Origin of the sequence: Oceanobacillus jeddahensis (assembly GCF_000750635.1) — a bacterium.
GTDB classification, from domain to species: domain Bacteria; phylum Bacillota; class Bacilli; order Bacillales; family Amphibacillaceae; genus Oceanobacillus; species Oceanobacillus jeddahense.
Genome location: NZ_CCDM010000010.1, coordinates 1 through 45,812 on the forward strand (window position 1 = coordinate 1; position 45,812 = coordinate 45,812).

General features: G+C 37.5%; 79 protein-coding genes. 71 read left to right on the forward strand and 8 right to left on the reverse strand.

The annotated features are described in order from the left end of the window. Positions 1-134 precede the first annotated feature (134 nt). The 5 genes from BN986_RS25055 to BN986_RS25070 form a co-directional block, all read right to left on the reverse strand. The gene (locus tag BN986_RS25055) at positions 135-1,169 is read right to left on the reverse strand and encodes a tyrosine-type recombinase/integrase (protein WP_040985448.1); all 1,035 of its coding nucleotides are present in this window, start codon (positions 1,167-1,169) and stop codon (positions 135-137) included. After that, a complete protein-coding gene (locus BN986_RS27250; RefSeq protein ID WP_157037106.1) occupies positions 1,169-1,339 on the reverse strand; it encodes a hypothetical protein in 171 nt (56 codons plus the stop codon). Before BN986_RS27250 ends, BN986_RS25055 begins: the two co-directional genes overlap by 1 nt. Positions 1,340-1,495: 156 nt before the next feature. Beyond that, positions 1,496-2,572, reverse strand: coding sequence for a hypothetical protein (locus BN986_RS25060; protein ID WP_040985450.1), 1,077 nt, complete (start codon positions 2,570-2,572; stop codon positions 1,496-1,498). Between the two features lie 115 nt (positions 2,573-2,687). Next, a complete protein-coding gene (locus tag BN986_RS25065) occupies positions 2,688-3,119 on the reverse strand; it encodes an ImmA/IrrE family metallo-endopeptidase (protein WP_040985451.1) in 432 nt (143 codons plus the stop codon). A 19-nt stretch (positions 3,120-3,138) separates the two neighbouring features. Continuing rightward, a complete protein-coding gene (locus BN986_RS25070) occupies positions 3,139-3,609 on the reverse strand; it encodes a helix-turn-helix domain-containing protein (protein WP_040985453.1) in 471 nt (156 codons plus the stop codon). Between the two features lie 168 nt (positions 3,610-3,777). Between BN986_RS25070 and BN986_RS25075 the strand changes: the two genes are divergently transcribed. The 69 genes from BN986_RS25075 to BN986_RS26015 all read left to right on the forward strand — a co-directional run bounded on the left by BN986_RS25075 (position 3,778) and on the right by BN986_RS26015 (position 43,247). Next, entirely contained in the window at positions 3,778-4,035 is a 258-nt protein-coding gene (locus tag BN986_RS25075) for a helix-turn-helix domain-containing protein (protein ID WP_052401157.1), read from the forward strand. Between the two features lie 11 nt (positions 4,036-4,046). Continuing rightward, entirely contained in the window at positions 4,047-4,310 is a 264-nt protein-coding gene (locus tag BN986_RS25080; RefSeq protein ID WP_040985455.1) for a hypothetical protein, read from the forward strand. Then, positions 4,307-5,092: a Rha family transcriptional regulator gene (locus BN986_RS27550; protein ID WP_052401158.1), complete on the forward strand. Its 786-nt coding sequence runs from the start codon at positions 4,307-4,309 to the stop codon at positions 5,090-5,092. Before BN986_RS25080 ends, BN986_RS27550 begins: the two co-directional genes overlap by 4 nt. A gap of 181 nt (positions 5,093-5,273) precedes the next feature. Further along, positions 5,274-5,846 carry a hypothetical protein gene (locus tag BN986_RS25090; protein ID WP_040985457.1) on the forward strand — a complete coding sequence of 191 codons (573 nt, stop codon included), beginning with the start codon at positions 5,274-5,276 and terminating at the stop codon, positions 5,844-5,846. A gap of 4 nt (positions 5,847-5,850) precedes the next feature. Then, the gene (locus BN986_RS25095; protein WP_040985459.1) at positions 5,851-6,135 is read left to right on the forward strand and encodes a helix-turn-helix domain-containing protein; all 285 of its coding nucleotides are present in this window, start codon (positions 5,851-5,853) and stop codon (positions 6,133-6,135) included. Between the two features lie 12 nt (positions 6,136-6,147). After that, complete coding sequence (locus BN986_RS25100) at positions 6,148-6,336, forward strand: hypothetical protein (protein ID WP_040985461.1); 189 nt, start codon at positions 6,148-6,150, stop codon at positions 6,334-6,336. Further along, the gene (locus BN986_RS25105) at positions 6,333-6,575 is read left to right on the forward strand and encodes a hypothetical protein (RefSeq protein ID WP_040985463.1); all 243 of its coding nucleotides are present in this window, start codon (positions 6,333-6,335) and stop codon (positions 6,573-6,575) included. The genes BN986_RS25100 and BN986_RS25105 overlap by 4 nt, the downstream gene beginning before the upstream one ends. Positions 6,576-6,669: 94 nt before the next feature. Beyond that, the gene (locus BN986_RS25110) at positions 6,670-6,849 is read left to right on the forward strand and encodes a hypothetical protein (protein WP_040985465.1); all 180 of its coding nucleotides are present in this window, start codon (positions 6,670-6,672) and stop codon (positions 6,847-6,849) included. A gap of 17 nt (positions 6,850-6,866) precedes the next feature. Beyond that, positions 6,867-7,079 carry a hypothetical protein gene (locus BN986_RS25115; protein ID WP_052401159.1) on the forward strand — a complete coding sequence of 71 codons (213 nt, stop codon included), beginning with the start codon at positions 6,867-6,869 and terminating at the stop codon, positions 7,077-7,079. Positions 7,080-7,163: 84 nt separating this feature from the next. Continuing rightward, positions 7,164-7,430 (forward strand): hypothetical protein, encoded by a 267-nt coding sequence (locus BN986_RS25120; protein ID WP_040985469.1) that lies wholly within the window; start codon positions 7,164-7,166, stop codon positions 7,428-7,430. A 3-nt stretch (positions 7,431-7,433) separates the two neighbouring features. Then, positions 7,434-7,670, forward strand: a complete 237-nt coding sequence (locus BN986_RS25125; RefSeq protein ID WP_040985471.1) for a hypothetical protein — start codon at positions 7,434-7,436, stop codon at positions 7,668-7,670. Continuing rightward, complete coding sequence (locus BN986_RS25130) at positions 7,651-8,205, forward strand: host-nuclease inhibitor Gam family protein (protein WP_040985473.1); 555 nt, start codon at positions 7,651-7,653, stop codon at positions 8,203-8,205. The genes BN986_RS25125 and BN986_RS25130 overlap by 20 nt, the downstream gene beginning before the upstream one ends. Further along, complete coding sequence (locus BN986_RS25135) at positions 8,202-8,828, forward strand: ERF family protein (protein ID WP_040985475.1); 627 nt, start codon at positions 8,202-8,204, stop codon at positions 8,826-8,828. Before BN986_RS25130 ends, BN986_RS25135 begins: the two co-directional genes overlap by 4 nt. Positions 8,829-8,850: 22 nt before the next feature. Continuing rightward, the gene (locus BN986_RS25140; RefSeq protein ID WP_040985477.1) at positions 8,851-9,180 is read left to right on the forward strand and encodes an HNH endonuclease; all 330 of its coding nucleotides are present in this window, start codon (positions 8,851-8,853) and stop codon (positions 9,178-9,180) included. After that, the gene (locus tag BN986_RS27555) at positions 9,170-9,331 is read left to right on the forward strand and encodes a hypothetical protein (protein WP_187378623.1); all 162 of its coding nucleotides are present in this window, start codon (positions 9,170-9,172) and stop codon (positions 9,329-9,331) included. The genes BN986_RS25140 and BN986_RS27555 overlap by 11 nt, the downstream gene beginning before the upstream one ends. A 10-nt stretch (positions 9,332-9,341) precedes the next feature. Beyond that, a complete protein-coding gene (locus BN986_RS25145; protein ID WP_040985479.1) occupies positions 9,342-9,953 on the forward strand; it encodes a hypothetical protein in 612 nt (203 codons plus the stop codon). 28 nt (positions 9,954-9,981) lie between these two features. Beyond that, positions 9,982-10,539 carry a DUF559 domain-containing protein gene (locus BN986_RS25150; RefSeq protein ID WP_040985481.1) on the forward strand — a complete coding sequence of 186 codons (558 nt, stop codon included), beginning with the start codon at positions 9,982-9,984 and terminating at the stop codon, positions 10,537-10,539. Between the two features lie 50 nt (positions 10,540-10,589). Beyond that, positions 10,590-11,447, forward strand: a complete 858-nt coding sequence (locus BN986_RS27825; RefSeq protein ID WP_244445103.1) for a replication protein — start codon at positions 10,590-10,592, stop codon at positions 11,445-11,447. Then, positions 11,341-12,318 carry an ATP-binding protein gene (locus BN986_RS25160; RefSeq protein ID WP_244445102.1) on the forward strand — a complete coding sequence of 326 codons (978 nt, stop codon included), beginning with the start codon at positions 11,341-11,343 and terminating at the stop codon, positions 12,316-12,318. Before BN986_RS27825 ends, BN986_RS25160 begins: the two co-directional genes overlap by 107 nt. Next, entirely contained in the window at positions 12,315-13,088 is a 774-nt protein-coding gene (locus BN986_RS25165; RefSeq protein WP_148417208.1) for an ATP-binding protein, read from the forward strand. The genes BN986_RS25160 and BN986_RS25165 overlap by 4 nt, the downstream gene beginning before the upstream one ends. An 11-nt stretch (positions 13,089-13,099) precedes the next feature. Further along, positions 13,100-13,291 carry a flagellar FlbD family protein gene (locus tag BN986_RS25170; protein ID WP_040985485.1) on the forward strand — a complete coding sequence of 64 codons (192 nt, stop codon included), beginning with the start codon at positions 13,100-13,102 and terminating at the stop codon, positions 13,289-13,291. Further along, on the forward strand, positions 13,288-13,446 hold the full coding sequence (locus BN986_RS27560; protein ID WP_187378624.1) for a hypothetical protein: 159 nt from the start codon (positions 13,288-13,290) through the stop codon (positions 13,444-13,446). Before BN986_RS25170 ends, BN986_RS27560 begins: the two co-directional genes overlap by 4 nt. After that, complete coding sequence (locus BN986_RS25175; protein ID WP_040985487.1) at positions 13,446-13,718, forward strand: hypothetical protein; 273 nt, start codon at positions 13,446-13,448, stop codon at positions 13,716-13,718. Before BN986_RS27560 ends, BN986_RS25175 begins: the two co-directional genes overlap by 1 nt. A 12-nt stretch (positions 13,719-13,730) precedes the next feature. Next, entirely contained in the window at positions 13,731-14,000 is a 270-nt protein-coding gene (locus BN986_RS25180) for a hypothetical protein (protein ID WP_040985489.1), read from the forward strand. A 102-nt stretch (positions 14,001-14,102) separates the two neighbouring features. Further along, entirely contained in the window at positions 14,103-14,339 is a 237-nt protein-coding gene (locus tag BN986_RS25185) for a hypothetical protein (RefSeq protein ID WP_040985491.1), read from the forward strand. Next, positions 14,336-14,512 (forward strand): hypothetical protein, encoded by a 177-nt coding sequence (locus BN986_RS27255; protein WP_157037107.1) that lies wholly within the window; start codon positions 14,336-14,338, stop codon positions 14,510-14,512. Before BN986_RS25185 ends, BN986_RS27255 begins: the two co-directional genes overlap by 4 nt. Continuing rightward, positions 14,512-14,835 carry a hypothetical protein gene (locus BN986_RS25190; RefSeq protein ID WP_040985493.1) on the forward strand — a complete coding sequence of 108 codons (324 nt, stop codon included), beginning with the start codon at positions 14,512-14,514 and terminating at the stop codon, positions 14,833-14,835. Before BN986_RS27255 ends, BN986_RS25190 begins: the two co-directional genes overlap by 1 nt. Continuing rightward, on the forward strand, positions 14,828-15,349 hold the full coding sequence (locus BN986_RS25985) for an HNH endonuclease (protein ID WP_052401161.1): 522 nt from the start codon (positions 14,828-14,830) through the stop codon (positions 15,347-15,349). The genes BN986_RS25190 and BN986_RS25985 overlap by 8 nt, the downstream gene beginning before the upstream one ends. Beyond that, positions 15,336-15,479, forward strand: a complete 144-nt coding sequence (locus tag BN986_RS27260) for a hypothetical protein (protein ID WP_157037108.1) — start codon at positions 15,336-15,338, stop codon at positions 15,477-15,479. The genes BN986_RS25985 and BN986_RS27260 overlap by 14 nt, the downstream gene beginning before the upstream one ends. A gap of 13 nt (positions 15,480-15,492) precedes the next feature. After that, positions 15,493-15,732 carry a hypothetical protein gene (locus BN986_RS25200; RefSeq protein WP_040985495.1) on the forward strand — a complete coding sequence of 80 codons (240 nt, stop codon included), beginning with the start codon at positions 15,493-15,495 and terminating at the stop codon, positions 15,730-15,732. Next, positions 15,732-15,962 (forward strand): hypothetical protein, encoded by a 231-nt coding sequence (locus BN986_RS25205; protein ID WP_040985497.1) that lies wholly within the window; start codon positions 15,732-15,734, stop codon positions 15,960-15,962. The genes BN986_RS25200 and BN986_RS25205 overlap by 1 nt, the downstream gene beginning before the upstream one ends. Continuing rightward, positions 15,955-16,290 carry a hypothetical protein gene (locus BN986_RS25210; RefSeq protein WP_040985499.1) on the forward strand — a complete coding sequence of 112 codons (336 nt, stop codon included), beginning with the start codon at positions 15,955-15,957 and terminating at the stop codon, positions 16,288-16,290. Before BN986_RS25205 ends, BN986_RS25210 begins: the two co-directional genes overlap by 8 nt. Next, positions 16,256-16,495, forward strand: coding sequence for a hypothetical protein (locus tag BN986_RS25215; RefSeq protein WP_040985501.1), 240 nt, complete (start codon positions 16,256-16,258; stop codon positions 16,493-16,495). The genes BN986_RS25210 and BN986_RS25215 overlap by 35 nt, the downstream gene beginning before the upstream one ends. Further along, positions 16,492-17,088 (forward strand): dUTP diphosphatase, encoded by a 597-nt coding sequence (locus tag BN986_RS25220; protein WP_040985503.1) that lies wholly within the window; start codon positions 16,492-16,494, stop codon positions 17,086-17,088. The genes BN986_RS25215 and BN986_RS25220 overlap by 4 nt, the downstream gene beginning before the upstream one ends. Before the next feature lie 11 nt (positions 17,089-17,099). Beyond that, positions 17,100-17,486, forward strand: coding sequence for a hypothetical protein (locus tag BN986_RS25225; protein ID WP_040985504.1), 387 nt, complete (start codon positions 17,100-17,102; stop codon positions 17,484-17,486). 333 nt (positions 17,487-17,819) lie between these two features. Beyond that, positions 17,820-18,179: a RusA family crossover junction endodeoxyribonuclease gene (locus tag BN986_RS25230; RefSeq protein WP_040985506.1), complete on the forward strand. Its 360-nt coding sequence runs from the start codon at positions 17,820-17,822 to the stop codon at positions 18,177-18,179. Beyond that, positions 18,176-18,496: a hypothetical protein gene (locus BN986_RS25235; protein ID WP_040985508.1), complete on the forward strand. Its 321-nt coding sequence runs from the start codon at positions 18,176-18,178 to the stop codon at positions 18,494-18,496. The genes BN986_RS25230 and BN986_RS25235 overlap by 4 nt, the downstream gene beginning before the upstream one ends. Beyond that, entirely contained in the window at positions 18,493-18,648 is a 156-nt protein-coding gene (locus BN986_RS27265) for a hypothetical protein (protein WP_157037109.1), read from the forward strand. The genes BN986_RS25235 and BN986_RS27265 overlap by 4 nt, the downstream gene beginning before the upstream one ends. Before the next feature lie 10 nt (positions 18,649-18,658). Then, positions 18,659-18,907, forward strand: a complete 249-nt coding sequence (locus tag BN986_RS25240) for a hypothetical protein (RefSeq protein ID WP_040985510.1) — start codon at positions 18,659-18,661, stop codon at positions 18,905-18,907. Positions 18,908-18,911: 4 nt separating this feature from the next. Then, the gene (locus tag BN986_RS26580) at positions 18,912-19,079 is read left to right on the forward strand and encodes a DUF3954 domain-containing protein (RefSeq protein WP_074435750.1); all 168 of its coding nucleotides are present in this window, start codon (positions 18,912-18,914) and stop codon (positions 19,077-19,079) included. Between the two features lie 5 nt (positions 19,080-19,084). Continuing rightward, positions 19,085-19,228: a hypothetical protein gene (locus tag BN986_RS27270; RefSeq protein WP_157037110.1), complete on the forward strand. Its 144-nt coding sequence runs from the start codon at positions 19,085-19,087 to the stop codon at positions 19,226-19,228. A 91-nt stretch (positions 19,229-19,319) separates the two neighbouring features. Then, positions 19,320-19,769, forward strand: a complete 450-nt coding sequence (locus tag BN986_RS25245) for a helix-turn-helix domain-containing protein (protein ID WP_040985512.1) — start codon at positions 19,320-19,322, stop codon at positions 19,767-19,769. Between the two features lie 262 nt (positions 19,770-20,031). After that, the gene (locus BN986_RS25250) at positions 20,032-20,253 is read left to right on the forward strand and encodes a hypothetical protein (protein WP_040985514.1); all 222 of its coding nucleotides are present in this window, start codon (positions 20,032-20,034) and stop codon (positions 20,251-20,253) included. Positions 20,254-20,319: 66 nt separating this feature from the next. Beyond that, positions 20,320-20,790: a terminase small subunit gene (locus tag BN986_RS25255; protein WP_040985571.1), complete on the forward strand. Its 471-nt coding sequence runs from the start codon at positions 20,320-20,322 to the stop codon at positions 20,788-20,790. Beyond that, a complete protein-coding gene (locus BN986_RS25260; protein ID WP_040985516.1) occupies positions 20,780-22,072 on the forward strand; it encodes a PBSX family phage terminase large subunit in 1,293 nt (430 codons plus the stop codon). The genes BN986_RS25255 and BN986_RS25260 overlap by 11 nt, the downstream gene beginning before the upstream one ends. Before the next feature lie 12 nt (positions 22,073-22,084). Further along, entirely contained in the window at positions 22,085-23,566 is a 1,482-nt protein-coding gene (locus tag BN986_RS25265) for a phage portal protein (RefSeq protein ID WP_040985517.1), read from the forward strand. Then, entirely contained in the window at positions 23,553-24,551 is a 999-nt protein-coding gene (locus BN986_RS25990; protein ID WP_081922333.1) for a minor capsid protein, read from the forward strand. The genes BN986_RS25265 and BN986_RS25990 overlap by 14 nt, the downstream gene beginning before the upstream one ends. 157 nt (positions 24,552-24,708) lie before the next feature. Further along, positions 24,709-25,128, forward strand: coding sequence for a hypothetical protein (locus tag BN986_RS25275; RefSeq protein WP_040985519.1), 420 nt, complete (start codon positions 24,709-24,711; stop codon positions 25,126-25,128). 230 nt (positions 25,129-25,358) lie between these two features. Then, the gene (locus BN986_RS27275; RefSeq protein ID WP_157037111.1) at positions 25,359-25,532 is read left to right on the forward strand and encodes a hypothetical protein; all 174 of its coding nucleotides are present in this window, start codon (positions 25,359-25,361) and stop codon (positions 25,530-25,532) included. 190 nt (positions 25,533-25,722) lie between these two features. Beyond that, positions 25,723-26,325 carry a DUF4355 domain-containing protein gene (locus BN986_RS25285; protein ID WP_052401164.1) on the forward strand — a complete coding sequence of 201 codons (603 nt, stop codon included), beginning with the start codon at positions 25,723-25,725 and terminating at the stop codon, positions 26,323-26,325. A 13-nt stretch (positions 26,326-26,338) separates the two neighbouring features. Then, complete coding sequence (locus tag BN986_RS25290; RefSeq protein ID WP_040985525.1) at positions 26,339-27,265, forward strand: phage major capsid protein; 927 nt, start codon at positions 26,339-26,341, stop codon at positions 27,263-27,265. A gap of 67 nt (positions 27,266-27,332) precedes the next feature. Next, the gene (locus BN986_RS25295; RefSeq protein ID WP_052401165.1) at positions 27,333-27,617 is read left to right on the forward strand and encodes a collagen-like protein; all 285 of its coding nucleotides are present in this window, start codon (positions 27,333-27,335) and stop codon (positions 27,615-27,617) included. A 2-nt stretch (positions 27,618-27,619) separates the two neighbouring features. After that, positions 27,620-27,976, forward strand: coding sequence for a phage head-tail connector protein (locus tag BN986_RS25300; RefSeq protein ID WP_040985527.1), 357 nt, complete (start codon positions 27,620-27,622; stop codon positions 27,974-27,976). A 2-nt stretch (positions 27,977-27,978) separates the two neighbouring features. Continuing rightward, positions 27,979-28,281 carry a hypothetical protein gene (locus tag BN986_RS25305; protein WP_148417210.1) on the forward strand — a complete coding sequence of 101 codons (303 nt, stop codon included), beginning with the start codon at positions 27,979-27,981 and terminating at the stop codon, positions 28,279-28,281. Beyond that, positions 28,281-28,631 carry an HK97-gp10 family putative phage morphogenesis protein gene (locus BN986_RS25310; protein WP_040985531.1) on the forward strand — a complete coding sequence of 117 codons (351 nt, stop codon included), beginning with the start codon at positions 28,281-28,283 and terminating at the stop codon, positions 28,629-28,631. The genes BN986_RS25305 and BN986_RS25310 overlap by 1 nt, the downstream gene beginning before the upstream one ends. A gap of 216 nt (positions 28,632-28,847) precedes the next feature. After that, the gene (locus BN986_RS27280) at positions 28,848-29,030 is read left to right on the forward strand and encodes a hypothetical protein (protein WP_148417211.1); all 183 of its coding nucleotides are present in this window, start codon (positions 28,848-28,850) and stop codon (positions 29,028-29,030) included. A gap of 12 nt (positions 29,031-29,042) precedes the next feature. Next, a complete protein-coding gene (locus tag BN986_RS25320; protein ID WP_040985536.1) occupies positions 29,043-29,579 on the forward strand; it encodes a phage major tail protein, TP901-1 family in 537 nt (178 codons plus the stop codon). Between the two features lie 116 nt (positions 29,580-29,695). After that, positions 29,696-30,052, forward strand: a complete 357-nt coding sequence (locus BN986_RS25325) for a tail assembly chaperone (RefSeq protein ID WP_040985538.1) — start codon at positions 29,696-29,698, stop codon at positions 30,050-30,052. 131 nt (positions 30,053-30,183) lie between these two features. After that, positions 30,184-30,438 carry a hypothetical protein gene (locus BN986_RS25995; RefSeq protein ID WP_052401166.1) on the forward strand — a complete coding sequence of 85 codons (255 nt, stop codon included), beginning with the start codon at positions 30,184-30,186 and terminating at the stop codon, positions 30,436-30,438. Between the two features lie 3 nt (positions 30,439-30,441). Beyond that, positions 30,442-34,359 carry a tape measure protein gene (locus BN986_RS26000; protein WP_052401167.1) on the forward strand — a complete coding sequence of 1,306 codons (3,918 nt, stop codon included), beginning with the start codon at positions 30,442-30,444 and terminating at the stop codon, positions 34,357-34,359. A gap of 3 nt (positions 34,360-34,362) precedes the next feature. After that, positions 34,363-35,313, forward strand: coding sequence for a phage tail domain-containing protein (locus BN986_RS25340; protein ID WP_040985540.1), 951 nt, complete (start codon positions 34,363-34,365; stop codon positions 35,311-35,313). 9 nt (positions 35,314-35,322) lie between these two features. Then, positions 35,323-36,594: a hypothetical protein gene (locus BN986_RS26005; RefSeq protein WP_052401168.1), complete on the forward strand. Its 1,272-nt coding sequence runs from the start codon at positions 35,323-35,325 to the stop codon at positions 36,592-36,594. Then, positions 36,591-37,436 (forward strand): M14 family metallopeptidase, encoded by an 846-nt coding sequence (locus BN986_RS25350; protein ID WP_040985542.1) that lies wholly within the window; start codon positions 36,591-36,593, stop codon positions 37,434-37,436. The genes BN986_RS26005 and BN986_RS25350 overlap by 4 nt, the downstream gene beginning before the upstream one ends. A gap of 69 nt (positions 37,437-37,505) precedes the next feature. Then, entirely contained in the window at positions 37,506-38,591 is a 1,086-nt protein-coding gene (locus tag BN986_RS25355) for a sugar-transfer associated ATP-grasp domain-containing protein (RefSeq protein WP_040985544.1), read from the forward strand. A 206-nt stretch (positions 38,592-38,797) separates the two neighbouring features. Further along, positions 38,798-41,140: a phage tail protein gene (locus BN986_RS26010; protein ID WP_187378626.1), complete on the forward strand. Its 2,343-nt coding sequence runs from the start codon at positions 38,798-38,800 to the stop codon at positions 41,138-41,140. After that, complete coding sequence (locus BN986_RS25365; RefSeq protein WP_040985546.1) at positions 41,121-41,327, forward strand: hypothetical protein; 207 nt, start codon at positions 41,121-41,123, stop codon at positions 41,325-41,327. Before BN986_RS26010 ends, BN986_RS25365 begins: the two co-directional genes overlap by 20 nt. Before the next feature lie 174 nt (positions 41,328-41,501). Beyond that, the gene (locus tag BN986_RS25370; RefSeq protein ID WP_040985548.1) at positions 41,502-41,846 is read left to right on the forward strand and encodes a hypothetical protein; all 345 of its coding nucleotides are present in this window, start codon (positions 41,502-41,504) and stop codon (positions 41,844-41,846) included. A gap of 14 nt (positions 41,847-41,860) precedes the next feature. After that, on the forward strand, positions 41,861-42,103 hold the full coding sequence (locus BN986_RS25375; protein WP_040985549.1) for a phage holin: 243 nt from the start codon (positions 41,861-41,863) through the stop codon (positions 42,101-42,103). A gap of 46 nt (positions 42,104-42,149) precedes the next feature. Further along, positions 42,150-43,247 carry an N-acetylmuramoyl-L-alanine amidase gene (locus BN986_RS26015; protein ID WP_052401170.1) on the forward strand — a complete coding sequence of 366 codons (1,098 nt, stop codon included), beginning with the start codon at positions 42,150-42,152 and terminating at the stop codon, positions 43,245-43,247. Between the two features lie 33 nt (positions 43,248-43,280). Here BN986_RS26015 and BN986_RS27830 read toward each other — a convergent pair whose 3' ends face one another. The 3 genes from BN986_RS27830 to BN986_RS25395 all read right to left on the reverse strand — a co-directional run bounded on the left by BN986_RS27830 (position 43,281) and on the right by BN986_RS25395 (position 44,577). After that, positions 43,281-43,754, reverse strand: a complete 474-nt coding sequence (locus tag BN986_RS27830) for a helix-turn-helix domain-containing protein (protein WP_040985551.1) — start codon at positions 43,752-43,754, stop codon at positions 43,281-43,283. Further along, positions 43,747-44,046, reverse strand: a complete 300-nt coding sequence (locus BN986_RS25390; RefSeq protein WP_040985553.1) for a hypothetical protein — start codon at positions 44,044-44,046, stop codon at positions 43,747-43,749. The genes BN986_RS27830 and BN986_RS25390 overlap by 8 nt, the downstream gene beginning before the upstream one ends. A 129-nt stretch (positions 44,047-44,175) precedes the next feature. Next, a complete protein-coding gene (locus tag BN986_RS25395; protein ID WP_040985555.1) occupies positions 44,176-44,577 on the reverse strand; it encodes a hypothetical protein in 402 nt (133 codons plus the stop codon). Between the two features lie 114 nt (positions 44,578-44,691). Here BN986_RS25395 and BN986_RS25400 point away from each other — a divergent pair, with 114 nt between their 5' ends. Continuing rightward, the gene (locus BN986_RS25400; protein ID WP_040985557.1) at positions 44,692-44,907 is read left to right on the forward strand and encodes a hypothetical protein; all 216 of its coding nucleotides are present in this window, start codon (positions 44,692-44,694) and stop codon (positions 44,905-44,907) included. Further along, a complete protein-coding gene (locus tag BN986_RS25405) occupies positions 44,907-45,143 on the forward strand; it encodes a YolD-like family protein (RefSeq protein WP_040985559.1) in 237 nt (78 codons plus the stop codon). The genes BN986_RS25400 and BN986_RS25405 overlap by 1 nt, the downstream gene beginning before the upstream one ends. Positions 45,144-45,812 lie beyond the last annotated feature (669 nt).

Genomic DNA, 45,812 nt, shown 5'->3' on the forward strand with positions numbered 1-45,812 from the left:
CAGGTGGTATAAATTTTTAGAATTTAACCACCTCGTCAAACCGTTGATCTTAAAAGGCTAAGCAACCAGAAGTAACTGAAAAATATCAAAAACAAGCGTCGTAATATACACTAAATATACGTTTAATATACAAGCTAAATAACTAATTTATCAATCGTATCAATTAGTTGTTTGATGTTTTTGTGGGTATATGTCTTTTCAGTGATATCGCCAGTAGCATGTCCGAGAATCCTTTTGACTGATGTTCTGTTCACATCTAATTCATCCATCAAACTGGCAAATGTGTGTCTTGTATCGTGTGGCAGATGTTCCATATTTAAAACCTCCATCAATCCATCCCATCTATGTCTATAAGTTTGATACGATACCTTTTTGGAGTTTTCCATAATTAAATATTTCTTACTCTGATCAAACCTGTCTTCTATTAGTGGAAGTATTTTTTTGTGTATAGGTATTAGTCTGTCTTTTCCTGATTCCGTTTTGCTGCCACCAATAAAATAACGTTTGTCTAAATGCACGTTCTCGTTTTTAACATTTAACAATTCACTGATGCGCAGCCCGGTATAAATTAAAATGAGGATTGTATCCACGTAATCATGATCGTCAACATTCTTCCATAGTGTGGATATTTCTTCATCTGAGAATGGCACCCTATTTTTCTGGTTTCCTTCTTTACGTATTTTGACAAATTGAGCATAGTTTTTGTTGACTATATCATTTTCCATAGCGAACTTAAACATTTGATTATACAATTTCAGCATATTAGCTTTAGTACTATCGCCTTTTTTACAATTATCTATCGTAGACTGCAACTTAGGCTTTTTTAGATTGATAAACTTTTCGTTATGAATAGGTTCTGAATGGTTAAATCCTTGTTGATAACAATATTTATTAGCTTTAGATTCATTTTCAGCCGTTTTACCGAATTTATCCTTGTAAAACATATAGTATAATTGTTCGAACGTAACCTTTTGCATATCTATGTCATATGGAGTCTCATTATAATCAGCTAATGCCTTATATGCTTCAGGACTAGTTTTGTAATAACCCAAATAAGCATATTTCTGAGTCCCGTTCTGATGATATCCGGTAGTTATTCTTGCAGCATAAGGTTTGCGCCTGTTTTTCCCTAAATTTACAACTCCACCGTATCCATTAGGATTTCTCATTACAAATCACCTTCATCTTCTAAAAAATATTTAGGAACTTCCTTATAAGCAACAATTTCCCCAACTAATTCCCCTTCATCATTAAAATAGATCGAATCATAAACAGGAAGCACAGCTACATCTTCCATATCTTTCTGTTTTCTTTTCTCTTCTAAAGATGTGATTTTCATAATGACCCCCCTTTTAAGAATGTATGTTCTATTTGAAAGTATAATAGAAGACGTACCTAAATACGCCCTCAGTTGATTATTTAATTTTTATAAATCTAGTAACTGCTTTTTCTTTTGATTGTATTCTTCTACAATAGTTGTTCTAATAGATACAATTTATTCATCATCTGACAAAGTCGCATTCATGAACATGATAGTTATGCCCATTTCAGGCAACTGTTCATCTGTGTGAAATGATATTGTATAATCATCGGCAAAATACATACCTGCATGATTAGGTAAAGCTTTTTCAAATTCGTCGCCTAATTCTTCCAAGTCAAGATCCAAAGCAGTAGCAACATGAAACATTGCATATAAACCATTACCTTTTAGTTCTCGGTAAGGCTGATCATCAGGAATGACAACTATATAAGAATTTATTTCTCCATCTTCTTGATAATTAGCTATAATGATATATTCATCAGAACTGTATAATGTTTGTGAGTAACCATTTTCAGATTCTTCAGCTGGTTGGATTTCTTCAATCAAATCAATATCATCTTCCAAAGAAGCAAGTTGATTGAAACTCTCAACGAATTCCTTCACTTCATCGCTATAAATTTCAATTTCTTCATTTTCAGATTGTTCCCCCCCATCATCTTTCACTTCTGTATCCTCTGCTTCGGTTCCTGTATACATAAAACCAACTATGACAGTTGCTTCTTCATCCATTTCTTCAATGTTGTGCATGACTGAGATGTCGTAAGCATTTTCTCTATAAGAATGCGATGAACTTTCGGTTCCTATTTGTATTTCATTTTCTAAAGCCTCGCGATCAAGACCTAATACTTCAGCAACTGTATATGTCGCTGAATATCTGTTCTCTCCATGTACATTATGTGATGTCACGGCATACCCGGTTGGTCCATTGCTATCATCATACACTGCTGTTATCGTATACCTAGCCGATGAATAAATTATTCGGGAATACCCTCTCTGTTGTTCTTCTAAATCACCAACATCACTTACCTCAATCTTTTCAAGAGCGCTTACACTAGAAGCTATACTATTAAAATCACTTATAAATTCAAGTAAATCATTATCCAAATCACTTTCTTCTTCAATTTCTCCGGCGGATACCTCTTCGGTGTCATTCGATGATTCAAGTTCTGTATTTTCGTTACCAGAGGCATTATCATTACAAGCCACCAAAAATAACATCATCCCAATTAAAAAAAATAACCATTTCTTCAAAAAAAATCGACCCCTCAATTAATTAATATCTATATTAAAACAGCACAACTGTTATTATGTCTATATATACTCAAGAACTTTTGTTCTTTATTAAAGAAATATACCTAATTTAAAATTAAAATTTTTTGAGGTGTATCACCTCATCTGGCACTCCATAAATGCCGCCGATTTCTTTAATGGTTAAATTTGTATCCTCATACTGACAAATAGATTCGTCTGACAATAGTAATTCTACAGCAAATCGATTAGCTTCCTGTTCAATCTTATCAACAGAAAGAAGTGTATTACTTCGTAAGAAAGGTGTATTAGTATCAGGATGTAATTCAACGTGTGCTAATTCATGTGCACAGGTAAACTTTTTAATAGGCTCATTCAATTTAGAATTGAGAAAAATAAACTTATTCCTTCTTATATACTTATAAAAACCATAAATTTCTTCATCCATATCCCTTTCAACAAGAATTATGTCTTTTGCAGCAATTATCTCGAACGGATCGTTAGTTTTATATTTTTTTGTTATGCCCTCTACAGTGTCCTTAATCCACATTTATAGACCCCCTGGTAAGTTACTGTTTCTTTTTGTGTTTATTCGGGGCGTATTTTTTGTTTATTCTGGTAGCTTGTCTTTCAGCGTATTCTAAAGCCTCTAATAAAGATTCTTTTGCATCTTCACTCATCGGTTCGCCCATAAAATTTAATCCATCTTCCCCAGTTCCTTCTTCTAAATCTTTTCTAATTTTCTCCATACGTTTAGCAATATCTAGCTCGTCTTTATCTGTTAAACGTTCGTAAGCTTGTTTGTATTCGTTAATTTTGTCGTCTTGCGAATACCCAGCAGCGTCCATGAATATACCGAATGGGACATCTAAAGCATCCGATAATTTTCGTAGATTTTCAACTTTAGGAGCCTTCCTTTTTCCATTTTCAATCCTAGATAATTGTGCCGCGCTAATCCCGGTATAAAGAGAAAGTTGATTAATTGTATAGCCTTTTGAATTTCTTTTGTCTTTTAAAAATTCACCAAAATTGGTAGTCATAACTTTATCTCCTAGTAATAACAAATTATATTACCTCCAATTCTAAAAGAGTTATTGCCAAAAGGGAATAATTTTCAAAGAAATTATAAAAAAAGTGTTGCCAAAAGGTAAAATAGGTGCTATATTATTACCATAAGGTAATTACCAAAAGGTAAAGGAGGCGACAACATGACCCAATCTAACGTGATTAAAGTAAAAACAGATTTTCTCCGCCAGCACTTGGATGATAACAATTTATCAGAAAAAGAATTTGCTGAAATAATCGGTGTATCGCATAGCACTGTTAACCGAATACTGAACGGCAAAAGACATCCAGGGGGAAAATTTGTTACAGGCGTTTTATCGAACTTTAACAGCTTATCATTTGATGAAGTATTTTCTTATGATATTTCATTACCAAAAGGTAATGATAAACAAATCGTATAGGAGGAACTAGAATGAAACGTGCTCTTAATGCAGCTCATAAATTAAATGAAAAATACCGCATGATTTCCATGGATCTTGATCAAGTGAACACTCACGAAGATGTATTATTTCAAGCTAAATCAGAAATCGATATGATCAGTTTTGATTGCGACGACTATCTTATCAATCAGTTAGAAGATGAAGGCAAGTCAGAAAAGCAAATAGAAAATATGAAGAAAACTGCAATCAAGCATTTAAATAACTTTTTACAAAAGTATAAGGAGGTGCCTAAATGAATCAACTAAAAGTAATTTCTCATAATGGACAACTTGTAACTGAAAGTCGTGAAGTAGCAAAAATGACTGATAAAACTCACGCTCATTTAATGAGAGATATTCAAGGATACAAACAGATTTTAGACCAAAATCCAAATTTGGATTCTGCTGATTTCTTTATGAACAGCACTTATCAATCAGGAACAGGTCAAAATTACAAATGTTTCCTTCTCACCCGAAAAGGTTGCGATATGGTAGCTAATAAAATGACTGGTGAAAAAGGTGTACTCTTCACAGCTGAATATGTCACTCGATTTGAAGAAATGGAACAAAAGCTTCAACAACCGAATGATTTAGTCACTGGTTATCTATCCATGAGTGAAGAAGATAGAGCGATCGCTTTCTTCAACTCACAAAAAGAGAAAAAGCAAATCGAACAACAACGCCAGGAAGAACTACCTTATACAAACTTTGGTAAAGCAGTATCGAATTCAAGTGCAGCAATCAACATCGGCGCTTTCTCCAAATTAATGTATGACGAGTACGGCATCAAGTTAGGTCGAAATAAAATGTTCCAGTGGCTGCGTGACAACGGGTATTTAATTAAATCCGGCAGAGAACGCAACCAGCCGAAACAGCAGTTTATCGAACAAGGATTGTTTACCACTACTGTAACAATGGTTTCTCGCACTGAGGGTGATGTCGAGAGTGTTACCACGTTAATTACAGGTAAAGGTCAAATCAAACTTTCGAACAAACTGATCTCTGAATTTTCAGTTTCAAAACAGAGAAAAATAATTTAACAAGCAAACTAATTTCAATCCACACGTCCAAAAAGGCGTGAACAAACAAACTAGAAATCAACTGAGTTTTCACCAACTGAGGGGGTTGGTAAATCCATTATAGCAATATACAAAACTATTAAAAGGCACTTTGTAGAGCAGGCAACGATGTTGCAGATTATGCAACGAAAGGGAGGATATAATGCAAACATTTTTGAACAAAGAACTCCTAACTTACTTGTATACGACTTTAAATAAGACTGACAAAGAGATTTCTAACTTCTTCGCAATTGACAGAACTCATGTAACTCATACTAGGAAAAAATTTGATATCAATTCAAATACAACAACAGGTAGAGAAGGAGAGTTGGCAGCGATTAATGAATTGGGTTCGCGAGGAATTAAAGCTATCGATATGAATGAGAAAGACAAATTGAATGACTTCGATATATCTGCAAATGGATATCGATTAGAAGTTAAAAGTTCAAAAATGTATGATGATAACTCTTTTACATTCACTCTCTCAGAAGGTCCGCATACAAGAGCAAAAATCAGTGGTAAAAGGATTAAATTATCTAACGGAAGGACTAGAAAACTCTTTAGATTAACCTGTGACTTTATTTTGTTCGTTGGGCTATCTAATAGGAAAAATTACATTTGGGTGATTCCATCTAGTTTTATCCCGGATAATACTCAAACCATTAGAATATCTTTGAATTCAAAAAGAAGTAAATATATCCCCTTTAAAGAAAGATTCGACTATTTAAGGAGGTGATCTTATGCAGGTATCGGAGGGGGAGTTGCTGCGGAGAATGCGGGCAATAGCAGGGTTTACCCAAACCAAAATGGCTAAGCTCATGAATTGCGATAAATCCCTTATATCAAGACTTGAAAGCGGTGCTGTCTCAGTAACGCTAAAAAGAGCTATGGTGTGGGCTGATAAAACAGGTAATCAAGACATGTTAATTGCTTTCGTTGCCGGTAGCCAAGTCGTCGCAGAAACACTTGTACACACTTCAGGAATATTAGGATTTGCATCAATGTTATTTATAAATCTATTTTAGGAGGTTATCAAGATGGAACGTAACGTATCAGTCGTTGAAACAGCTGAAATCTTAGGAAAATCACCACAATTTGTGCGCATTGGGTTGCAAAGGGGTTTATTACCTTTCGGTATCGCAATACAAATGTCGGGCGGAAAATACACCTACCATATCTCTCGCAAACAGTTAGAGGAGTATATCGGAAAGGTGGAGACAGCATGATAAACATTTTCGAAAGATTTCAAAAAGAAAAGGATTGCTATCTGTATAACAGAGAACTTGAAGGCGTTGCATTAAAAGCCGGAGATAACAAAAAAGCAATCGCGTATGCAGAGAACGCAACTAGATCACTAAGAGAAATCAACAAGATTGAATCATACATCAAAGAGTTGGAACAAATCAAATTTATAGTCGTTCAAATCGACAATGACCATGAAGATTTCGTGAGGTCCAGGATATGAGCGAGAAAAAGTACAAGATATTTCATTATTCAGCTTTTGTAGGAGCATTAGTATTTCTTTATTACGCAATGATTAATATTTAGGAGGTTAGCCAGTGAAACAATCAATAGAAGCACTTAAATCAGATATGTATTCAACTTTGGAATTGAAGCAAGGGATTATCCCGCAACAAGACTTACGGCAAGAAATAGCCGTTTATGTGGATGCTATAAACATCTTGGAACTATATATGTACCGCAGAAAGGAAACTCATATAAAAGATGTTCTCGACTGAATAAAGGAGGGTTAATCATGGATCATCCAGCAATTGAAAGAACAATGCGTACAGGCTATCCATATAGTGAACGTAGGCAAATGTTTGTAACTGACGGACTTGGAAACGATGTTCATTCAGGGGATGAAATCTTGGAATTCGATGGCGAATTTTATCTTGTTGAAGAACTGTCAATTGATGCTAGAGAAATATTAGAACAACATGGAGCAACTTATGAGACGGCAAAATAAAAAACGCCTTGGCAGAGGCGCTTTAAAAATTCTTAACAAATATATTTATGTGCCTATTATACGGCATTTAGGAGGTAAAAGCAAATGGGCTTTAGATTAGGTAATTTAACGATTGCAGCGGTCGAGGAAAAACATAAATTTATACTTTCGGATGCAGAAAGAGAAACGTTGGAAAGCATGAGACAAAATGACGCTCAAGAAATAGAAAATGGTAAATTTCATGTGTTCGATGAACCGATGACTATGTTTGTCTGCGATTCTTATGATACCAGAGCAGAAGTTATAAAAATATTATCAAAATACAATTCTGACATTAAAGGACAATTAGGTGTCGGATTTCAGGAGGGCTAAACAATGGATTACAACACATCCGAAATAAATCCCTTTGTCCAGATATACAAAACCTATCAAGATAAAGGTAAATCAATGGATGAAGCTTTTATATTAACTGTCCCTAAAATCGCCTGGAAGGGCGGAACGATCGATGATTTACAGGAATTAGAGTTAGCTCATACCCATGATATCAGAACGGATTTCGACCGAATAATGAAAGAGTTAGGAGAGGATATTTATGAACGAACTACAGTCTAGCTTAAACCAGTATTTAGAGGAACAAGAGCAAACAGAACGTGAATCTTTTGTTGTAGATACAGATGAAAAAGCCAATTGGGCGTTAAGGAAAATAAAGCAAGCGCAGCAGAAACAAATCGAAGCTAACGCTTTAGCAACGGAGGAACAAGACAAGATTGAGGCTTGGTATCAATCAGAAAGAGAAAAAGCGCAGAGAGACATTGATTATTTCCAAGGAATGCTTGCGCATTACGCAGTCAAAAAAAGAGAGAAAGACCCCAAATTTAAGTCTCAGAAACTACCAAACGGCCGGATTAAGTTCGTTAAGAAACAACCTGCATTTAACTATAAAGATGAAACAGTAGTTAAATATCTTGAAGAATCAGAACGCGAAGACTTATTAAAAGTTACCAAAGAACCTAAGAAAGCAGAAATTAAAAAAGCGTTTGTTATTAATGAGGATAAGCTAATTGATCCGGAGACAGGAGAAGTAGTGGACGGCATCACCGTAGAGCACCTTGAAGATGAATTTAAGGTGGAGGTGGATAAGGAATGAGCGATGAAAACCTTGTCCAAAAACTAATTCATGTTCAAAAAGAATTGAAAGCTCCGAAAGGTCAATTTAATAAATTCGGAAACTACAATTACAGGTCAGCAGAGGACATTTTGGAAGCTGTGAAGCCATTTAATGCTGAAAAAGGGTTACTACTCACATTGACAGATGAACCCTTATTGGTTGGCGAATGGCACTACATTAAAGCTACTGCAACTATCACAGATGGAAAAGATGCACACATCGTTACAGCTTATGCCAGAGAATCAGAAAACAAAAAAGGTATGGATCATTCTCAAATAACAGGCACAGCATCTTCGTACGCAAGAAAGTATGCACTTAATGGGTTATACCTTATCGATGATACGAAAGACGCTGACACTGATGAATATCAGAATCAAAACAATCAGCAACAGACAGGTAATCAAAGCAGCAATCAAACTAGTGGAAACCTTTCTGATAAACAAATAAAGCGTATGTATGCAATCGGGAGTCAATCAGGTATTAAAGCAGATCAGATAAAACAAGTAGTTAAAGATCAATATGGTAAACAGGAATTATCACAATTAACCAAGCAAGAATATGACGAAATCTGCAAGCGACTAGAAAGCGCGAAGGGAGCTTAGCCTCCCTTGAAAGGAGAATTAGATGCCGGCAGTTCCGAAGCCGAAACACAGAAGACGAGTACCTAAGCATAAAGACATCACAAGGATTACAAATAAAGCACGTGACGAGGTTTTGAGAAGGTCAGAAGGTAAATGTGAGCGATGCGGTAGAACAAGAGCATACGCCTTTGAAATATCACATTTAAAGCAAGCGTCGCATGGCGGATCTGGGAGTGATCCTAGCAATCTAGTTTTGTTATGTGGACCATCTGTAAACACTGGAACATGTCATAATTTCGCTGATTATACAGCAGCAGGCAGAGAGTGGCGCGCGGAAAAGAAATTAGAGTTGGAAGCTTATTATGCACAATAAATCAAACGTACTGCTGCCTGCTTGGATTTTCGAGCAGGCGCAGGACACTAACGAACGAAACCAGTTAATAGATCAATACATGGCCAGATATCCCGGCTACACCATTTTAGAGGTTAAAGGCAGATTTGCTATATGTGAGATACCAAGATAGGAGTGATTGGATGGAAAAGATACAACTGACTCAAGAACAGGCTGATGCAATTGAATTTGCTTTATCCGAAAGTGAAGACTTTAAAGACAATCCAGATCGGTTATTTAGGGAGTGCATAGCAAGTCATGTTAATTTTCATAACGAACTGTATGCACTAAATAAGTTAGATGTTGTGAAGTTGGCGAAAGTTTTATACGCACCAAACAGCTACGAGGTTATACCTCAATTAAAAGTTGGAGATTGGGCAACTTACGATAACGGACCATATTCATATCCTAGATATGTTACCCGTCAGGTTAATGAGATTGATGATGATTTGGTTTATTTCGATGAAGATAGATGCATGCCTATTGGACAAGTTAGGCTTGCATCCCAAGAAGAAGCAGCAGGAGCAAAGAAAATTCAGTTTTGGGACCGGGTTGGAAGAAAAGAAGATGAATATAAACATGATGACTTGGTGATAACCGATGCTGGCGATTATGGATTTATAGACATGAGCGAAGAGGATATATGTGCGATGAATCGTTACCCTGTCATATTGCTTAAAAACGGCAGTATAGCATGTGTGCCTGCTGATGAATTGCGATTGGTTGTGAAGCCAGAAGATAGATTAGATAAGTAATTTTAACAAGGATGCAAGGAGTGGTTATTTGGAGAAAATTAAGGAACAATTCGCTGCGTTTGTGGACTTAGTCAAAGAAAGAGTTGGAGAAGTCGAGGAAAACGTGGAGGAGAGATTGGCGCTTCATATCGAGGATTTCCTTACAGCGACCATTCAAAATATAGAAGAATGTGAATCGCCAATTGAAAAGATGATCGCGCTCGAATTTAACAGAATTATTAATAGGTCTTTTCTCGATGCAGGATATAACGTTTTTGATTGGGAACCTCAAAGAGAAATTATCCTGAACGAAGACACGCAATCAGAAAAGAAATATAGAGTGGACTTTTTCTTTCATTTTGCACAAATGAAAGAGAGAGGAGCGATTGAATACTCTTTTGCAATCGAATGTGACGGACATGAATTTCACGAAAAAACTAAAGAACAGGCTGCTAAAGATAAACAAAAAGACAGGGATTTGATGAAGAACGGAATAATCGTTATCAGATTTACAGGTTCTGAAATTCATAAAAATCCTTACAAATGCGCTCGTGAAGCGATAGAAATAATGGAAAACTATATTAGCAAAATGTACCGATTAGATTAACAACTGAGGAGGGTTCGGATTGATTATTAATAACAATTGTGGTGATGGAGATGGCTAAATACAGACAAATTCATATCGAATTTTGGCAAGATGGTTTCGTTTTAGATTTAACACCGGAAGAGAAATATTTCTATTTGTACTTAATGACAAATAGTAAAACAACGCAGTGCGGCATATACGAGTTGCCTAAGAGAATTATCGAAACAGAAACTGGTTACAACCGTGAAACTGTCGATAAGTTACTTCAAAGATTCGCCGATTACGGAAAAATAATCTATCACGAACCCACCAAAGAAATCATGATTTTGAATTGGATAAAGTTCAATTGGATAAATTCGCCGAAGGTTATTTCTCTTATAAAAAAAGAGTTAGCAAACGTTAAGAATCCTGATTATATCAAGGTTTTCAAAGAAAAATGTATAGAGTACGGATACGGTATCGATACGGTATCCATAGACCTAGGGGAAGAAAGAGAACTAAGAAAGAGAACTAAGAAAGAGAAAGAGAATAAAGAACAAGATTCTACCCGTGCTCTTTTCGAGCACTATCTTTCAAAAAATATTATTCAACATAAAAAAATTACTGGACCAATGAAAACCGCAGTAAATGCTAGATTAAAAGATTACACCTATGAACAGCTGGTACAAGCCATTGATAACTACGCCACAGTTCTTAAAAGTGATGTCCATTTTTTCTCGCACAAATATACTTTTGCGGATCTCATGCGAGATAAAGATGTGAGGAGATTTATTGATGACGCGGAACCGTTAAACAACTTTGCAAAGAGAGGAGCCAATTATAATGCAGCACCTTGGAACAGCAATACAGGAAGTAATGGCACGGGCGAAAGCTATGAGCAAGCAAAGCGAGAACTCGAACTCGCAAACAGAGCATTCGGAAGACACTAAATGCACGGCTTGTAACGATACTGGATTAATTATTGAAAAGAAAGAGCAGAAACAACCTAATGGGAAAGTTGTTCTGAAGGATTTAGGAAGACCTTGCCATTGCGTGCAGAAAAGAGCCTTAAAAAAAGCTTTTAAAAACTCATTGATACCGGATGAATTTAAAAATGCCCGGTTCGATAACTATGAGACTAATTCAGATGCTCAAGAAACTCTGTTTAATGCAATAAAAGAATATCTAAAGGACTTCCCGGAGATTATCAAAGGTGAATCAGAGCAAAACAGCTTAGGTTTCATTGCTGCATTTGGTGAAACTCGAATCAGATCATTACAAGGTGAAGCGAAATATCAAGCAAAAGCGGACCATAACAATTTTGGGTTAGGGAAGACACACCTTCAAATGGCAGCTGCAAAATGGATTCTTAATCGCATCAGAGTACGTGATGATATTGAAATGAATGTGAAATCAAATGCTGATTTCTTAGATACTAAATCGAAGTTCGATAGAGGCTGCCAGGTGCTGTGTGTATCGGATATCACGTTTATGGATGACCTAACCAGTGCAAAAATGGCGGGTGATGGTGGCGGAACGTTTAAAAACCTTCTGCATAACGCAATAAACGTGGACGTTCTAGTCTGGGATGACTTAGGAAAAGCGAAGTATTCCGAATCTAAAGAAGGTCTGTACTACCAGATTATCAATGAACGGTATTTGCATAAGCGACCTATCATTTTCAGTTCCAACGAGGATAAAGGCACATTATCCGAAAAGATTGGTTATGCAGCATCTAGTAGATTGCTAGGGATGTGCGGAGATAGATTATATGCGGTCGAAGGTGAAGATTATAGAATGCGAGGGGGAGTTCAACTATGAAAAAGCGACTGAAAAAGAAAGTTATGAAGCAATTGGCTGTCAAAACTGAAAGGATGCAGGAAACCAACGTAAAAGAAAAGCCGACTAAATTAGAGATTATGCGTGGTCCGCAAAAGGGGCAAAACATCATAGCTAACTACGGTTGCAAGTGTGAGAATATAAAACTTAATCAAGCCAAAGAGCGAAGCAAACAACTGCGTAAAGCTAAAATGATGCAGGTTTTCGATTACTATTCGCTGATTAATGACAATCTGCAGACAGCAACCATTGAGAACTATGAACCTACCAATGAGGCCTTGAAGCAAGCCAAACAACAAGTAATTGATTATATAGCTGAATATGACGGTAAAAAGAACCTATTGCTTACTGGCAGCTACGGGACCGGAAAGAGCCATATATCCGTTGCAGTTACTAAAAAAATGATGGAGCAAGGGAAAGAGTGCTTATTCCTCTCATTGCCTAAGTTACTTACCAAAATCAAAGAAACCTTCAGCGGTAATGGAGTCACGGAAGATGAATTGCTGCAGATGATTAAACGAGTGGACTTATTAGTACTGGATGATATCAGCGCCGAACATCATACCGAATGGGCGAATACAAAGCTGTTTGAGGTGTTGGATGATCGTTCTGGTAAATCGACGATATACACGACTAATTTAAACAGCAAGGAACTGAGAGCGCAGATTAATGAGCGTAACTTCTCCCGGATGATGGAGAATACGGATGTTATCAAGATGGACGGCAGAGATTACAGAAGAAAAGACTTTTAGGAGGAATGAGCATGTTTATTGAATTGTTAATTAATAATGATGACATACAGGAAGTCAGAACACTGAATGTAAGCCACATTGAAGAAATTCAAGATGGCGGCAAAATAACTTTTGTAACAATGGCGAGTGGAAAAATATATCATGTTGCGGATTCATACCAAGAAATCAAAGAAATGATTGCAAGGAATGGGAAATTCTTATGAACATGAAATCAGTAATGATATTTGACCCAAATGACAGTGAAGAGCAGACAGTAACGAAATTCATGGACTGGATGCGTGACAATCATAGTGCTGTTGGGGATAAGGCAGTGCCAGGAGTTAAGGAGACGCAAGAATATCTTAGGAGGTATGCGTGATGCTGAAAATGTTTGTATTCGGTGAAAATGACGATGTTATTACATGGGTTGCTGCCGAAACCCAAGGACAGGCAATTGATTTATATGAAAATATAACAGGAGACGAGATTGCTCATTGGTTTAATGATCTTAATGAATATGCAAGAGAAATGGATTCGGATGAAATGATGACCTATTATCATGACGGCAAAACTCCAGAAAAAGATACAATTCAGAACTTAATCAATAAATATTGTGATACTCCAGATATATTTGCAACTAGTGAATTTTAGGAGGTGCAACTAATGGGAGTAGTTAAGTTTAAAACGGCCGGTAAGCATGTGCCACTTATTCCATTGAACGGAGATAATGAATTTATTTTTGAGGACTTGGAACTTGTTTATCTTCCGGGTCAGTTAAAGAGAATAGCTCTAGCTTGGAATAATTGGCAAACCATTGAACAGATAGCCGAAAGAGAAGAACGGAGAGAAATTGAAATTTTGTTAGCATTAATTCATTTAGCAGACAAAGAAAAAATTGAAAGACCACTTGCCTTTATTCCTAAGCGCATTTAACGAATATGAAGCGCTGGTGAAGAGATTAATAGATTTGAGACTAAATATATACAAAGATGTTAAAACGTCTCAGAGATGGCTTATTTTGATTGGAGGGATAGTGTGAAACAAAAGATATTAGATGCTGGGTTGGCCATTTTATTGGTTGGTGCTGTTATAGCAATGATTTTCATGGTTTATCAAGTCAAAGAAGTACACGCCGAAAATGAACAGTTGCAGCAGGAAAATGCTGAATTGCTGTTAGAAAATATCGGCCTAGAAATTGATTTAGAAAATATCACCGATGCTTATTGGCAATTGAGTAATCGGTTGGAGAGATTGGAGTCTGAGGGAAAATGATAACAATTGAAGGAGATAAAAAATCAATAATTGTAACTGTATTAGAAGAAACTGAAAACGGAAATTTTGCTGGGTTAAGTTCTACCATATCTACCCAAGAATTGATCAATAGATTGATTGAAGAAGGTGCTTTGGAAGAGGGAGAAATGGTTTGTATTAAGGAGGGAGACTGATGGATAAACGGTTGGAAGAGATAAAGTTTTACGAGTCTATGAAAGTAATAATCTTGAAAAAAGAACCTGACGAGGATAAACACTGGTTGATAAATCGTGTGGATGAGTTACGAGAAGAAAATAAAGAATTGAAACAAGCAGGAAAATTCTTTGAATCCGGATATCACCAATTCGAAAAAGATAACCAGCGTTACAAACAGGCTTTGGAGGAAATAGCGAAGGAAATATATCTTGAAGGTGATTCTGATCTAGTCACACAGAACAAACTTATTAGAGTAATTTTAAAAGCACGTCAAGCACTTGGTGGCGATGGGAATGCGTAATAAGTATTCTGTATTTGGTGATGTGACTGTAATTTATCTAGAAGCGCACGGAGAAACTTTAACAACAGTTATAAATACTGAACACCTAGAAAAAATTAAAAGGTTTAAAAATAAATGGTTTGCGATTGATTATGGGAACGGATTGAAATATGTTACAGGCTATCTTTATAACAAAGGGAAACAGAAGACAATATATTTACACAGGTTCATAACCGACGCCCCGAATTCAAAAATAGTCGATCATATAAATCACAACGGTTTAGATAATAGAACTAAAAATTTAAGGTTAGTTGACCGTAGTGTGAACGCTTTAAATTCAAGAATTTATAAAACTAATAAAACCGGAGTAAAAAATGTGCGTTGGAACGATAGGTATGGGTATTACGAAGTGCGCATTAGAGTCAAAGGGAAAGAATATTCGAAGTATGGAATAAAAACGCTTGAGGAAGCAACGGTAATTGCTGATGAGTATAAAAATAAAGCATTGAAGGAGAATCCTAATGGAAATCTATAAAAAGCTAAGAGAATGGCTGTTAAACGCAAATTATCCGGTACACATGGTAGCAATGATGACAGATGAGGATGTAGTTGCTGAATACGAGGCTGTGACTGGAGATAATTCAGTGCCGCAGCCGGTTAACTAAGGAGGGGTTCAAAATGATACCACTAAAAGAATACGGTCAGTTAGAGGTGGGAATGACAATCATCGATTCAAACGGGATTGAAGCTATCGTTGAATCGATTGGTGAGGGTGGATTAGTTAAAGTTAACGGTCAAACATTTGTCTGGGATTGGGATAGATTGCATCCTGATGTGATGGTTAAAGAGACGGCGGCTGAACGGGATGAGAGATTGAGAAGCAAGGTTGTTGAACAACCGCAGGCGAGTTGGTTCTGATGGCAAGAACGCACGGTTCTAAATCTAAGAAAATAACAGAGTATGCCATATATATCGGTGATGAATTCCAATTCACGGGAAAAGCAGAGGAGTGTGCAATAAAGCTTAATGTTAAACCGGAAACAGTGCAATGGTATGCAACTGAAAGTTATATAAAGCGTATGGAAAAAGCAAAATTCGGTGATCCGATTATTTCTGTGAATGTCGGAAGGTGGGAACAGGATGCCTAAAAAGAAGCCTTATACATTTTACTGGTGTAGAGATTGCGATGTGGATTTTATCACATCTAAACAAGTTAAAAAGGCATGCTGCCCATCTTGTGCAGACAGCATTTATGTACAGTCAGTAAGAGATATTTGGTTAGAACGCCCATTTAATTATAAAAGACCATGGACAAGTGAAGAAGATGAAATTCTGCTGATATGTGTTGGGAGAGGAATGACACACGTTGAAATAGGCGAGACGATAGATCGGACAGGAAAGGCTGTTACCAGGAGATTAAGTCAATTGAGGAGGTCAGTCAATGAATCAAAAACGATCGATACTAAACATTGCTAAAAATCAGCTAGAAAAAGAATTAGAGCGAAAGCAACAAGCCGTAGCTAAACATTCTCAAAAACTAGCAAATGTAGATATGGACAAAACCACTTTAAAGAGTAGGGCGAAATTAAGGATAAATTTAGATACAGCTTGCGAATCGAGGGATTTTACGCAGAGCAGACTGGATTATTTAGAAGAATGGATGCAGGAGGTTAAACGATGAATATACAAAAATTATTTGAAATACAAGCGAAATTAGATAAACATATCGTTGAGAAAAAAGGTCTGGAAGGTCGGAACTTACTAGATGAAAAGATTCTTGCTCTACAGGTTGAATTAGGAGAATTAGCCAATGAATGGCGTGGGTTTAAGTTTTGGAGTGAGAATCAGGAGCCGAAACCACCGGTGCATAATTGGGATGTTTCAGAAGATGGATTAACTCAAGAGTGGTTACCGGAATGGGGCTATGAATCATATCCACTCCTAGAAGAATACGTTGATTGCCTTCACTTTATTTTGAGTATTGGGTTAGATTATAACGTTAATCCAGAAAACTCAACAAAGCATATAAACGAAACTATGAATTGGATTTTAGAAGACAGAAACGTTAGAAGCACATCAATTACTGAACAATTTAATATTGTTTTTGCAAACATTAGCTATTTTCATCAAATGGGAGAGCTTGAACATTACTATGATGTTACCACAGAGTTCTTTATTCTGGGCGAAAAGCTAGGTTTTACAGATAAACAGATAGAACAAGCCTATCTTGATAAAAATAAAATCAATCATGAGCGGCAACAAAATGGCTATTGAGGAGGTATAGCATGAGCGAATTACTAACTACGGGACAGATGATTGACAGATTAAAGCATGGTGAGATTGCTGTTGGCGAAGTATCTGAATTAGGAACAGTAATACAAGTGATTAAGCGTGAATCAGGAGGTATAAAACTACTTGAAGATGGATTTGGCGAAAGAACTTTGATGCTAGATGGTGGGGTAGTAGATTCAGTTAAATGGCGTATAGAACCTAATTATGTGTCGTTTGAAGAAGCAGTGAAAGCTTGGAAGCAAGGAAAAAGAATAAAATGGATTTCTCCAGATAGGACACATGAAAAATATATTCATACAAAAAATCACGATAATCCATTAACGCTATACAATCTAACTTTCAGAGATTTGATCGAGGGTAGCTGGGAAATAAAGGAGTGATTACATGAGCGAAACCGATGTACAGCAACGCAAATCAGAGCTTATCAGAGGACTTCGGCGCATCGGAATCTTTTACACTAGCGATGGTAGAAAACTAGAAGATTGCAGTTTTTATACTGTCCTGTGGAATTATATAGACGTTAAGTGCAAGGAAGGCAAATTACTCAGTGAGGAGTGATTGATATTGAGAGCCATCAGCATTGTTAAACACGTCGACAAAGTCAAATGTCTGGAAATGTGCAGGAATAAAGAAGACGAGGGTTTTATCTGTGTTAAGCCTATGCAGCACAATTTTAGCTGGTATGAGGCTGTTTATGTAAAAGAGGTGGTTAAGTGATTAAATTCGTGATTCCTTTAAAGCCAGTGCCAGCAGTTAGAATGACACAAAAAAGCATGTATGCCAATAAATATGCCAAGCGTTACCTCCAGTATAAAAAGCAAGTTGCTTGGATTGCTAAAGCGAGTATGAAAACACAGCCCATTGATGGGGATGTAGGCGTTAAATTAACGCATTATGCACATGGAAACAGGGCTGATATAGATAACCTATTTAAAGGAGTAACAGACGCTCTTAACAAGGTTGTATATAACGATGACAGGCAAGTTAAGCATATGGAATCTAGCATTATTAAATGCAACAAAGAAGAAGAACGCACAGAGGTTGAGGTTTATCGATTGGAGGCGGTGAAGTGAAGGATAAGGCTGAAAAAACATTAGAACAGTTAATCAAATGTTATGAAAATGACTTGCAAATCATTGATGGTCTTAATGAAGAACAAAAAGAAGAAATAAAACGCGACAGAGAAGATATGTTGCAAATGATTATTAAACTCACTTCATGGATTCATGATATTAGATATTGCAGTAATAAAGAATGCAAATGTTCACCTGAATCAAACATCAGAATCATTTTGGAGAGGAATGGAGAGCTTTTTAAAAACCCATATTATTTATTTCCGGTGCAGTGGAAGACTTTATTTGAAATTGCTGGTTTGGAGGCGGTGAAGTGACTATATTATTCCAGTTAGTATTAATTTTCATCATATTTATATCATTCGTGGTTATGTTTTCGCCACAGGTAAACAGAAATGATAATCAGCAGAATATGGCGTTTGTCTGCATGTTATCAATAGCAGCATTTACAGTGACAGTTATTTTGTAGGAGGGGTTATATGAGTAAGTATTTCATTCAAGTTAGGACTAATCCAGCAATGAAAAACATTAGCGGAACAACAGTGCAGTTTTTTGATAGCCACAGTTGGGTTTCTAGAGGAGTTGAATACGATAACTACAACGAGGCGGAACAAAGGTGCCGAGAGCTGATAGATGAAACTTCTGTTAGAGCTGATAATATCCGTATCTGTGAAGTAGTGGGCGAGTTCGAATCAACTGTGTCAGTCAAAACTAAGGAACAAGGGTGATAGCGTGACAACAAGCAAAGTAGAAATCAATCTGAGGGAAGATGCAGTATATAAAGTTTCTGAGGGGAAACTGGAGAAATTAGATACGCCAGGTAATGGCTATGGAAAGCAGGTCATTACTTGGCAAGGCGGGAAGCCTACGCATTATGAGGTTAGTTATACGGTGAAATAGGAGGAATGAAAATAAAACGTTTAAAGAAACTATTTTATGAGGATATGTATGAATTTAAATTAAACGGCGTGGCACTTGTCGGATGGTTATCAGCAAGCATTTATGGAGTAATAGCTTTAATCAAAAATGTTATAGATATCTTTAATTAAATAACAAGCAGTCTATCAGAAAAACTGAGGACAGATTTGGATTTGAGGGAATCCAGTCTGTCCTTTTTTAATTTATTGAGGGGGCATTCATATGAACAGCAAGCAAATAGAAGAAACACTGAGGGATTACAGCTGGATGTTGAATGAGATTAAAAGGCAAAGGCAGCTGATGGATTATGAGGGTGGTAATCTGGTTGCGCAATCTGGTATTGAATCCACTATGCCAAAAGCTAAAGGCGGCACAAGCGATCCGATTGCTATGGAAGTGATTAGACGTGATAAAAATAGCAAGTGGCTAGATAAGTTAGAAACCAAGGTATTGTTTATCCAAAAGAGAATACATCTTATTACCGATGAACGCGAGAAAGCTGTGCTAGAATGCATGTTAGATGGGTTGAGCATGAGTGCGATTACTGCCCATATGGGATTATCAAGAACCCATATTTACAGAATAAAAGATAGTATCGTGTTACAGATGTTACACTTTGAACACTTTGGACAGTATGAACAAAAGATGCGTACCAAAAAGCATTGCGTGTAAACTGGATGGCAGGAGGAGCAGGTAAGGGATCCCAGGTTGTTCATCCTATCTATCAAACATCAAATATTTATTAATATGTAGGTGTTTGGCTATATCTTATGGAGCAGGTGCAGATTCCTTATGAGGGCTGCACCAACTTTTTTATAAAAATACATAAGGACGTCTCCGATATGAGGCGTCTTTTTAAGCACTATAAATATTATGTAGTAGGCAGGAAAAACCTTTCTTTTTGTTGTAAAATGTAAATAAAAGGAGGGATGAAATGGGAAATTTTAATCGAGAACTAAGCGAAGAAAGACGTCGTGAAATAAGAAATAAAATGGAGAATGAGGTTCATATTGATGATAGTTTGGAAATGGCTTTTAGAGCTAGAGTTGAAGCCGTCATCGATATACTAAAAGACAAAGGATTAGTTGATGAAGAGGACATCCAAAAAAGGTCTGAAGTGGTTATAAGTGACATGCTTAAAGAATTTAATCAGTAATAATTAAGGCATCCTTTCGAGGGTGCTTTTTCTTATGGCTAAAAACAAGGAGGGAGTGCATATGTGATGGCTAACTTAAGTGATAAGCAGCAGATGTTTGTAGATGAATACATTATTGATTTAAACGCCACGCAAGCTGCCATAAGGGCAGGATATAGTAAAAAGACAGCGAGGTCCCAAGGACAACGAATGTTGACTAAAGTTGACATTCAAGAGGCAATTCAAAAAAGATTGGATGAAAAGCAAGAAAAGCTGATCATGAAGCAAGATGAAATTCTTATACGTTTAACAGAGCAAGCAAGGCGTGAATCGATCGACTATCAAGTAGTACTCACAGAAAAACCTTCCTTTGACGAACATAAAAATTTCTTAGGAATTGAAAAGAAACCAGAAATTGTTCAAGTTCCGACACAAAATAAAGATGCTATCAAAGCGTTAGAGTTATTAGGGAAACGGTATACCATGTGGACTGAAAAACAACAAGTAGAGAATATCACCCCTGTATTTGTTGAGGATGTGCCGGAAGATGAAGACTAAGGAACAGCCAAAAGTTTCACCTGCGAAAGCAATAGGCAAAGGATATAACCGATTTTGGCACAACAAGCAGTTTTATAGAGTTGTTAAAGGATCCCGTGGTAGTAAGAAATCCAAGAACACAGCGATCAATTTCATCTATCGAATTATGAAACATGAATGGGCGAATCTCCTTGTCATAAGGCGATATTCCAATACCAATAAGCAGTCCACATATACTGATTTGAAATGGGCGGCCAATAAATTAAAGGTTGCACATCTTTTTAAGTTTAATGAATCTATGCCGGAGATAACCTATATCCCAACTGGCCAAAAGATATTGTTCAGAGGTCTTGATGATGAATTGAAAATAACATCTATCACAGTGGATGTTGGCATACTCTGCTGGGCTTGGTTCGAGGAAGCATATCAGATTGAAACAGAAGATAAGTTTCGTACTGTAGTTGAATCAATACGTGGAACATATGACGATGAAGACTTTTTTAAGCAAATAACAGTGACGTTCAACCCTTGGAGCGAACGACATTGGCTTAAGAAAGTCTTTTTTGATGTGGAAACAAAAGAAAACGACACGTTTGCGGATACAACCACTTTTAGAGTGAATGAATGGCTTGATGATGTTGATAGGAAGAGATATTTAGACTTATACCGTACGAATCCAAGACGCGCACGAATAGTTGCTGATGGAGAGTGGGGCGTTGCTGAAGGTCTTGTGTTTGAAAATTTTGAGGTTAGAGACTTTGATCCAATTGAAAAGATTAAACAGGTACAAGAAACAACTGACGGAATGGACTACGGATTTACAAACGATCCGACCACTCTTGTTAGCTCCATTGTTGACTTAAAACAAAAAGAGATATGGATTTATGATGAACACTATGAAAAAGGTATGACCACGAAAGACATATACAACATGCTGCAGAAGAAAGAGAAGTTGAAAGCATCAATCACTGGAGATAGTGCGGAGCCTAGATTGATTCGTGAATTGGTTTCTAAAGGTGTTAGAAGGCTCCATGCATCTGTTAAGGGAAAAGATAGCGTGATGCATGGAATTAACTTCTTGCAGGGATTCAAAATATACATTCATCCTTCTTGCGAATATACCATCGAGGAATTCAACACTTATGTATTTGATCAGGACAAAGAAGGTAAATGGCTTAATAAACCAGTGGATGCAAACAATCACATCATAGATGCTCTTAGATATTCAATGGAGCGATACCACTTAGGTAAAGGCAAAGATAAAAAGAAAACTTACAAAGCTATCCAATCACTTGGATTGTAAAGGAGGGATGACATGGCAAAAGTAAACGAATTTGAAACAGCAGAGTATAAATACTCCAAATCAAGCAAACAGCGATTCACAGATAGCGCAAACGATCATTACACGTATACTAGCGCAGAGGACATCTTGGACAATCTTCCGGACCTATCAAAGATGATTCAGCATCATCAGGAGAACCAAGCGCCGAGGCTCAGAGAGCTAGAGAAATATTATAAAGGTGAGAATACTACTATTTTAAGAGAAAACCGCAGGAGAGAAGAACATCTCGCTGATAACAGAGCGATTCATAACTTTGCTAAGTATGTGAGTCAATTTATTCAAGGGTATATGGTCGGGATTCCTCTGAAAACCACTTATCCGAATGAGGGGACGAACGAACAACTAAGAGACATCAACCGAGTAAATGACGCTGATGAACATAACAGTGAATTGATTCTTGCATTATCAATCTATGGCAGAGCGTATGAGCTTTTGTATCGTAACCAATATGACGAATTCCGTTTTACTGATGTAAGTGTACTGAATACATTTGTTGTCTATGATACCAGTGTAGAGAGGTTGCCGTTATGCGCTGTTAGATATATTTATGATGCGATCACAGAGAAAACAACAGTTTACGTCTATACGGTGGATAGCATCGTTCAATATGACTTAGGAAATGACTTCAAATTGACTGAAACTAAATCAGAATCACATGCATTTGGCGGTGTGCCAATCATTGAATATGAGAACAACAAGTTTAGGCAGGGTGATTTTGAAGACGTGCTGTCACTTATCGATATGTATGATAGTGCGCAGTCAGACCTTGCGAATTACAGTCAAGATTTAAACGACGCCATGTTAGTTATTAAAGGAAGGTTAGAATTAGGTAATGATGATGCAGATAGTGATCCGATTGAAGCAGCGCAAAGGATGAAAAAAGCCAACACGCTATATCTTGAACCTCCAATGGATGTGAATGGCGGAGAAGGAAATGTAGATGCTGGATACATCTATAAGGAATATGACGTGGCGGGTTCGGAAGCATATAAAACACGCATAGCCAATGATATTCATTTGTTCACGGCTACACCGAACCTAAGTGATGAAAACTTTGCCGGTAATATGTCTGGTGAGGTTATGAAGTACAAGCTGTTCTTGATGGAACAAAAGCGTGCAGCCAAGGAACGTCGTTTCAAGCGATCTCTGCGTGATAGATACAGATTAATCCAAAACGTAATGAGCATTGCAAAAGAAGGTACGTTTGATGTATCTCTGTTGCAAATAACATTCACTGAGAACTTACCGAAAGATATCGCTAACGAAATGAAATGGTTTACCGATGCAGGTGGTCAGTTATCTCAAAAGACAATGATCAGTAATCTTCCTTTTATCGAAAATGCCGATGAAGAAATTACTCAGATTAAGGAAGAAGAAAACAAAAAGCCCACTAATCAACAAGCGGAACGTTTGTTTAATGAAAATCTACCAGAAGAAGTGAATGATGATGAGTAATAGCTTAAAAGACTTTATCATTAAGCATAGAGAGAAGAATATTGAAGATAGAAAACAGAGGGAAACAAAGCACAATAAAAAGGTCGCTTCTTTGCAGGATAGATATTTTAACAATATCTTAGATAGGATCGATGCATTTTATGGTAAATATACAGGAAAAGAAGGAATCAATAGTGGTTTAGCAAGGAAAACAGTTAGCAAAAGTGAATATGAGAGGTATTTTAATAGGTTAAGAGGATTGAAAGATGCCCATCAATTCACTGAAATAGCAAAAGAAGAAATGAACAGGAACATTGTTTCTCCTGATGTCAGAAGAATAGACATTTTATCTGCCGAAGTAACTAATGAATTAATCGTGATGACAAACGAGGAAGAACTTTTGCATCAAGAGTATATGGTTGACGAGGTGGAGAATGATTACCTATTAGAAATATTCTTCATTGCTGGTGTTGCTAGTTTCTTAGGTAGAGATAAAAATAAAATCGATAAATACGTCCAAAGAGAGAAAAAGAACATTCCTGGTAAAGAAAAAATACTAAGAGATACCGTAAACAGGGATTTCTTGAGCGCTGGTTGGAGCGAACGATTATGGGATAACCAGGATGCTCTTAGGTCTGAGTTAGATAGGATTATACGCAGTGGTATCAGTAGAGGGAGGAACCCCAAAGAGTTAGCTAGAGAGATCAGAAAAGCCTTCAACAGTAGTAAATTTAACTCTGAAAGACTTCTTATAACTGAAATGTCAAGAGCACAAGCTATGGCTCAAGAGGATTCGTATAAAAAGAATAACTTTGATGAATATGAATTTCATGCAGAACCAACAGCATGTGATGTTTGTGCTGCATTAGATGGCGAAATATTTAAGGTTAAAGACATGGAAATTGGAACTAATATGTACCCAATTCATCCACACTGTCGATGCTCTACATCACCTCATATGAATCGTGAAGCATTTGAGAAGGATCTTGAAAGTAGGGGGTTGTAATGGATTTAACTTTCATAACCAAAACAATTTATACCTTAGCACCGTTTTTAATTGGTTATTATTTGATATATGCAGGTCACATGCGGCGTCTTGAAATGCTATTAAAGAAAATACTTGCAAAAACACTTACTAAAAGAATAGGTAAGGAGTGATTACGGTGAGCGATTATAACCAAGTCAAATTAGACAACGGACTGGTTGTTAATGGTCAAAGGATAAATGATATTACTGATGTGAAAATAGAATCAAACGTTGATAATCTATCAAAAGTTACAGTTACTTTCATCGCTAAAGTTGATGGACTGGACAATATAAAACCAACTGAACGATATATGTTTACTGACGAAACGGAGCCGGAAGATAGTTTGACAGATAGAGAAACCTCTATGCAGTTTAGGGATATAAAAAATATGGTTTCTTCTCGTGGGATCTTGCAAATGGGTGATTTAATCCGATTAGAGAGGATAGGTATTGATTTGTATCAATATTTCGATATTAGCGAAATATACAGAGGAAAAGTTGATTATGAAAAGTTTAAAGATGTTTTAGATTATTTAAAGATTACTGCAGAAAGGTAGATATATCATGAAGTTATTAAAACTATGGTATTCAGAGTATAAATGGCAAAGGAAATGTTATTTAAACGGTACAAGATACTATCTTTTGCATAAATTAGGTTTTTTTGTTTCTCCTACATTAGGGTTGGGAGGCGTTAAAACTTTTAAAGCTGATATAGCGGAAAGGAAAGGTGATCCATCTATCTCCTAGCTACAGGTAGTAGCCTTTGATTATTTGAGAGGGTGATGCTATGGATTTAGAAAATATATCAAACTCAACTAAAAGCAAGTTGGAGCATGCGGTCAGAGAAGCGTGGGTATCCGATGATAATTCAACACAAAGCGGCATGCTTCATATTTTAGGTATTTTAGGAATTGAATTAGATTGGGATAATGTATTTGTAGAAAAAGAAGATGAATATTAACCGCACCTAGCAGACAAGCGTTAGGTGCTTTTATTATGCCAAAAATTAAGACTGTGTGGGCTTTAAATATCAATTGAATAGTTTCATAGGGGTAAGCACTGGACGGGCTATAAATGGACTGTACGGGGCTTATTTTTATGTCATGAAAGGTTGATAGGCAATGACTGCATGGGATTAGGAGGAAATGAAGATGAATTTAAAAGATGACTTATTGAAATTGAATTTACAGTTCTTTGCTGAAGAGGATACAACCGATAACGAAAATGACGAAACTACTGAAAACGATAAAGATGATCAAGAGCAGGATAATGCGACATTTTCACAATCAGATGTAGATAGAGAAGTCAGCAAGGCAGTTGATAAAGCTTTAAAGAAGCGTGAAGAAAAGCATCAAGAGGAATTACAAAAAGCTATTGATGATGCTATTGCTGAGAAAGAGCGTCTATCAAAACTATCCGAGAAGGAACGCCAAGAGGAAGAGTTGACTCAACGTGAACAAGAACTCTTAAAGCGTGAGGAAGAAATAAAACGTACTCAATTGCGATCCGATGCAGTAGCTGACTTACAAGAGAAGAAGCTACCATCAGATTTTGCTGATTTCTTACTTGGTGATGACGCAGAAAGCACTTTGGAGAATATCAACTCATTTAAAAAGGCATTTGATGAAGCTGTAAATGCTCAAGTCAAAGTTGCATTGCGCCAAGAAACTCCACCTAGTGGTAGCGGTACGGTTGCTAAAAGTAGAGCACAATCAGTTAGTCAAATAGCTCAGGAACACAGATTAATTAAATAGGAGGAATAAAAAGATGCCAGAATTTAATCCAGATCATGTCTTATTACAAGACGCAAAAACAGGGGAAATCCCGAAAGAACAAGGAACGCTCGTGCTGAAAGAAATTATTTCAAACTCTGTGATGATGCAATTAGCACAGCATGAAGAAATGACGAAACAGGAGAAGGAATTCCAATACCTAGCCGAAGGGGTAGGCGCTTACTGGGTAGGTGAAGGTGAAGTCATCCGTACTTCAAGACCACAATGGCTTACGGCTAAGATGGTTGCTAAAAAGTTGGGTGTCATCGTACCAGTATCACGTGAATTTTTGCAGTACACTCTATCAGACTTCTTTGCGCAAGTACGCCCACTAATTGCTGAGGCATTTTACAAAAAGTTTGACGAAGCAACTATTTTAGATGTTGATAATCCATTCCCGCAGTCACTGCAAGAGTCTATTACAGATGCCGGGCATATTGTGACTGGTGATATCACAAATGATAGCTTCTTCGATTTATCAGATTTAGTGAATGAAGCAGGATTTGATATTAATGCTTATGTATCTAAAAAACAAAACCGTTCAGCGCTTCGTCGTATCGTTGATGGATATGAACAAGCTGATGGTACTATCACTGATCCAGTCCGTTTATATAACCGCAGCGGTAATACACTAGATGGTTCACCAGTAGTTGATTTGGAATCATCCGAGATGGAAAAAGGTGAATTATTTGGAGGTAATTTCAATTACGTTCGTTATGGTATTCCGTACAACTTGAACTACTCTATTTCAGAGGAAGCGCAATTGTCCTCTATCGTGGACGAGAACGGCGAGCCTATTAACCTATTCGAGCGTGAATTGATTGCTATTCGTGCAACGATGGATGTTGGTTTCATGGTACTTAAAGATGAAGCATTTGCTAAAATCGAGCCAGCAAGCGACAACGGGGAAGAAACTCCCTAAAGACCCGTCTCCAATTGGGGAGGCGGAAATCGGAAAAGACTTTATTATTAATTAGGAGATGAACTAAATGGCTACAAAAGAAGAATTAAAAGAAATGTTTAGCACTGGAAAAGTGCCGACTGGTGATGACTTTTCTCTGTTAATTGACGGAGTGGAAGGACCTCAAGGTGAACAAGGGCCACAGGGTGCAACCGGACCAAAAGGCGCTAAGGGAGACAAAGGAGACCCGGGAGCTGATGGAAAAGACGGAACAAACGGCAAAGATGGAGCGGACGGTTTTCCAACAGAAGAACAGTGGAATGCGTTAGTCGCTCGTGTTGAAGCACTAGAAAATCCCTCAGAAGGTGAATAACCATGTCTGAAATCAGAGATAACGTAAAAACTGTGTTAGGCATCCAGGACACGCTTCAAGACGCTGTCTTGGATGTTTTAATAAAGAATGTTCGAAGTCTTTTACTAGGGAAATTGCGCAAAGTTAATAAGACTATCAAAAAGATTCCGGAAGAACTGGAATATATCATCGAGGATGTTACAGTGAGGCGCTTCAATCGTGTGGGATCAGAGGGATACAAGTCTGAATCAGTAGAAGGTCACCGCATGGATTTCTATGATTTGGATAAGGAGCTAGATCCTTATATGGACATCATTGAGGATTATGCTGATGATGATAACGACACTGGCACTAAGCGTGGAAAGGTGCTATTTATATGAGGATGAATAAGCGAGTCACCTTTGTTAGCGAAACCGATGGATATTACGACCCAGAAAAAGGCGAATGGATACCTGGTGAACTTGATGAGAAAACATTACCTTGCAATGCAAATAAACTAGGTATAGAGAGCACTAATCAGATATTCGGACAGATAGATAAGAAAATGTCTGTTATACGCCTGCAACGCCCTTATTATAAAGATTTCGAGTATCTATATTTAGGTGACAAAAAAGAGCAGAAGTATCAAGTGAAACGCCAATCCGATCACAGGAAAGGCGTTTTTTACGTTGAGGGTGAAGTGTAATGGCAGGATCTATACGATTTACAGGCATTGCTGATTTGTCCAGAGGTTTAAAAGAGCGGGCAAAATTAGATGATGTTAAGCGCGCTGTGAAAGTAAACGGTGCTGAACTACAAAGGAAAATGGTGAGAGAGGCAGTCTTTGTAAAAGGGTATTCAACAGGAGCAACTAGACAATCTATTACATTGGAAATACTTGACAATGGCTTTACAGCGAAAGTAGCTCCTTCAACCTTTTATTCCATATTCCTAGAATTTGGTACCAGATTTATGTCACCTCAACCATTCGTGGGACCTGCTTTTTTCTTTCAGAGGGCACAGTTTATTAAAGATATAGACAGATTATTGAAATGAGGTGATTAATTGAGGAAATCACCAGACCAAGCACTACACGACAGAATAATGATTTTATGCCAAAACCTAGGATACGAAGTGTACAACTATCTACCAGATAGTAAAGCACCGTATCCTTTTTGTTTTGTCGGAGAAATCTTCGAAACCGATAGACGCACCAAATTTAATAGATTCGGAGACTACCAAGTCAATGTTCACATTTATACAGATGATCCAATGCGGAATAGACGTGTTGTTGTGGATATGCGTAGCGCCATCAAAAATGAATTCTATAAATTAAAACGAACAGACGGGTACCAAGTATTGAATCATCATACGACCGGGAGAGTGCTACCCGATAATTCAACAGGCACACCATTGCTTCACGGGATTTTAACCTGTGAAGCTACTTTAAATTAGGAGGGAAATAGCATGCCAGAAATGTTACAAGGTAAGGATAAAATATTGTTATTCAGAAAGTATTCAGATAGAAATAAAGCGGCGGCTAAACTAGTCTTTCAAACGGAGCATACGTTTAGTTATAGCCGTGAACTAGAATCTATCGTTACAAAGGACGGAACAGTTGTTCAAGTTGGGGAACTAGAATCATCTGTTAGTATTTCAGCTATCCAGGCGAAAGATGACCCAGTTCGAGAAATGTTAGAAGATGCCGTTAAATCCGGATCTAGACTGGAAGTTTGGGAAGTTACAGTGGATGAAGATTTAAGGGATGATGACGGCAAATACCCAGCAGTATATTGCCAAGGATATCTTGATTCATGGGAGAATCCAGCGAATGTGGAGGAGCAGTCCAACATTGAATCCAACCTTGTCGTAGAGTTAGAACCACAAACAGGTATGGCTACACTGACAGAAGAACAAGAGCAAGCAGTACAGTATGCATTTACTGACACTGTTCCAGAAGATGAAGAAGACAATGGAAATGACGATGGTGACGAGACTCCCTAACGAACCCCAAGCGATTGGGGATGCAGAAATCGGTAGTACGTTAATCGTTGATTAGGAGCGCTGAAATAGCGCTCTTTTTTGTACTTATTTTTATATATCTTAGGAGGAATTCAACTATGGAAATTCAAATCGGTGAAAAGAAATATGAACTTGTTTTTGGAATGAAATTTATCCGAAAGCTAGATGAAATGCACACATTTAAACAATATGGTCAAGAATTTGGTGCAGGGGTTGAAACAGCGATGACTTATATAGGATTGATGAATCCAACTATTTTGGTTGACATTATTAAAGCAGCAACTTCACACCTCAATCAAAAACCATCAAATAATGACATTGAAAATTATATCGAGGCTCAAGCAAGTGAAGGCAAGATGAATGATCTATTTAAAAATATCACTGAAGCAATGGAAGAATCGGTTTTTTTGAAAGAAAAGCTTCAAAACTTCAAAAAACTAGCAAAAGTCAAGTAAGTGAAATCCCATCTGCTGAAATGTACGAGCAGATTATTATTAATTGCTTTCGTTATTTAGGCTTCACAAGTTTATATGACATTAATGTGCTCTCATTGCGTGAATATTCACTCAAAATGAGGGCTTTTAATTTGTCTCAAATCGATAAGCAATATGACATGCATATGCAAGCATGGCTTAACCACCAAGTTACCTTAACCAAAAATGTCGGAACCGAAAAGAAACCAAAGCACGAGCCTGTTTTTAAAGACTTTAAGTCGTTCTTTGACTACGAAAAAGAAATTCAGTCTTTAGAAGGTCCGAGCAAACCGAACAAAAGCAATTTAACTAATAGACAAAAACGGATGGTCGAGGCAGCGAAAATCCTGAATAAGAAGGGAGGTTAATCAATGGAAAGTTATTCCGTAGAGGCATATCTCAAAGCCACTGGGGTAGACCAATTCGGGGCTGCATTTAATAACGCGGCATCAAGTGTAGATCAAATAGATGATTCTAGCAAAAATGCGGATTTATCAATTAGTAGTTTGTTGAAAACCATTGGCGGCATCGCTGCAACTGTTGGCGTGTTTAGAGTACTTCGTAATGCTGTAGACCTAGCGTTTCAACGTATCGACACTATGGAGCAATTCGAACGAGTCATGACAGAAATGACAGGCAGTACAGACGAGGCAAACGCTGTTTTAAACAAAACAAATGATATTGTCGTTGGCACTGCATACGGATTAGATATTGCAGCTGCAAGTGTGCAGGATTTTGTTACACGTGGTGCAAGCATAGAAGATGCCACAAGATATATCGAGGCATGGGGTGATGCAGTAGCCTTCTATGGTAATGGGTCCAACGAACAATTTGCCAATGTAACGAATGCGCTCCAAAACATGCTCACAAAAGGCACTGTTGGTATGGACCAACTAAACCGACTATTTGAAGCTGGTATTCCTGCTGTGGACATATACGCCCAGGCAACTGGTAGAAGTATTGAAGATGTATCAAACGCTTTAACCAATGGAGAAATCAGTGCCGAGGATTTTGTGAATACAGTAACCACAGCCATGATGGAAGGAACGAATGGCGTTACTAATATATCAGGAGCGGCAAAAGAAGCTGGTGAATCATGGTCCGGTGCATTTGCCAATATGGGAGCAGCTGCAGCACGTGGTGTGACCGCAATCATTGAAGCAATTGACAGAATGTTATCCAATAATGGATTACCAACGATGCGTGAAATGGTTGGTAATTTTGGTTCTTTTATGGAGTCTACAATGTCAACTGCGGCCGCGGTTATAGAACCTGTGGGTAATGCTTTATTTTGGTTGCTAGAACCACTTAAACCCCTATTAGGATTGATGAAACCTTTGATTCCTGTTATCGGAGCTACTGTGGCGGCATTTGCAGGGATGATGATAGTAAAATCGCTTGGAACAGCTATGGTTGCTTTTGGAGCAACATTGATGGGTATTCCTGTAATTCAGGCTGCTGTCACAGCGGCTACCGCAGCAACTTCACTAGCCATGGCAACATTCGGAGGAACTGCAGCAGCAACCGGAACAGCATTAATAGGATTTAGGAGCGCTGTCCTAGGTTTGAGAGCGGCAATGCTTGCGTTAATGGGACCTGTTGGTTGGATTATCACTTTAGGGGCAGGTGTAGTTGCTGGAGCAATTGCTATTTGGAATGTTTTTGATACAACCTCGGAAGAAACCGAGCGCTTAAAAGACGAAACTGAAGCATTGGGAGAATCTACTGATTCACTAGTAGACTCTATGAACGAAAGTGCGGGCGCGTATAAAGATAGAGTTAATGATATCAAAGCAACTCATTCAGCGAATAATGAACTTTTGGGGACCGTTGAAGAACTATCAGATAAGGAAAATAAATCGGCAGAAGACAAACGCAATATTAGCATGGCAGTAGAACAGTTGAATGAAAATGTAGATGGGTTGAATGCTTCTTACAACGAGGAAGCTGATATGTTAAGCGAATCTACTGAAAAAATGCAGGCTCGTATCGACCTGATGGCGGAGCAAGACAAAGGCAACGCTGCACAAGAGCGTCTAACAGAAATTTTGAAAGAACAACAAGATGTAGAATTGCAATTAGAAGAAACTGCGGCGTTGCGTAAGGAATGGAATAAACAGCTAGACCAAGGCGGAAAAGATGCTAGAGAAGCCAGAAAAGGAATAGAAGAATTAGACGAACAAGAACAAAACTTAATGGCTACTCTTGATACACTTGAAATCCAGTATGAGACTACTCATAAACAATACGTTGAATCCAGTCAAAATGCTAGAGACATCATCACAGATAATAATCAAGACATTATTATATCTTATGAGGATTTAGAAGGAAAAGCACAAGAAGCATTTGATTCACTAGCTGATAAATATGGCGAATTAAAAGATGCTGCAACTGATGCATTTACTCAAATCGAAGACGAAACCGAACACACCATGGACAGTATGATTGAAACCATGCAGCACAACCAAGATATGGTGGAGCAATGGGGAGAAAATCAAGGTCGTTTAATGGAGTGGGCTGGTCAAAACGGATACGAAAGTTTTATCCCTTTTATTGAGGATATGGGAATCGACCAAGCGGCAGTATTACAGGAAATGGTCAATGACCTTGACGAAACCAACGGTACTAGTGGAGAAAAATTAGAAACATTAGCTGAAACCTATCAAGAAGGTGGAGAACTTTCTTCTAATGCTCTTAAAGATGCTTTAGGAGAAGGGTTTGATGAAGTAATCGACTTAATGACAACTCTTGTCGAACGCATGGAAACGATCCTCCGTACTCAAATCAATGAAGCTGACTGGGAGCAATATGGAATTGTGCCTCCGACTGAATTTGCTGAAGGATTTGATGCTGGTATCCCTTATTTGGAAAGCCAAGCAGAGATGGTTGCTGACACTGGTTATACAGGTTTAAGTTTAGCTTTAGGTAACTATGATTTTGAAACATTAGGAGAAAAACCTCCAATCGATATATCAACCGGCATGGGCACAGGATCGCCGTATGTCGAAATGGCATCAAGAGGATTAGGGAGAACTCCTGGTGAAGAAATATCAACAGAAATAGAAGGAACTCCTTTCGAAGAATACGGAAGAAGCACAGGAACCAGAACAAGCACAGGTATTGTAGAAAGCTCAGGGTCAGCGCGAGGTGCCGCAGGTAATTTAACAAGTGGCGTAGAATCCGAGTTTGAAACTAACCTCACATCATCAAGATATATTCAATACGGTAGCAATGTAGGCCAAGGGACTGGAACCGGAATCGACGGAAGTAAAGAAACAGCAACATCCGCAGCGAGTAGCTTGACTAGCAATGTAGATAGCGAAGTATCCAGCGGTATGGATCAATCACGGTATGAAGGATATGGAAGAAATGTCGGGCAAGGTCTTGCAGGCGGGATTCTATCAATGATGGACACAGTATCAAGCGCGGTGCGAAGCGTAACATCTGGTGCATCCTTAGCAGCCACAGGGTCCCTTGGTATACAAAGCCCATCAACTGTGTTTTTTGGGTACGGTCAATTTGTCTCACAAGGTTTAGGTAACGGGATTTTAGATGGACAATTAGGGGTAGTTAGCGCTATAACAGCTATGACCGCAGCTATGATTAACCGAACTAGCACTGGCATGCAAAACCTTAACAACATCACCCGAAGTGGTGTGTCAAATATGGGCGTAAATATGAATCGTTTGCCTGGTTTAGCACAAACGGCTATGAGTGGTTTTCAAGGCAGATTAAGCGCTGGTGCTTCGATTAGCCAAGGAATCATGTCAAGGTTATCTAGTGGTATGGTGTCACCGTTTAGAGGACTACGCGGGTCCTTGGCTGGTGTTGGTTCTAGTGCTATGTCCGGTCTTCAAGGCGGGTTGAATGGTGGAGTTGGACGAGTAATGTCCACTGCACGCAGTATCGCAAGTCGCGTTGCCTCAACTATGCGTAGCGCGTTGAAAATCAACTCTCCATCACATGTTATGAGAGATGATGTTGGGCGTTGGATCCCAGAGGGTATTGCCGTTGGAATCGAACAATATGCTGGTAAGGTGTATAGCATTATGGACGCGATGGCTGATTATGTGTCGTCTCCGTTTGATGTAGCAACCCCGCAATTTGATATTGCTGGACAAGTTGCTAATACCAATGCGCAAATTAATTCAAGAATCAATCATGAAATGAGCCAGCAGGGAGATTACCACAGACAGCCAATAGAAATAAATATTTACGATAACAAAGAGGCGGTAAGAGCCTATGTGAACGAAGAAAATGCTGTAGATGCAGTGATAAGGAGGTTTTAGACGGTGGATGCGCAAATTATAAGGAAAAATGGAGATGCTTTTAACTTCGAGGATTTCGGTGTAATAGTTAAAGACTTTATCGTGTCATCCATCGAAATTAATCCGCAGTATGAAAATCCAGAAGGCTCTGACAAACAGATTGATTACGGTTCTGCTTACGGAAAGCGAACTATTCGTATACCTTTTGTAGCAAGAGGAAAAGATTATCACGACTATCCATTGCTACGAGACTTGCTTTTTGAAAAAGTTTTAGATAAAGAATCATATTACATTCGAGAGCGTAGGCGAGCGAAAAAACTTGCTTACGCTTTTGTTGATCCAAACGAACCTGCAAAGATGGATGAGTCAACGAATAATCAATTTGTGGGTGGAAAAAGGTATCTGGTTAGATTACAGAACACTTTTGAATTGGAACAGATGATTTATGATGGTGAAGGTGAATTGGTTTATGAAACAACTGAGCTCCCCTTTGCCGAATCAATAGGAACTACTGCTGACATCAATCGTGATGGAATAAATTATAATTCAGAGATATGGGGTTATGGAATGGGTCTGACTTTAGAATATATGCAGCCAGATCAATTCGATCAATCTATAACCTATAATATAGAAGCTAAAGTTGATAATCCGTTTTGGATTTATAATGCGGGTAACGTAGGGGTTCATCCGTTTGAACAAGACTTAAAAATTACTTTTAGAGACATTATTAACAGTGATGGGAGAGTACAACTCAGAAATCAAACTAACCAAGATTACATCAGAATAAATGATGATAATTTATCTAGATCGGATGTATATATTTTTGACGGTCCTAACGTAACCAAAAATGGTTTAAATGCTTTTCATGATACAGGAAGGACATTTATTAGTATGAATCCTGGGTGGAATAGGTTTCAACTTTATTATTGTGATAGTGCAACAATTGAATATGATTTTAGATATTACTATAAATGAGGTGACATAGTGGAGTTAAACAGGACGCAGGTTGGTTTAGATAGAAATGCTAGGAACAACGAAAATAAAAATTGGGAACTGCTTGAAAGAGGGACCACTAATTTACAAACACAGTTAAACGATATGGTTCTTGATGCAGGAGAGAGTGATCAAGAAGTAGCTCAAGCTAGAGGCGGGCATAGAGTTTTAAATGAGAGACTTAACGCAGCAGATGCAATATCAGCAACAAAAGCTAATCGTGATTATGTCGACGAACGATTATCAAGAATGGCAAGTGGATCACCTAAAGAAGTAATGTCAACAATAGAAGATCTACAAAGTAAATACCCTAACGGTGAAGATGGAATATTTTTAGTAGAGGAAACCGGACATTGGTACTACTGGAATAATGGGACAAATCAGTGGACGGATGGAGGGTTGTACCAAAGTACTGGTATATCTGATAGGTCAGTAAATCTCAATAAGTTAGGGGGTGATGTATTGACATCAATTTTTAACGAAACTGTAAACGGGATGGATTTAACGTGGAGATTAGGTCATTTAAATCGTGAGGATGGAACGCCGATCTTATCAAATAAGACCAGAATCAGAAGTGTGGAATATGTTTATCTAGATAGAGGGGTTATAAGGTTAGTTGATTATTCAAATTTAAAATTTATGGTTTTTTGGTTTAGTCAATCAAGAGAAGATTCGTTTATCAGTGCAACTGATTGGTTGCATGAAGATTTTATCGTTGAAGAATCTGGATGGTACAGGTTGAATATAGCGTATAATGACGATGAAGAAATTAATGAAAATGAAATCGATGTTATGGGTAGCATGTCAAGAATGCATAAAACAAGAGGCAGTGAATCTCATGTCAAAAAGTCAACCATAATGGAGTATAAATACTATGACGGAGTTGCACCAGGAGAAAGAACTGAAATGACCATTTTTAATGGTTATACAGAAATAGATAGTTTGGAGTGGCAATCTGATACTCCTAACGCATTATGGTTATTCGTTGAAGTTATGAAAAACGGAAGTTGGGAGGTATACAACAGAACAATTAATAGAAGTACAAGTTTAGGTTCTGTTGAGCATCCTAAAAATGTTGTGGACTTAGGATCAAGTATGTGGGATATATTGCATTACGATATGGAATCAAATGAAAGGTTTTTTAAACTTGCATTGCGCAAGCCGATAGTTGCTCCAGAAGGATTAAGGATATTTTTTGAAAACAGGTCAATAGAAAATCGAACCTACAAAGGCGGATTTGTGATAAGAGGTTCTCAATCATGATTCTATTTAACGAGATAAAAGGGTGGTACTGCGAAAATCAAGGGTATCAGCACTACCTTGATAACCATCTACAAATTGATGGGTGGGAAATTGAGGACTTAGGAGAAAGTTCTACATCCTCAATGCATGTTTATGGATTGCACAGGGATTTAGATACAAAAAAACCGATTATTTATTTGCAATCAGGAATACACGGGAATGAATTTCCTCCTGTGTTCTTCTCTAGAAGATTTGCTGAGTGGATAAGTAGACCTGAAAAAGCACCTGGTGATACTAAACACTTATTTGAATATCTCAAAAATAAATATGCATTCTATTGGATACCAATAGCTAACCCATATGGATACGAACATCAGACAAGGGATAATGAGTTTATGAATATAAATGTTGATTTTCAAGACGAAACTCAAAAGGAAACATTGATTATAAAAAAATTGAATGAAAGAATCAAACCAGTAATCAGTATTGATTGCCACAACTGGGAGCGAGATAATTCCACCCCTTGTCATAAAATGGCGATTTATCAAGATGGATATCGAAATAAATTTTTTCACAGGGAAATATCGAATAATGCGTTAAAGTCATTATCACTCATTAGCAATGAAAATGTTATGGAGTATCCTTTTAATGATCATGGAGGCAGACATTTTCACGTTTGGTCAGGGGCGCAAAAAGGTATAAATGGCCAGTATGTTGTATCGTGGCTAATAGAAACATCTAGGATGAGAACACCAGAAGTGCAAACAAGAGAAGGAATCAATGCAATGCTTGTATTTTGCTTGCAATCCGACGTATGGCTGTTTAAAAGTATCCAAAACCCTACTTTAATCGATATTATGTGATAAAAATTAAATACCTAGTGATTATTTGATTAATATAGGATATAATTCCCTTATTAGGAGGGAATTACGGTGATTTTGAAAAAAATAACGATTAAAGGATTATCTAAAGCAACAGGAATTAAGCCATATATGACAAGGAAAGCCGTAAAAGTATTTTGGGCTGATTTCAGAAAAGAAAAAAGGTTAAGTTTTAAGAAAAAAATCTGGGCGTACAAAAGAGGGTTTACATCAGCAAAAGTTTCCGATTACGGACTAAATGATGAAAATTATAGAAATTATTTATCGGACCTAGATTATTATAGGTTGTTCCCATTAAATAACGAATATGTGAAGTGGATTAATGATAAATTGACTACTAAGTATATTTTAAGTAGGTATAATGAGTATCAACCACAGTATTACTATAATTTAAATAAAAATAAGATAATCCCAATGATGGATTCTATCGACAAAGAAACGAGTTCGGTAGAATCAATTGTTAATTTGCTAAAGAAAAAAGGTATCCTTGCTCTAAAACAAGAAGCAGGATCTTTAGGTGCGGGTTTTTACAAGTTGGAATGTATTGATAACCATTTTTTTGCTAATGGAAAACAGATCGAAGAGAATGATTTGATCAATTTAATAAAATCTTTGGATGGATATCTAGTGACTGAATTTTTGAAAGCGCACAAAGATATCGATTTAATTCATCCGGGTACAGCAAACTCTATAAGAGTTATGGTAATAAAAGACGGAAACAAACCAGCGAAAACAGCGAATGCCTTTATAAGATTTGGAACAAGTGAAACTAAAGGGGTTGACAATGCATCGGCGGGAGGTTTGTTCTCGCTTGTGGATATTAATAACGGTTATTTTGAAAAAGGATACCGAAAAATAAATGGGGAGCTTTCCGAATATAAACTTCACCCAGACACAGAAGCTCTTATAAAAGGACAGTTGCCTGATTGGTCTTCAATAATCCAAAAACTAGAAGAAATAACTGATTATATTGGACAATTATCGTGGTTAGGGTTCGATGTAGTAATTACAGATGATGGTTTTAAGATATTAGAGATTAACTCACACCAAGATATTAGCTGGTATCAGTATTCTTACCCTTTGTTAAAGGACAATCCGGCATCAGATTTTTTGAATTTGAAATTGAAAGAAAAATAGTGGTTGGAGATGAAAAAATAAAATGGAACCTAAAAAACGCCGTTTAGTAGATAACGATTTATTTTTTGCTGGAGCTATAATTTTGTCATTGTCAATGTTAACGTTATTTATTGTTATAGTGTTTAAAACGAATTCTTAAAGAGGAAAAGAATTTATATAGACTAAAGTTCATACAAAAAGACATCTCAATTGAGATGTCTTTTTGTATGAGAAAAGAGGTGATATTTTTGTACCTAATAGACCTAGAAGGCGAAGAATATCCAGCTCAGATAACCTACACTTGGGAAGCTGAGATAAACAGTAAACCAATAGTGACAGCTGAAATCGAAGCAACCAAAGTCAATTTGTTGTATCTGCATGATCTAACTGAAATGTGGACCTTAGTCCTTGAGGACATTGAATATAAGATTAAATTCCTTAAGAAACAAGGGAAAGGTAATAAATTAAGAGCAACTGTAAAAGCAATACCGTTGTTTTTTGATGACTTTGACTCTTTGCGCATCTATGAACGGTATGACCGCCATATGACTGCGCATTTTTATTTCTCTTTGCTGTTTGAAGATACCAAGTACGATTTTGTTCTAAACGGTACCTTTGAAGCTCAGCAGTGGGAGGGTGCGGGTGAAGGAAAAACGTATTTGAAAATGTTTGAAGAAGGGTTAAACCGATATAGAGGTGAGTTTCGAATAGTAGGCAATACTGTATTCATTGAAAACTTTATCGGAATTGATTCACAAGCTAGATACGAGCATCGTCTTAATGCATCTAATATAGTAGAAGAAATTGATGCTAATGAGTTATACACCTTCGCTAGGGGATATGGAGATTATGGGGATGGCGAAGGCGGAGAAGATTGGCAAGATGCTAATTTAATTCGCGAATACACATCTCCATTATCTAGAATTCCGGGAATCGGCATTCGTCACGCTCCTCCTATAAAAAACGGTAACATTCGTACAACGGAATTTATGGATGAACAATTGAAGATACGAGTTGACGAATCTCTAAAAATAAGCGTGACAGCAACTATACACGACTTACGGGAACAAGGATACCCGATTGCCCAATCAGGTTTGGGCGACCGGGTATTTTTAATTGATAGACGCATCGGATTTGATGAAGAGATACGTGTTGCTTCTAAAATGATAAAAAAGCGATGGGATGGAAAAGTTATTGATGCATCCTATACCTTCGGCACACCAGGATTGGTTAAGAGGCATCAAGCTAATCTGAATGCTGCTGCGCAGAATATCTCTGACCTACTGAATGGAGATATCAAATTACAGTACAGCGTGCTTCCTAACGCTGTTCAAGAGGTAACGGATATCATCAAAGGTAATACGGATAGTGTCTTTAGATATATGCAGAATGGCGTTATCGGCTGGAATGGAGACAACCCAAATTACATGACTAGATATGTTGGTGATGCGATTGGTTTCTCCAGAGATGGCGGAGGAACATTTGAAGTTGCTATGACAGCAGAGGGCGGGATAGTCGCTGATGTAATTCGTTCCGGCGCTATGCTTGCCGACAGAATAGCCGGTGGTATTCTCACAAGTTTAAACAGAAACACTACATTTAATATGAACACCGGTGAGTTGGAAATGGAAAGGGCGTATTTCACTCTTGGTAGTGGTGCGAGAATTAATTTTACTTCTGTGGGTAACAGAATCCAATACCGCGACACAAAGGACGGCGTCGTTCGTTCTGCGGGCTTCGGTGTCGGTAAATCTCTATTGGATTATCCGTTTGCCTACTCCGGCACGACAGGTGCTGCTGATTTAGACACTCTGTCAGAATATTATAGTGGCGCAATTTGGAATACAACCAGAGCAATCGCGGAAGGTGCAGCAAATAGTATTAGTGGCGGAAGGTTTCGATATCAAAATAAAGCTACGAATTGGGATAAATCGCTTACCATTGATTTCACAGAAAGTATTTCCACAATTTTTCCTTTATCACATGGAGACTATGATTTTGGTAAACCTAACCTAAGATTTAGAAGAATGTATGTAGATAATATCTTGGGATGGAGAACTGTATACATTACAAATCCTACAGCTAATAGAGGGTTTGCAATTGATACCGATTATGTTGATGGTCACAATCCTTCAATTTACGGACAATACCCATCGGAGAACAATTATAATGTGGGCCGTAGCGACAGATATCTATCTTACGTATATACGAATACTATTTACGCTAACCATATTTACGGAACAGTAGAAGGTCCTTCTGCACGAAGGCTTAAAAAGAATGAAGGAATAATTTCTTTGGAGGACAGCCTTGAATTTATCCGCAATGCCAAGATAGTAACTTTTGACTGGCGCCGGGATGAGAGTATGAAATTCAATAAAGACAAACCTCAGACCGTTTATGACAGGCAAGTCGGATTTATCATTGATGATCTTAAAATGAAAAATGATTACTTGATTAAAAAAGATGATGAAACAATTAAGAAAGACAATATTATGTTTATTCAGCAACATGTTCTACAGAATTTATTACAGAGGGTAGAGGTGCTAGAAAATGGAACAGAAACAGCCTAATAAAGATTACATTAACCATTCCTTAGTAAATCAATTAGCAGAAGCATCAATGAAAATAGCTGAAAGGGATGCAACTATAACAGAGTTGTATCAAGAAAATACAGATTTAAACAAGGAACTGGAAGAATTAAGACAGCAGCAGATTGATGAAATGGATAAAGCTGCTGAGCAACCAAAGAAAAAATAGGAGGGTCAACATGCCAAAATTAGAGAGTTTAAATGGCAATACAGTGTTTATCTTAGATACTGGAGAAATGAAAATATGTAATTGTGAATTTAAAAACGCTGAATAAGCGTTATTTTTTATGGGGTTAGCACATCGCTAGCCTCTTTTTAACATCTGAATGTCAGGGGGTCGAGAATGGACACAACACAGAAGGAAGTGGAGGACATGGAAAAGTTTATGAATGTCCTGATGGAAGTCAAGGTGTCGCTAGCCAAACAGGATGGGAAACTAGACAGCTTGTTAGATATGAAAGAGCGAATAAACGAAACTTACGACATCGCTAAAGGCGCAAGAAACAAAGGAGCTGAGTTAGAAAAAGACATCCGTGAGATTAAAGAAGAAATGAAGGATAAAGCTAACATCGATGATGTCGAAAAAGAAGTTAAACGTAGAGAAAATGTATTGAATAACTTACCGTCATGGCTTGCCTTAGGGATTAGCCTGGCGGTATTTTTCTTGACTTATGTAATCAATAGCTAAAAGGAGAGGATAATATGCAACAAGCAATTACAAGGTTAGCGGTATTAGCAGTTTTACTATTAAACCAGGTACTGGTGACATTCGGATGGAATCCACTTCCGTTCAGTGAAGAACAAATTTATGAAGGTGTGTCTGCGGTTGTTTTAGCAGTGGTGGCTGTCTATACGTGGTGGAAAAACAACAGTGTTACTAAGGAAGCCCAGGAGGCAGACCGAATCTTAAAAGCATCAAAAGATGATAAAGCAAGATGGAAATAAAGAGTAGCTGCGGCTGCTCTTTTTTAATTTATAAGGAGGTTTTATGATGACACATTTATTTATTGCAGGTCATGGAACGTTAGCTAACGGGAAATTTGATCCAGGCGCAACTGGGATTATCTCCAAAGGCGAGCATCGGTACATGAAGGAAGATTTATTCCCTGCTATTAAGCGTCATTTGCCTAAGGGGCATGACATTGTATTTTTCGATAGTTATAGTGTCGTGAGCCGAGGGAATCTAGCTGCACTTGTGAAGCAGTATGGAGCTGACCAGGTAACAGAGTTCCATTATGACGCAGCGACTGCATCTGCAAGAGGCGGCCATGTCATTATCCATAGCGCGTACAGCCCGGATAAAACGGATTTAGCTTTGCGGGACGCTATTAAATCTATGGTAGGTGTGAGGTATAGCCATAAAGGGTATTCAGGCATCAGTGGACGATCCAATTTAGGGAATGTAAACAGAGCAAGAAATAATAACATCACGTACCGATTAATTGAGCTTGGCTTTGGAACGAACAAGACAGATGCAGATATTATGGTTAATCAAGTGGACGAATACGCCAAGGCGATTATTAAAGCCGTTGGAGTCAGTCCGACATCATCTAGTGGTTCATCTGGCTCTAGTAGTTCTGGCAGTTCAAGTGGTTCTGGTTCATCCAGCAGCACATCTTCCAGTGGTGTTCAATGGGTCGGTACAGATGACAAAGGTAAGTGTATCGAAGCTATCGCCCCAAGCGTTAACTACTATGATACGCAGCGCTGGACGAATCCATCTGGAAGCTTTAAAAAAGGCGAGGGCTGGATTGTAGATAATCTTTACCGTGTCAACGGCAGTCTGCAGTATCGTGTTCAAAATTCTAATGGCGACCTGTACTACATTACAGCCCGTAAAGACCTGGTGCGAATTGTTGACGGTACTTCCAAGGGCAGCACTTCAAGTAGTTCCGGCAGAAGCGTATCAAAAGGTAGCCGAGTAACTGCAAAGCGCTTATATACTACATCTGCAAGCACTAAAAATGTGCGTAGCACTCCAATCAGTGGAATAGTAGATACTGTCAATAATTCCTGGCGAAATGAGATCCGTTTAAAGAATAGCAGGGGTAATTATATCGGTTTTACACGCAGGCAAGATTTACAGTAATTAAAAAGCCCTCACGTTTGTGGGGGCTTTCCTTTAATCTTTAGGCGCACTTGGATTTTCCTGGCGCTTATCAATTACCCAGCTTTTGCCGATTTTAACGGCATCAATTTTTCCCTCTGCACAGAGGTTTTTAATATACCCCTCTGAAATCCCCCAGTATTCGCTGGCGTGTTTAGAGCTCATCAGGTTACTTAATAATCCCCGTTGGCGGTGAGACTGTAAGATAAACTGCTCTTTATCTTCAATACCTTCGTTGGTAAAATCTTCTTCATCCATATCTGCTATGATGTCACCGAGTATATCCATCAACACCCAATCATTATCCGTAAAACTATTTTGGTACTGCATTAAATTTTCATGGATAAGTTGGACAGCCTTAGCAGGGTTCTTTTTTAATTTTTCTTGATACAATGCTGACACTGAACGTCTTTCTTCTTCGAAGACCCTTTCTCCTAGTATATTAGCGATGCCTAGGAACCTACCGAAATCCTTGTCGCGTTTAGCCATGGAATAGCACCTCCGCAAAGTTATAGTCAGCTTCAATTTGTAGCTTATCATATCCTTGCTCAAACATATCTTTCTTCATTTCAGCTAATTCTCTAATAGTGCTTGCAGCATACGTTTCATTCGGCTCAAAAAGATCATCTTTGCTTACTACATATACGACATGATCATCATGATACGTTGGGATGTCAAACACGTCGCACCATACTGATCCGTCCTTTAGATCTGCAAAAATTACTGCACCGTCCTGTGTCATATCAAAATCCTTTTTAGCCTGTTCGATTCCTTTAAACATAATATCCATCTCCTTTTTTATATGCGTTATCGCATGTCTTGTTTATAATATACTATATGCGTTATCGCATGTCAACACATTTATTAAAACTTTTTTTGAAAAATAAATAAACGCCCGCAAAGCAGGCGCTCACTTGAGTTTATCGTACCATTCCAGCACGTCCATAAACTCTATATTACGTATCTGATCTATTGTGCAGCTGGTCTTACGGCCGTCTATAACTTTTAAAAATATCTTCCCGCTGTTATACCCTGCAACCTTGCATTGTACGTCTTTGTAATATTGTCCGTTACGTATAGTGTTTGCTTGGATTGCTACGGGCAGATCCTTAACATAAGCTTTATGCAGCACTTGAGATATTTCCTCTATCGTCATTTCTTCTTTAGGTTGCACTTCCTGGAATTCTTTTTTCATCATTTCTTTAGTGGCTTCGGTTTGATCAGTCAGGATCATTCCTTGCCACTTTTTAATTCCACGGTCTTTATATCCGTACATTTCTGGAGTGACACGGGTAATAGAATAACATTCCACTTCAATTCATCCTCCTTGCTAAAAAATAATAGTACACTTGTTCTTGTTTTGTATATGTTATATGGTATAATGAGAACAAACATTCGTCAAACGCCAATTTTTGGAGGGATAATTATGATTGGATTTTTAACAAATGCCAAGGTTGGGAAAGAGAAAATCATGATATATTATATTGATTCCAAGGGTGAAGTTAGTCAAAGGATTATTAGAGTTGTGGAAATGGATGAGAAAAGGGTGCTGGCATATTGTTATTATCGTAAACAGGTGCGAAGCTTTAAGTTAGAAAATATCCTGTCATGTGGTCAAGTAAAAAGGAGTGTTGGAGCTTAATGCAAAAACCAGTATTGGATTTAGATCAATTAGAACTTAACGGGATTAGAATATATGATGCGTATAAAGAGGGAAAAGCAGTATGGATAAAGTATTTTAATGAGGGGACTTTTAAAGAAATTGTTTGCCATATTGATGAACCAATCGATATATGGGATATGGTTATAAAATGCTCGAATGATGGCGGTGTAGTAGATATCCCTTTTAATTGGATAGTGCAAGTAGATACTTTATAAAAAAGCAAACAAAATCATATACCTATGTTATAATCAAGAGGTATGAGGTTTATCTCGTATTTTTTATAATTCCTTATTGGCGCTCTTTGTGGGCGTCCTTTTTAATTACGAAACAAAAGAGAGGGGATACCTCTCTTTTAATAGATGTAAACCGTTGTCATCATTATTGATTTCGCTCTTGACATCATATAGAATAACATCAAAAGATGTTTCAAATATTTGGATTATGGGAATTTCCATTGTATCTTGTTTTATTTTCATCTTAATTAGTATAGAATAAAAAGTGGCTAATGGTTAATTGATTTTTTGCAACAATTCTAGCAACATAAACAGAACATGAAGTCTGTTGAAAAAACTGTGGATAAGTTAACGCAAATTACAAACAATATACAAAAAACCTGTCCAAGTCAATAAAATCAACGATAACAACTTACAGGTGGTATAAATTTTTAGAATTTAACCACCTCGTCAAACCGTTGATCTTAAAAGGCTAAGCAACCAGAAGTAACTGAAAAATATCAAAAACAAGCGTCGTAATATACACTAAATATACGTTTAATATACAAGCTAAATAACTAATTTATCAATCGTATCAATTAGTTGTTTGATGTTTTTGTGGGTATATGTCTTTTCAGTGATATCGCCAGTAGCATGTCCGAGAATCCTTTT

Bases quoted from the DNA above. Each gene is read 5' to 3' on its own strand.
- BN986_RS25055 (WP_040985448.1), bottom strand. From the start codon at position 1,169: ATGAGAAATCCTAATGGATACGGTGGAGTTGTAAATTTAGGGAAAAAC.
- BN986_RS27250 (WP_157037106.1), bottom strand. From the start codon at position 1,339: ATGAAAATCACATCTTTAGAAGAGAAAAGAAAACAGAAAGATATGGAA.
- BN986_RS25065 (WP_040985451.1), bottom strand. From the start codon at position 3,119: ATGTGGATTAAGGACACTGTAGAGGGCATAACAAAAAAATATAAAACT.
- BN986_RS25070 (WP_040985453.1), bottom strand. From the start codon at position 3,609: ATGACTACCAATTTTGGTGAATTTTTAAAAGACAAAAGAAATTCAAAA.
- BN986_RS25075 (WP_052401157.1), top strand. From the start codon at position 3,778: ATGACCCAATCTAACGTGATTAAAGTAAAAACAGATTTTCTCCGCCAG.
- BN986_RS25080 (WP_040985455.1), top strand. From the start codon at position 4,047: ATGAAACGTGCTCTTAATGCAGCTCATAAATTAAATGAAAAATACCGC.
- BN986_RS27550 (WP_052401158.1), top strand. From the start codon at position 4,307: ATGAATCAACTAAAAGTAATTTCTCATAATGGACAACTTGTAACTGAA.
- BN986_RS25090 (WP_040985457.1), top strand. From the start codon at position 5,274: ATGCAAACATTTTTGAACAAAGAACTCCTAACTTACTTGTATACGACT.
- BN986_RS25095 (WP_040985459.1), top strand. From the start codon at position 5,851: ATGCAGGTATCGGAGGGGGAGTTGCTGCGGAGAATGCGGGCAATAGCA.
- BN986_RS25100 (WP_040985461.1), top strand. From the start codon at position 6,148: ATGGAACGTAACGTATCAGTCGTTGAAACAGCTGAAATCTTAGGAAAA.
- BN986_RS25105 (WP_040985463.1), top strand. From the start codon at position 6,333: ATGATAAACATTTTCGAAAGATTTCAAAAAGAAAAGGATTGCTATCTG.
- BN986_RS25115 (WP_052401159.1), top strand. From the start codon at position 6,867: ATGGATCATCCAGCAATTGAAAGAACAATGCGTACAGGCTATCCATAT.
- BN986_RS25120 (WP_040985469.1), top strand. From the start codon at position 7,164: ATGGGCTTTAGATTAGGTAATTTAACGATTGCAGCGGTCGAGGAAAAA.
- BN986_RS25125 (WP_040985471.1), top strand. From the start codon at position 7,434: ATGGATTACAACACATCCGAAATAAATCCCTTTGTCCAGATATACAAA.
- BN986_RS25130 (WP_040985473.1), top strand. From the start codon at position 7,651: ATGAACGAACTACAGTCTAGCTTAAACCAGTATTTAGAGGAACAAGAG.
- BN986_RS25135 (WP_040985475.1), top strand. From the start codon at position 8,202: ATGAGCGATGAAAACCTTGTCCAAAAACTAATTCATGTTCAAAAAGAA.
- BN986_RS25140 (WP_040985477.1), top strand. From the start codon at position 8,851: ATGCCGGCAGTTCCGAAGCCGAAACACAGAAGACGAGTACCTAAGCAT.
- BN986_RS27555 (WP_187378623.1), top strand. From the start codon at position 9,170: ATGCACAATAAATCAAACGTACTGCTGCCTGCTTGGATTTTCGAGCAG.
- BN986_RS25145 (WP_040985479.1), top strand. From the start codon at position 9,342: ATGGAAAAGATACAACTGACTCAAGAACAGGCTGATGCAATTGAATTT.
- BN986_RS27825 (WP_244445103.1), top strand. From the start codon at position 10,590: ATGGCTAAATACAGACAAATTCATATCGAATTTTGGCAAGATGGTTTC.
- BN986_RS25160 (WP_244445102.1), top strand. From the start codon at position 11,341: ATGCAGCACCTTGGAACAGCAATACAGGAAGTAATGGCACGGGCGAAA.
- BN986_RS25165 (WP_148417208.1), top strand. From the start codon at position 12,315: ATGAAAAAGCGACTGAAAAAGAAAGTTATGAAGCAATTGGCTGTCAAA.
- BN986_RS25170 (WP_040985485.1), top strand. From the start codon at position 13,100: ATGTTTATTGAATTGTTAATTAATAATGATGACATACAGGAAGTCAGA.
- BN986_RS27560 (WP_187378624.1), top strand. From the start codon at position 13,288: ATGAACATGAAATCAGTAATGATATTTGACCCAAATGACAGTGAAGAG.
- BN986_RS25175 (WP_040985487.1), top strand. From the start codon at position 13,446: ATGCTGAAAATGTTTGTATTCGGTGAAAATGACGATGTTATTACATGG.
- BN986_RS25180 (WP_040985489.1), top strand. From the start codon at position 13,731: ATGGGAGTAGTTAAGTTTAAAACGGCCGGTAAGCATGTGCCACTTATT.
- BN986_RS27255 (WP_157037107.1), top strand. From the start codon at position 14,336: ATGATAACAATTGAAGGAGATAAAAAATCAATAATTGTAACTGTATTA.
- BN986_RS25190 (WP_040985493.1), top strand. From the start codon at position 14,512: ATGGATAAACGGTTGGAAGAGATAAAGTTTTACGAGTCTATGAAAGTA.
- BN986_RS25985 (WP_052401161.1), top strand. From the start codon at position 14,828: ATGCGTAATAAGTATTCTGTATTTGGTGATGTGACTGTAATTTATCTA.
- BN986_RS27260 (WP_157037108.1), top strand. From the start codon at position 15,336: ATGGAAATCTATAAAAAGCTAAGAGAATGGCTGTTAAACGCAAATTAT.
- BN986_RS25200 (WP_040985495.1), top strand. From the start codon at position 15,493: ATGATACCACTAAAAGAATACGGTCAGTTAGAGGTGGGAATGACAATC.
- BN986_RS25205 (WP_040985497.1), top strand. From the start codon at position 15,732: ATGGCAAGAACGCACGGTTCTAAATCTAAGAAAATAACAGAGTATGCC.
- BN986_RS25210 (WP_040985499.1), top strand. From the start codon at position 15,955: ATGCCTAAAAAGAAGCCTTATACATTTTACTGGTGTAGAGATTGCGAT.
- BN986_RS25215 (WP_040985501.1), top strand. From the start codon at position 16,256: ATGAATCAAAAACGATCGATACTAAACATTGCTAAAAATCAGCTAGAA.
- BN986_RS25220 (WP_040985503.1), top strand. From the start codon at position 16,492: ATGAATATACAAAAATTATTTGAAATACAAGCGAAATTAGATAAACAT.
- BN986_RS25225 (WP_040985504.1), top strand. From the start codon at position 17,100: ATGAGCGAATTACTAACTACGGGACAGATGATTGACAGATTAAAGCAT.
- BN986_RS25240 (WP_040985510.1), top strand. From the start codon at position 18,659: ATGAGTAAGTATTTCATTCAAGTTAGGACTAATCCAGCAATGAAAAAC.
- BN986_RS27270 (WP_157037110.1), top strand. From the start codon at position 19,085: ATGAAAATAAAACGTTTAAAGAAACTATTTTATGAGGATATGTATGAA.
- BN986_RS25245 (WP_040985512.1), top strand. From the start codon at position 19,320: ATGAACAGCAAGCAAATAGAAGAAACACTGAGGGATTACAGCTGGATG.
- BN986_RS25250 (WP_040985514.1), top strand. From the start codon at position 20,032: ATGGGAAATTTTAATCGAGAACTAAGCGAAGAAAGACGTCGTGAAATA.
- BN986_RS25255 (WP_040985571.1), top strand. From the start codon at position 20,320: ATGGCTAACTTAAGTGATAAGCAGCAGATGTTTGTAGATGAATACATT.
- BN986_RS25260 (WP_040985516.1), top strand. From the start codon at position 20,780: ATGAAGACTAAGGAACAGCCAAAAGTTTCACCTGCGAAAGCAATAGGC.
- BN986_RS25265 (WP_040985517.1), top strand. From the start codon at position 22,085: ATGGCAAAAGTAAACGAATTTGAAACAGCAGAGTATAAATACTCCAAA.
- BN986_RS25990 (WP_081922333.1), top strand. From the start codon at position 23,553: ATGATGATGAGTAATAGCTTAAAAGACTTTATCATTAAGCATAGAGAG.
- BN986_RS27275 (WP_157037111.1), top strand. From the start codon at position 25,359: ATGGATTTAGAAAATATATCAAACTCAACTAAAAGCAAGTTGGAGCAT.
- BN986_RS25285 (WP_052401164.1), top strand. From the start codon at position 25,723: ATGAATTTAAAAGATGACTTATTGAAATTGAATTTACAGTTCTTTGCT.
- BN986_RS25290 (WP_040985525.1), top strand. From the start codon at position 26,339: ATGCCAGAATTTAATCCAGATCATGTCTTATTACAAGACGCAAAAACA.
- BN986_RS25295 (WP_052401165.1), top strand. From the start codon at position 27,333: ATGGCTACAAAAGAAGAATTAAAAGAAATGTTTAGCACTGGAAAAGTG.
- BN986_RS25300 (WP_040985527.1), top strand. From the start codon at position 27,620: ATGTCTGAAATCAGAGATAACGTAAAAACTGTGTTAGGCATCCAGGAC.
- BN986_RS25305 (WP_148417210.1), top strand. From the start codon at position 27,979: ATGAATAAGCGAGTCACCTTTGTTAGCGAAACCGATGGATATTACGAC.
- BN986_RS25310 (WP_040985531.1), top strand. From the start codon at position 28,281: ATGGCAGGATCTATACGATTTACAGGCATTGCTGATTTGTCCAGAGGT.
- BN986_RS27280 (WP_148417211.1), top strand. From the start codon at position 28,848: ATGCGGAATAGACGTGTTGTTGTGGATATGCGTAGCGCCATCAAAAAT.
- BN986_RS25320 (WP_040985536.1), top strand. From the start codon at position 29,043: ATGCCAGAAATGTTACAAGGTAAGGATAAAATATTGTTATTCAGAAAG.
- BN986_RS25325 (WP_040985538.1), top strand. From the start codon at position 29,696: ATGGAAATTCAAATCGGTGAAAAGAAATATGAACTTGTTTTTGGAATG.
- BN986_RS26000 (WP_052401167.1), top strand. From the start codon at position 30,442: ATGGAAAGTTATTCCGTAGAGGCATATCTCAAAGCCACTGGGGTAGAC.
- BN986_RS25350 (WP_040985542.1), top strand. From the start codon at position 36,591: ATGATTCTATTTAACGAGATAAAAGGGTGGTACTGCGAAAATCAAGGG.
- BN986_RS26010 (WP_187378626.1), top strand. From the start codon at position 38,798: ATGAGAAAAGAGGTGATATTTTTGTACCTAATAGACCTAGAAGGCGAA.
- BN986_RS25365 (WP_040985546.1), top strand. From the start codon at position 41,121: ATGGAACAGAAACAGCCTAATAAAGATTACATTAACCATTCCTTAGTA.
- BN986_RS25370 (WP_040985548.1), top strand. From the start codon at position 41,502: ATGGACACAACACAGAAGGAAGTGGAGGACATGGAAAAGTTTATGAAT.
- BN986_RS25375 (WP_040985549.1), top strand. From the start codon at position 41,861: ATGCAACAAGCAATTACAAGGTTAGCGGTATTAGCAGTTTTACTATTA.
- BN986_RS26015 (WP_052401170.1), top strand. From the start codon at position 42,150: ATGACACATTTATTTATTGCAGGTCATGGAACGTTAGCTAACGGGAAA.
- BN986_RS27830 (WP_040985551.1), bottom strand. From the start codon at position 43,754: ATGGCTAAACGCGACAAGGATTTCGGTAGGTTCCTAGGCATCGCTAAT.
- BN986_RS25390 (WP_040985553.1), bottom strand. From the start codon at position 44,046: ATGTTTAAAGGAATCGAACAGGCTAAAAAGGATTTTGATATGACACAG.
- BN986_RS25400 (WP_040985557.1), top strand. From the start codon at position 44,692: ATGATTGGATTTTTAACAAATGCCAAGGTTGGGAAAGAGAAAATCATG.
- BN986_RS25405 (WP_040985559.1), top strand. From the start codon at position 44,907: ATGCAAAAACCAGTATTGGATTTAGATCAATTAGAACTTAACGGGATT.